Source organism: Rhodococcus sp. MT28 (assembly GCF_058792695.1).
The window spans coordinates 384613-440980 of the sequence record NZ_JBXAFD010000004.1 but is presented as its reverse complement, the minus strand read 5'-3'; the positions used below and the strand labels follow the sequence as shown (position 1 = coordinate 440980).

Annotated in this window: 58 protein-coding genes and 2 riboswitches (2 of these 60 running past the window's edge); of the genes, 36 read left to right on the top strand and 22 right to left on the bottom strand. The window is 62.7% G+C overall.

What is annotated here, in order from left to right; all coding sequences use genetic code 11:
• On the bottom strand, positions 1–481 hold the start of the coding sequence (locus tag AC1Q6C_RS18510) for an MFS transporter (RefSeq protein ID WP_492666728.1). 935 nt of this gene lie to the left of the window's left edge; only the first 481 of its 1416 coding nucleotides appear in the window; its start codon is at positions 479–481; its stop codon lies beyond the left edge, outside the window.
• 58 nt (positions 482–539) lie between these two features.
• Here AC1Q6C_RS18510 and AC1Q6C_RS18505 point away from each other — a divergent pair, with 58 nt between their 5' ends.
• Together AC1Q6C_RS18505 and AC1Q6C_RS18500 are read left to right on the top strand one after the other, a co-directional pair.
• Positions 540–1037 carry a winged helix-turn-helix transcriptional regulator gene (locus tag AC1Q6C_RS18505; protein WP_007726791.1) on the top strand — a complete coding sequence of 166 codons (498 nt, stop codon included), beginning with the start codon at positions 540–542 and terminating at the stop codon, positions 1035–1037.
• A gap of 92 nt (positions 1038–1129) precedes the next feature.
• Positions 1130–2368 (top strand): HNH endonuclease signature motif containing protein, encoded by a 1239-nt coding sequence (locus AC1Q6C_RS18500; RefSeq protein ID WP_193595525.1) that lies wholly within the window; start codon positions 1130–1132, stop codon positions 2366–2368.
• 100 nt (positions 2369–2468) lie between these two features.
• Here the strand turns inward: AC1Q6C_RS18500 and AC1Q6C_RS18495 are convergent, their stop codons facing one another.
• The 3 genes from AC1Q6C_RS18495 to AC1Q6C_RS18485 all read right to left on the bottom strand — a co-directional run bounded on the left by AC1Q6C_RS18495 (position 2469) and on the right by AC1Q6C_RS18485 (position 4469).
• Positions 2469–2957, bottom strand: a complete 489-nt coding sequence (locus AC1Q6C_RS18495) for a GNAT family N-acetyltransferase (protein WP_007726792.1) — start codon at positions 2955–2957, stop codon at positions 2469–2471.
• Positions 2958–3027: 70 nt separating this feature from the next.
• Positions 3028–3798, bottom strand: coding sequence for a site-2 protease family protein (locus AC1Q6C_RS18490; protein WP_003944319.1), 771 nt, complete (start codon positions 3796–3798; stop codon positions 3028–3030).
• A complete protein-coding gene (locus tag AC1Q6C_RS18485) occupies positions 3795–4469 on the bottom strand; it encodes a hypothetical protein (RefSeq protein WP_080961056.1) in 675 nt (224 codons plus the stop codon). Before AC1Q6C_RS18485 ends, AC1Q6C_RS18490 begins: the two co-directional genes overlap by 4 nt.
• A 283-nt stretch (positions 4470–4752) precedes the next feature.
• On the opposite strand from AC1Q6C_RS18485, the gene AC1Q6C_RS18480 reads away from it, so the two are divergent.
• On the top strand, positions 4753–6042 hold the full coding sequence (locus tag AC1Q6C_RS18480) for an adenylosuccinate synthase (protein ID WP_003944351.1): 1290 nt from the start codon (positions 4753–4755) through the stop codon (positions 6040–6042).
• Positions 6043–6094: 52 nt separating this feature from the next.
• On the opposite strand, the gene AC1Q6C_RS18475 is transcribed toward AC1Q6C_RS18480, so the two are convergent.
• Together AC1Q6C_RS18475 and AC1Q6C_RS18470 are read right to left on the bottom strand one after the other, a co-directional pair.
• Positions 6095–6565: a 5' nucleotidase, NT5C type gene (locus AC1Q6C_RS18475; protein WP_073513520.1), complete on the bottom strand. Its 471-nt coding sequence runs from the start codon at positions 6563–6565 to the stop codon at positions 6095–6097.
• A 45-nt stretch (positions 6566–6610) separates the two neighbouring features.
• On the bottom strand, positions 6611–6841 hold the full coding sequence (locus tag AC1Q6C_RS18470) for a hypothetical protein (protein ID WP_003944349.1): 231 nt from the start codon (positions 6839–6841) through the stop codon (positions 6611–6613).
• A 61-nt stretch (positions 6842–6902) separates the two neighbouring features.
• Here AC1Q6C_RS18470 and yczR point away from each other — a divergent pair, with 61 nt between their 5' ends.
• Together yczR and AC1Q6C_RS18460 are read left to right on the top strand one after the other, a co-directional pair.
• Positions 6903–8378 carry a MocR-like transcription factor YczR gene (gene yczR / locus AC1Q6C_RS18465; RefSeq protein WP_019749471.1) on the top strand — a complete coding sequence of 492 codons (1476 nt, stop codon included), beginning with the start codon at positions 6903–6905 and terminating at the stop codon, positions 8376–8378.
• A 47-nt stretch (positions 8379–8425) separates the two neighbouring features.
• Positions 8426–9529, top strand: a complete 1104-nt coding sequence (locus tag AC1Q6C_RS18460) for a class I SAM-dependent methyltransferase (RefSeq protein ID WP_003944389.1) — start codon at positions 8426–8428, stop codon at positions 9527–9529.
• Between the two features lie 60 nt (positions 9530–9589).
• On the opposite strand, the gene AC1Q6C_RS18455 is transcribed toward AC1Q6C_RS18460, so the two are convergent.
• From AC1Q6C_RS18455 to AC1Q6C_RS18445, 3 genes are all read right to left on the bottom strand, one after another.
• The gene (locus tag AC1Q6C_RS18455; protein WP_042924245.1) at positions 9590–10690 is read right to left on the bottom strand and encodes a CaiB/BaiF CoA transferase family protein; all 1101 of its coding nucleotides are present in this window, start codon (positions 10688–10690) and stop codon (positions 9590–9592) included.
• A 107-nt stretch (positions 10691–10797) separates the two neighbouring features.
• Entirely contained in the window at positions 10798–12864 is a 2067-nt protein-coding gene (locus AC1Q6C_RS18450; RefSeq protein ID WP_230359597.1) for an ABC transporter ATP-binding protein, read from the bottom strand.
• Positions 12861–14594 (bottom strand): ABC transporter ATP-binding protein, encoded by a 1734-nt coding sequence (locus AC1Q6C_RS18445; RefSeq protein ID WP_021333951.1) that lies wholly within the window; start codon positions 14592–14594, stop codon positions 12861–12863. Before AC1Q6C_RS18445 ends, AC1Q6C_RS18450 begins: the two co-directional genes overlap by 4 nt.
• Positions 14595–14914: 320 nt before the next feature.
• Between AC1Q6C_RS18445 and AC1Q6C_RS18440 the strand changes: the two genes are divergently transcribed.
• The 6 genes from AC1Q6C_RS18440 to AC1Q6C_RS18415 all read left to right on the top strand — a co-directional run bounded on the left by AC1Q6C_RS18440 (position 14915) and on the right by AC1Q6C_RS18415 (position 19380).
• Positions 14915–15037, top strand: a complete 123-nt coding sequence (locus AC1Q6C_RS18440; RefSeq protein WP_003944443.1) for a hypothetical protein — start codon at positions 14915–14917, stop codon at positions 15035–15037.
• 210 nt (positions 15038–15247) lie between these two features.
• Positions 15248–15370, top strand: a complete 123-nt coding sequence (locus AC1Q6C_RS18435; RefSeq protein WP_019749478.1) for a hypothetical protein — start codon at positions 15248–15250, stop codon at positions 15368–15370.
• Between the two features lie 362 nt (positions 15371–15732).
• Positions 15733–15879: a hypothetical protein gene (locus AC1Q6C_RS18430; RefSeq protein WP_230359598.1), complete on the top strand. Its 147-nt coding sequence runs from the start codon at positions 15733–15735 to the stop codon at positions 15877–15879.
• Between the two features lie 240 nt (positions 15880–16119).
• Positions 16120–17625 carry a GGDEF domain-containing protein gene (locus AC1Q6C_RS18425; protein ID WP_230359599.1) on the top strand — a complete coding sequence of 502 codons (1506 nt, stop codon included), beginning with the start codon at positions 16120–16122 and terminating at the stop codon, positions 17623–17625.
• A 40-nt stretch (positions 17626–17665) separates the two neighbouring features.
• A complete protein-coding gene (gene purT / locus AC1Q6C_RS18420) occupies positions 17666–18901 on the top strand; it encodes a formate-dependent phosphoribosylglycinamide formyltransferase (protein ID WP_230359600.1) in 1236 nt (411 codons plus the stop codon).
• Complete coding sequence (locus tag AC1Q6C_RS18415; protein ID WP_019749482.1) at positions 18898–19380, top strand: DUF456 domain-containing protein; 483 nt, start codon at positions 18898–18900, stop codon at positions 19378–19380. Before purT ends, AC1Q6C_RS18415 begins: the two co-directional genes overlap by 4 nt.
• On the opposite strand, the gene AC1Q6C_RS18410 is transcribed toward AC1Q6C_RS18415, so the two are convergent.
• Both AC1Q6C_RS18410 and AC1Q6C_RS18405 read right to left on the bottom strand, forming a co-directional pair.
• Positions 19284–20123: an amidohydrolase family protein gene (locus tag AC1Q6C_RS18410; RefSeq protein WP_223304639.1), complete on the bottom strand. Its 840-nt coding sequence runs from the start codon at positions 20121–20123 to the stop codon at positions 19284–19286. The genes AC1Q6C_RS18415 and AC1Q6C_RS18410 overlap by 97 nt on opposite strands.
• A 109-nt stretch (positions 20124–20232) precedes the next feature.
• Entirely contained in the window at positions 20233–21630 is a 1398-nt protein-coding gene (locus AC1Q6C_RS18405; protein WP_003944405.1) for an FAD-dependent oxidoreductase, read from the bottom strand.
• Between the two features lie 230 nt (positions 21631–21860).
• Here AC1Q6C_RS18405 and AC1Q6C_RS18400 point away from each other — a divergent pair, with 230 nt between their 5' ends.
• From AC1Q6C_RS18400 to AC1Q6C_RS18390, 3 genes are read left to right on the top strand one after another with little or no spacing between them, the layout of a single operon-like run.
• Positions 21861–22286 carry an Rv0361 family membrane protein gene (locus AC1Q6C_RS18400; protein WP_214514583.1) on the top strand — a complete coding sequence of 142 codons (426 nt, stop codon included), beginning with the start codon at positions 21861–21863 and terminating at the stop codon, positions 22284–22286.
• Between the two features lie 46 nt (positions 22287–22332).
• Entirely contained in the window at positions 22333–22761 is a 429-nt protein-coding gene (locus AC1Q6C_RS18395) for a rhodanese-like domain-containing protein (protein WP_007726822.1), read from the top strand.
• The gene (locus AC1Q6C_RS18390; protein ID WP_172403504.1) at positions 22758–23981 is read left to right on the top strand and encodes an O-succinylhomoserine sulfhydrylase; all 1224 of its coding nucleotides are present in this window, start codon (positions 22758–22760) and stop codon (positions 23979–23981) included. Before AC1Q6C_RS18395 ends, AC1Q6C_RS18390 begins: the two co-directional genes overlap by 4 nt.
• A gap of 43 nt (positions 23982–24024) precedes the next feature.
• Here the strand turns inward: AC1Q6C_RS18390 and AC1Q6C_RS18385 are convergent, their stop codons facing one another.
• From AC1Q6C_RS18385 to AC1Q6C_RS18350, 8 genes are all read right to left on the bottom strand, one after another.
• Positions 24025–24621, bottom strand: coding sequence for an alternate-type signal peptide domain-containing protein (locus tag AC1Q6C_RS18385; RefSeq protein WP_162114470.1), 597 nt, complete (start codon positions 24619–24621; stop codon positions 24025–24027).
• Positions 24621–26183: a signal peptidase I gene (locus AC1Q6C_RS18380; RefSeq protein WP_230359601.1), complete on the bottom strand. Its 1563-nt coding sequence runs from the start codon at positions 26181–26183 to the stop codon at positions 24621–24623. Before AC1Q6C_RS18380 ends, AC1Q6C_RS18385 begins: the two co-directional genes overlap by 1 nt.
• Before the next feature lie 5 nt (positions 26184–26188).
• Entirely contained in the window at positions 26189–26746 is a 558-nt protein-coding gene (locus AC1Q6C_RS18375) for a SipW-dependent-type signal peptide-containing protein (protein WP_492666727.1), read from the bottom strand.
• 28 nt (positions 26747–26774) lie between these two features.
• Positions 26775–27419, bottom strand: a complete 645-nt coding sequence (locus tag AC1Q6C_RS18370) for a signal peptidase I (protein ID WP_214514580.1) — start codon at positions 27417–27419, stop codon at positions 26775–26777.
• Positions 27416–27985, bottom strand: a complete 570-nt coding sequence (locus tag AC1Q6C_RS18365; RefSeq protein WP_047269468.1) for a hypothetical protein — start codon at positions 27983–27985, stop codon at positions 27416–27418. The genes AC1Q6C_RS18370 and AC1Q6C_RS18365 overlap by 4 nt, the downstream gene beginning before the upstream one ends.
• A gap of 4 nt (positions 27986–27989) precedes the next feature.
• Positions 27990–28547, bottom strand: a complete 558-nt coding sequence (locus AC1Q6C_RS18360; protein WP_205907599.1) for an alternate-type signal peptide domain-containing protein — start codon at positions 28545–28547, stop codon at positions 27990–27992.
• Between the two features lie 290 nt (positions 28548–28837).
• The gene (locus tag AC1Q6C_RS18355; protein ID WP_003944345.1) at positions 28838–29653 is read right to left on the bottom strand and encodes an HAD-IIA family hydrolase; all 816 of its coding nucleotides are present in this window, start codon (positions 29651–29653) and stop codon (positions 28838–28840) included.
• 37 nt (positions 29654–29690) lie between these two features.
• Entirely contained in the window at positions 29691–30458 is a 768-nt protein-coding gene (locus AC1Q6C_RS18350) for a sulfite exporter TauE/SafE family protein (protein WP_003944404.1), read from the bottom strand.
• Between the two features lie 199 nt (positions 30459–30657).
• Positions 30658–30752: riboswitch (SAM riboswitch) on the top strand.
• A 7-nt stretch (positions 30753–30759) separates the two neighbouring features.
• On the opposite strand from AC1Q6C_RS18350, the gene AC1Q6C_RS18345 reads away from it, so the two are divergent.
• From AC1Q6C_RS18345 to AC1Q6C_RS18270, 16 genes are all read left to right on the top strand, one after another.
• A complete protein-coding gene (locus AC1Q6C_RS18345; RefSeq protein WP_350318888.1) occupies positions 30760–30837 on the top strand; it encodes a putative leader peptide in 78 nt (25 codons plus the stop codon).
• A gap of 110 nt (positions 30838–30947) precedes the next feature.
• Positions 30948–31922: an amino acid ABC transporter permease gene (locus AC1Q6C_RS18340; protein ID WP_003944440.1), complete on the top strand. Its 975-nt coding sequence runs from the start codon at positions 30948–30950 to the stop codon at positions 31920–31922.
• Entirely contained in the window at positions 31919–32704 is a 786-nt protein-coding gene (locus AC1Q6C_RS18335; RefSeq protein ID WP_020968833.1) for an amino acid ABC transporter ATP-binding protein, read from the top strand. Before AC1Q6C_RS18340 ends, AC1Q6C_RS18335 begins: the two co-directional genes overlap by 4 nt.
• A 34-nt stretch (positions 32705–32738) precedes the next feature.
• The gene (locus AC1Q6C_RS18330) at positions 32739–33710 is read left to right on the top strand and encodes an ABC transporter substrate-binding protein (protein WP_007726832.1); all 972 of its coding nucleotides are present in this window, start codon (positions 32739–32741) and stop codon (positions 33708–33710) included.
• A 10-nt stretch (positions 33711–33720) separates the two neighbouring features.
• The gene (locus tag AC1Q6C_RS18325; protein ID WP_125050451.1) at positions 33721–34830 is read left to right on the top strand and encodes an FAD-dependent oxidoreductase; all 1110 of its coding nucleotides are present in this window, start codon (positions 33721–33723) and stop codon (positions 34828–34830) included.
• Positions 34831–34838: 8 nt separating this feature from the next.
• Positions 34839–35429: a GNAT family N-acetyltransferase gene (locus AC1Q6C_RS18320; protein ID WP_492666726.1), complete on the top strand. Its 591-nt coding sequence runs from the start codon at positions 34839–34841 to the stop codon at positions 35427–35429.
• Between the two features lie 17 nt (positions 35430–35446).
• Positions 35447–35541, top strand: a riboswitch (SAM riboswitch).
• Complete coding sequence (locus tag AC1Q6C_RS18315) at positions 35535–35639, top strand: putative leader peptide (RefSeq protein ID WP_019749498.1); 105 nt, start codon at positions 35535–35537, stop codon at positions 35637–35639. It overlaps the preceding riboswitch by 7 nt.
• Before the next feature lie 137 nt (positions 35640–35776).
• A complete protein-coding gene (locus tag AC1Q6C_RS18310) occupies positions 35777–37414 on the top strand; it encodes an ABC transporter substrate-binding protein (RefSeq protein ID WP_492666725.1) in 1638 nt (545 codons plus the stop codon).
• Positions 37415–37416: 2 nt separating this feature from the next.
• Positions 37417–38415: an ABC transporter permease gene (locus AC1Q6C_RS18305; protein WP_054186919.1), complete on the top strand. Its 999-nt coding sequence runs from the start codon at positions 37417–37419 to the stop codon at positions 38413–38415.
• Positions 38408–39298, top strand: coding sequence for an ABC transporter permease (locus AC1Q6C_RS18300; protein WP_047269463.1), 891 nt, complete (start codon positions 38408–38410; stop codon positions 39296–39298). The genes AC1Q6C_RS18305 and AC1Q6C_RS18300 overlap by 8 nt, the downstream gene beginning before the upstream one ends.
• The gene (locus tag AC1Q6C_RS18295; protein ID WP_230359603.1) at positions 39295–40917 is read left to right on the top strand and encodes a dipeptide ABC transporter ATP-binding protein; all 1623 of its coding nucleotides are present in this window, start codon (positions 39295–39297) and stop codon (positions 40915–40917) included. The genes AC1Q6C_RS18300 and AC1Q6C_RS18295 overlap by 4 nt, the downstream gene beginning before the upstream one ends.
• Complete coding sequence (locus tag AC1Q6C_RS18290; protein WP_230359604.1) at positions 40904–42022, top strand: LLM class flavin-dependent oxidoreductase; 1119 nt, start codon at positions 40904–40906, stop codon at positions 42020–42022. Before AC1Q6C_RS18295 ends, AC1Q6C_RS18290 begins: the two co-directional genes overlap by 14 nt.
• Positions 42023–42046: 24 nt before the next feature.
• A complete protein-coding gene (locus AC1Q6C_RS18285) occupies positions 42047–43417 on the top strand; it encodes an NtaA/DmoA family FMN-dependent monooxygenase (RefSeq protein ID WP_042925886.1) in 1371 nt (456 codons plus the stop codon).
• Positions 43414–44238, top strand: coding sequence for a DUF1684 domain-containing protein (locus tag AC1Q6C_RS18280; RefSeq protein ID WP_042925888.1), 825 nt, complete (start codon positions 43414–43416; stop codon positions 44236–44238). The genes AC1Q6C_RS18285 and AC1Q6C_RS18280 overlap by 4 nt, the downstream gene beginning before the upstream one ends.
• Entirely contained in the window at positions 44235–45377 is a 1143-nt protein-coding gene (locus AC1Q6C_RS18275) for an LLM class flavin-dependent oxidoreductase (protein ID WP_208689773.1), read from the top strand. Before AC1Q6C_RS18280 ends, AC1Q6C_RS18275 begins: the two co-directional genes overlap by 4 nt.
• Before the next feature lie 28 nt (positions 45378–45405).
• A complete protein-coding gene (locus tag AC1Q6C_RS18270; RefSeq protein WP_230359605.1) occupies positions 45406–45903 on the top strand; it encodes a nucleoside deaminase in 498 nt (165 codons plus the stop codon).
• 30 nt (positions 45904–45933) lie between these two features.
• Here AC1Q6C_RS18270 and AC1Q6C_RS18265 read toward each other — a convergent pair whose 3' ends face one another.
• Positions 45934–46875, bottom strand: coding sequence for an alpha/beta hydrolase (locus AC1Q6C_RS18265; RefSeq protein WP_003944347.1), 942 nt, complete (start codon positions 46873–46875; stop codon positions 45934–45936).
• Positions 46876–46990: 115 nt separating this feature from the next.
• On the opposite strand from AC1Q6C_RS18265, the gene AC1Q6C_RS18260 reads away from it, so the two are divergent.
• The 6 genes from AC1Q6C_RS18260 to AC1Q6C_RS18235 all read left to right on the top strand — a co-directional run bounded on the left by AC1Q6C_RS18260 (position 46991) and on the right by AC1Q6C_RS18235 (position 53078).
• Positions 46991–47725, top strand: a complete 735-nt coding sequence (locus AC1Q6C_RS18260; RefSeq protein WP_003944326.1) for a hypothetical protein — start codon at positions 46991–46993, stop codon at positions 47723–47725.
• Positions 47725–48198 carry an RDD family protein gene (locus tag AC1Q6C_RS18255; RefSeq protein WP_003944375.1) on the top strand — a complete coding sequence of 158 codons (474 nt, stop codon included), beginning with the start codon at positions 47725–47727 and terminating at the stop codon, positions 48196–48198. The genes AC1Q6C_RS18260 and AC1Q6C_RS18255 overlap by 1 nt, the downstream gene beginning before the upstream one ends.
• Positions 48195–48542, top strand: a complete 348-nt coding sequence (locus AC1Q6C_RS18250; protein WP_003944317.1) for a YidH family protein — start codon at positions 48195–48197, stop codon at positions 48540–48542. The genes AC1Q6C_RS18255 and AC1Q6C_RS18250 overlap by 4 nt, the downstream gene beginning before the upstream one ends.
• 95 nt (positions 48543–48637) lie before the next feature.
• Complete coding sequence (gene fgd, locus AC1Q6C_RS18245; RefSeq protein ID WP_003944371.1) at positions 48638–49651, top strand: glucose-6-phosphate dehydrogenase (coenzyme-F420); 1014 nt, start codon at positions 48638–48640, stop codon at positions 49649–49651.
• Between the two features lie 146 nt (positions 49652–49797).
• Positions 49798–51882, top strand: coding sequence for a phosphate acetyltransferase (gene pta / locus AC1Q6C_RS18240; protein WP_042452123.1), 2085 nt, complete (start codon positions 49798–49800; stop codon positions 51880–51882).
• The gene (locus AC1Q6C_RS18235; RefSeq protein WP_054782160.1) at positions 51879–53078 is read left to right on the top strand and encodes an acetate kinase; all 1200 of its coding nucleotides are present in this window, start codon (positions 51879–51881) and stop codon (positions 53076–53078) included. The genes pta and AC1Q6C_RS18235 overlap by 4 nt, the downstream gene beginning before the upstream one ends.
• Positions 53079–53111: 33 nt before the next feature.
• On the opposite strand, the gene AC1Q6C_RS18230 is transcribed toward AC1Q6C_RS18235, so the two are convergent.
• The gene (locus AC1Q6C_RS18230; protein WP_158170278.1) at positions 53112–55439 is read right to left on the bottom strand and encodes a serine/threonine-protein kinase; all 2328 of its coding nucleotides are present in this window, start codon (positions 55437–55439) and stop codon (positions 53112–53114) included.
• Between the two features lie 7 nt (positions 55440–55446).
• On the bottom strand, positions 55447–56368 hold the 3' portion of the coding sequence (locus AC1Q6C_RS18225; protein ID WP_003944406.1) for a glutamate ABC transporter substrate-binding protein. The gene runs 65 nt beyond the window's last position; 922 of the gene's 987 nt are visible here — the last part of the coding sequence; its start codon lies beyond the right edge, outside the window; it ends in the stop codon at positions 55447–55449.

Sequence of the window (56368 nt, the reverse complement as noted above, 5' to 3'; positions counted from 1 at the left end):
CGAGGATGCCGCCCACGACAGGGCCGAATGCAGCTGCTGCAGCGCCGGCGGCTGCCCAGATGCGAACGCCGGATTGACGTTTCGCGGCGGGAAGCGCATTGATCAGAAGCCCGAGACTGGCCGGGGTGAGCGCAGCGGCACCGACTGCCTGGACGATACGGAAGGCCACCAGTGCCCACAAGGACGGGCTGAAGGCACAGGCGGCGCTGGCGAGGGTGAACAGTGCGAGGCCGGCGATGAAGGCGCGCTTGTGCCCGATCCTGTCCGCCCAGCGTCCGAGGGGTATCAACAGTGCGGCGTAGACGATCGCGTAGCTGTTGAGGATCCAACTGAACTCGCCGAGCGAGTGACCCGGGTAGCTCTTGGCGATGTCGCCGAAGGCCACGTTGACCACAAAAAGATCGAGGCTGGCGACAAACGGCGCCCCCGACAGTATCGCGAGCAGGGGTCCGGTCCGCACCGGCTGGCTATGAAGTTCCATAGTCAGCAATCTAGACTCTGGCTATGGTTATGGCAAGCCAGGGGGTATGGTGAATTGCATGGACGCTGTACGACTGACCGGAGTGCTCGAAGATCGCGACGCCTGGCGGGCCACGCACTGTTCGATCGGGCGGGCCATGGAAGTGGTCGGCACTCGATCCGCGATACTCATTCTGCGAGAGGCCTATTACGGCACAACGCGTTTCGACGACTTCGCGTCGCGAGTCGGCATCACCGAGGCGGTTGCGTCGGCGAGGCTGAAAGAACTCACTGAGGCGGGACTGTTCGAGCGTGTGCCGTACAAGGAGCCTGGAAAGCGGACGCGGCACGAGTATGTGCTCACCGAGAAGGGCCGTGACCTGCTGCCGGCGGTTCTCGCGCTGATGCAGTGGGGCGACAAGTATCTGCACGGCGGAAAAGGTGGACCGTTGGAGGTGGCCGACGACGCTACTGGTGAGCGCGTTCGCGTCGAGGTGCGCAGTGAGTCGGGTCGTGAAGTGCCTTTGGGGGAGTTGCGAGTCTCTGTCAACGAATCGCGTCGGCGGTTGCGCGAATAGCGATGCATCTCAACAGCTCTCGAGTGTAGGTCTTCTTGAAGTTGTCCGGTTTGTCTCTGGGTATCGAAAGTATGTTCGATTAAACTTTGGGCATGGACAGTCGGGATGCGTGGCAGCTGGATGGCGAGGGCCTCAAGGGTGAGGTTCTGGATCTGGTGCGCGCCCGGCACGAGTTGCAGTCGCGGATGGTGTTGCTGATCGTGGAGATGTTTTCCCGTGAGGTTCTCGGCGGGAAGGGTTTTCGGGCGATCGCACAATGGTTGCATGGTTCGACGAATCTGGAGATCGGTGAGTGCAGCCTGTTGGCCAGTCTGGCGCGGTTGCTTCTGCTCGAGCCTGTTGTGGCGGATGCGTTTCATCGCGGTGACGTGGATGCGTTGAAAGCCCGTCAGGTGGCGTCATTCTGTCAGCATCCGCCGAAGAACATGACGCCAGCGGATGTGGACAAGGCCCGCGGGATCCTGTTGGGGTTGGCATCGAAGAACATCGCGGATTGTGATGCGGTGCGGGCGGCGATCCGGCGGATCGAGAAGCAGTACGGCAAGCGTGAGGACGGCGTTCCGGTCGGGGAAGATTCGGAGCGGAACGAGTTCTACGCGTCGAAGGGCCTGTACGGCAGAGTAACCGTGAAGGGTGATCTGGATGCGGTGAACGGGGCGCGTCTGATCACGTTGTTGTCGAGCCTGTCTGCGCCGATACCGGAGAAGGACGGCGTGAAGGACACGCGTACGCCGGCATTACGACGGGCGGACGGGTTCTGCGAACTACTGCGGCGGTACGAGCGAGCGGGGTTGGGTCCGATCGAGGGCGGGGTGAAACCGCACATCACCGTTACCGCGTCCGCGAAAGACATGACGGATCTGCAGGCTTTGAAAGACCTCCTGCCGTCGACGGAGGAACTCGGGTTTGCGTGGGCGGATTGGGTGGGCCCGATCAGTATCGACACTGCGCGGATGTTGGCGTGCGACTGCACCGTGACGCGGATCTTGTTGGACGAGAATGGTGTTCCGCTCGACTGCGGTAAGGAAGCGAGAACAGCGACGGTGCCGCAGAGGCGGGCGTTGGCGGTTCGTGATGGTGGGTGTGCGTTTCCGGGGTGCGGAACGCCGTCGGGGTGGTGCGATGCTCATCATATTGTTCACTGGAACGATGGTGGCCCAACGGATCTCGACAATCTGATCTTGTTGTGCGGCCATCACCATCGGACACTGCACCACACCGAGTGGCGTGTCGAGATCGGCCCGGATCGGAAGACGGTGTTCTATCCACCGATGTCGATCGACCCGTATCAACAGCCGATCGGCGGGAACAGCCCACCCACAGCGGCGTGAACCGCGACAACTGAAGACGTGAGCACCGGGGCACCTCTACGCCCCGGTGCTCGAGCTCGCGTTTGGGAGTCCCCGCGTTTGGGAGTTTTGTGGCAGGGCGTCAGCTCAGTGACTTCTTGAACCCGACATGGGAGGCCACAAATCCGAGTCGCTCGTAGAAGTCGTGAGCTTCCTTGCGAGTTTGATCCGAGGTGAGCTGCGCCAGAAACGCGCCGCGCCGGGCACCTTCTTCGCAGGCCCATCGGATCATCGAACTGCCGATGCCTTTACTTCGGTAGTCCTCGTGGACGCGAACAGCTTCGATCTGCAGTCGCGTGGCACCCATCCGGCTCATACCCGGAATGAAGGTCAATTGCATTGTGCCGATTACCGCGTCGCCGACCAGAACGGTGACGAGAAGTTGAGCCGGATCCTCGTCGATTCGCTTGAACGCGTCCTCGTAGATCGTTCGGGCTTCGGGGTTGGTCGTCTCCCGGGTGCTGCCGATCGGGTCGTCGGCGAGCAAGTCGATCAGTGCCTCCACGTGTCGAATCTCGGCCCGCGTGAGGGTGTACTCCACTCCGCCGGACTGAAATGACGTCGCAATCATCGATGCTCCCCTGAAGAAGAATGAATGTCTGAAATGTCAGACTCTCACGAGTCTCCTCCAGCGCACTCGATCACGTCCAAAAACGCATGAGGGCGTTACCGAGCATGGCGTAGTAGTCGGACACACCGCTCAATTCGAAGATCCAGTAGATCGCGTCGAAGAAGACGACATTGATCTGTGGGACGAACAGGAGCGCAACCAGCAGGAGCAGTCCGTACGGCTTGAACTGGTCGAGTTGGTGCCGTGTGTTGGGTGCGAGGTAGGGCTCCAGCGCGTTGTAACCGTCCAGACCCGGGACTGGGAGCAGGTTCAAAACTGTTGCCATGACCTGCAAGAAGGCCAGGAAACTGAGGCCTGCCCAGAACGTCAGATGCTCGGCCGATGAGCCGTACGTACGTATGACGACGAGGAGGATCACGGCGGCGACGGCATTCGTGAACGGACCGGCGAGCGATATTCGGGCCTGCACCTTGGGCGGGAACATCCCGGTGCGCAGGTACACGGCGCCGCCGGGAAGCCCGATGCCGCCCAATGCGATGAACAGCACCGGCAGACCGATCGAGAGCATCGGATGGCTGTACTTGAGCGGGTTGAGCGTCAGGTAGCCACGAGCCTCGACGTCGGTGTCTCCATGACGCCACGCCAGATAGGCATGCGCGAATTCGTGCAAGCAGAGCGTGACCACCCAGCCGGCAACCACGAGGACAAAAACACCCGCGCGGCCCGCGATGGAACCCCACGTCGAGTTCCAAGCGACGATTCCGGCGATGACAGTGATCGCAACGACGCCGAGGAAGACAGGGCTCGGCCGAACCGCCGACCGTGCTGCTCCGGTTCTCACCTGACCAACAACCAAGTCTTGTCGTGCCGGTAGAAGGTCGAACGCTTCAGATCGCGTGGGTTGGCCACCCCGTCGCGAACCAGTCGCGCTGCCGGCGAGCCCAGTTGAATGGCTCGGCCTTCCAGCCAGCGTCGCCCGCTCCAGCGGCTCTTGCGGTCGACTGATGCCTTGATCCCGGGGAGCTTGGGGCTCGGCACTATCCGGATGCCGGGGACTGTGCCGGAGAACAGCTTGTTGTCGTCGACGTAGGCCTCGCCGATCAGTTCGTCTGCATCCGCCGGACCCGTGACAGTTGCTGCACCTACCAGCGCGATTCCAGCGTCGTCGCGAATGAGCGGCACGGTGTGGACTGTGCCTTTCAAGGCCGTGCGCGCAGCTCGTGCACCGGTCGCGAGTTTGTACGCGTCGGTTGCGTCGGACCTGTTCTCGGTGACGTAGGCGAGTTCGACGTTGAGTCGCTCCAATCGCATCAACCGCGTCAATGCCGCGGCAAACGCGCCGTCGTTACCCACGACGATCAAGCGAGGCTCCGTCACGACCTGCAGTTGGGACAGTGCCTCGTCGAAGTCTTGCTTCTCCGGAAGTTCAGGGACAGTGAACGACGTGAGTTCACCCAGGGGGAGTGGAACCGGCGAATCGCCACATTTGAGCACCACAGGGGTCAAAGCCACTCCTAGCTCGATCAAGACTTCTTCTCGGGTAGTGGGACCTCGCCACCCTTCCCCGAAATGGCCGTCCGAATCACTGCCGACGATCTTAGTGCGAGTCTCTGTGTCGACTCGCAATCGTGATGGTCACCGGCCAAATTCTGGACCGTCAGGTCTGGTCTGGTGCTCTGGGCTAGACTGCTCCTTCGGTCACTGCAACAGTTCGGCGCTGCATCATGTGCGCGGAAGCCAGGCAGTACCAATGCGGCGGGACAACTGCTGCACGTCGACCGTAGGAGACAACGTCATGCCGGCAATCGTCCTGATCGGCGCCCAGTGGGGCGACGAAGGTAAGGGCAAAGCTACAGATCTACTGGGCGAGCAGCTTCAGTGGGTCGTGCGATACCAGGGCGGTAACAACGCCGGACACACCGTGGTTCTGCCGAACGGTGACAAGTTCGCACTGCACCTCATCCCGTCCGGAATCCTCACCCCCGCCGTCAACAACGTCATCGGTAACGGTGTCGTCGTCGACCCGGGTGTGTTGTTGACCGAATTGGCAGGCCTGGAAGAGCGCGGCGTGGACACGTCCCGCCTGCTGCTTTCTGCTGATGCGCACCTGATCATGCCGTACCACGTGGCCATCGACAAGGTCACCGAACGCTTCCTGGGAGCGAAGAAGATCGGCACGACCGGCCGCGGTATCGGCCCGTGCTACCAGGACAAGATCGCCCGTGTCGGTGTCCGTGCCGCGGACGTCCTTGACGAGAAGATCCTGACCCAGAAGGTCGAAGCAGCACTCGAATTCAAGAACCAGGTGCTGGTCAAGATCTACAACCGCAAGGCACTCGACCCGCAGCAGGTCGTCGAAGAGGTACTGACGCAGGCCGAGGGTTTCAAGCACCGCATCTCGGACACGCGCCTGGAACTCAACCTCGCCCTCGAGCGCGGCGAGACCGTTCTGCTCGAAGGTTCGCAGGGCACTCTGCTGGACGTCGACCACGGCACGTACCCGTACGTGACCTCGTCCAACCCCACTTCGGGTGGTGCGGCGGTCGGTTCGGGAATCGGTCCCACCAAGATCACCACCGTGCTCGGCATCCTGAAGGCGTACACGACGCGTGTCGGTTCCGGTCCGTTCCCGACGGAGCTGTTCGACGATCACGGCGCATACCTGGCGAAGCAGGGCGGCGAGGTCGGTGTCACCACCGGACGCGCTCGTCGTACGGGGTGGTTCGACGCTGTCATCGCGCGCTACGCGACGCGCGTCAACGGCATCACCGACTACTTCCTCACCAAGCTGGACGTGCTGAGCAGCCTCGACACTGTGCCGATCTGTGTCGCGTACGAGGTGGACGGTGTCCGCCACGACGAAATGCCGATGTCACAGAGCGATATTCACCACGCCAAGCCCATCTACGAAGAGATGCCCGGCTGGTGGGAAGACATCTCGGAGGCTCGCACCTTCGAGGAACTGCCGCAGAATGCGCAGAACTACGTGCTTAGGCTCGAAGAGCTTTCGGGTGCGTTCATCTCCTGTATCGGTGTCGGCCCCGGCCGCGACGAGACGATCGTCCGGCGCGAGATCGTCCGCTAGTTCGTTCCCTCGAAATCCCCGCTCATGCAAGCATGAGCGGGAATTTCGTGTTTCAAGCCAGCTTCGACAAGTGCGCGGTGACGGTCATCCAGTCGGGAAACTTGGTGCTGCCGAACTTGATCCACTCGCCCTCGAATCGATCTGCTCCGTTTGCTCCGCGGTCGTCGACGAGGTAGTCGCCCCGATTGAGGTGTTTGTGGTGCGAGAGGATCAGACGTTTGTACGCGACGCTGCCTTCCTCCATTCCGAGGTGCTCTTGTACCCACAGAACCTTGTCGTGCCAGGCTGTGGCGTTCTTCCACGGCGCTGTCGAGAGGATGTAGGTGTCGAACTGCTGTGCCAGTTGGTGGTAGGCGTCGATAGCGCCGTCGAGAGGATCCATGCGAGAGAAGATGTGCGGCGCTTCGTCGAGGTCGTTCTTGTACTTCTCTCGGACGCTGTCGGTCAGGCGATCGATGCCCGACTGGAAGTTGACCAATGTGTTGTCGAGATCGATATAGAGAATTTTTTTGGAAGCCGGCATAGGAACCCTTTCTGGAGACTTTCTGAGTGCGAAAAGAGTCCAGTTTTACGCAACTGGACTGAGATCAGTGAATTCTTCCCCCTGATCACAATCGCACGGGGGTCTGACAGCGTCGTTCTCGCGGTCTGAAGTCTTGTCGTGGAAGATGCCGCCGAGGGGTGCTGCCAGGCGAAACTGCTCCAACCGAATGTATGTACCTTCACCTTCGGCGGGCGCGAAGAAGTAGACGAGTGCCACGAAGAGTCCGATGCCGATCAGGGTTGCGAAGGTAGTCATGGACATATGATCAACTCGACTGGTATTGAGTTACATAGCCAAGTTGTCGATACTGGACTGCATGATGACTCGAGTTCTCGGTGCCCGTTCGCTTGCGCGCGATCTGGGATCCTGGCAGGAAGAGTCCGGACGCAGGCCCGCGTACCGTGCGCTCGCCGACGGTATCCGCCTGCTTGTGCACGACGGTCGCGTTCCGCTGGGGGTCGCACTGCCGAGTGAGCGTGAACTTGCGGCGGTACTCGAACTCAGTCGGACCACGATCACGTCGTCGTACTCGGTGCTGCGCGACGAGGGGTACCTGATCAGCAGGCAGGGTTCGCGAAGCACCGTGGCATTGCCTGCCGGCGCGCGGCCGAACGGGTTGATGTTCCGCTCCCATCAACCCGGGCCGAGTGGACCCGTCGTCGACCTCAGTTACGCGGCGATGGCAGCTCCCGCCGCTCAGGTCGAACTGGCGTATGCGTCTGCGCTGCAGGAACTTCCGAACTTCCTTCCCACACACGGGATGGAACCGGTCGGGATCGCCGACTTGCGTGACGTGATCGCGCAGCGCTACACGGCGCGGGGTCTTCCCACCACCGCCGAACAGATCATGGTGACCTCGGGTGCGCAGCACGCGCTTCGATTGTTGCTGTCGGTGCTCACCTCACCCGGCGAGCGAGTGCTGGTCGATCATCCGACGTACCCCAATGCGCTGGAAGCGATTCGGCGAAACGGCGCTCGGCCCGTACCGGTTCCGGTCCGACCGGAGTTCGCAGCAGCCGGAGCCTGGGATCTCGACGGGATTCGTAGTGCAGCAAGGCAAACCGCTGCCAGAATGGCATACCTGATCCCCGACTTTCACAACCCGACCGGCCTCTGCATGGACTCTTCCGGCCGCGCCGAGCTTGCGAAGATTGCGCACGAAACGCGAATGACTCTGGTCGTCGACGAGACGATGGTGGATCTGTGGCTCGACGCACCACCGCCGGCGCCGGTCGCCTCACATGGGCGAGGCGCAGCGAAAACCGAAGTGGTGACGCTCGGTTCGACCGCGAAGTCGCTGTGGGGCGGGCTACGTGTCGGTTGGATTCGCGCCGATGCCGCGCTCATCACCCAGTTGGTGGGGGCGCGTGCCGCGGTCGACCTCGGTACTCCCGTCATGGATCAGTTGGCAGCCGCCTACTTGCTCGCCGACGACCGCTCGTTGCTCGAACAGCGTCGCGAAGTTCTGCGAGAACAGCGTGCGGTACTCCTCGGTGCGGTGGCCGAGCATCTGCCGGACTGGCGTCCCACCATCGGTTCCGGCGGAATGTCGGTCTGGATGCGAATGTCCGCGCCCGTCTCGACGGCGTTGGCGGCGGTGGCACCCAACTTCGGCGTACTCCTTGCCGCCGGCCCCCGTTTCGGCGTAGAAGGTGCGTTCGAACGATTCATCCGCGTGCCGTACGCACGTTCTCCCGAGGACCTCATTCGCGGCGTTGCGTCCATCGCCGCTGCGTACGACACTCTCGCGACGGATCGCGACACGGCAGACCAACGAATGGTCGTCGTCTGAGAACTGGGTACACACCCTGAAAGTGGTGTGAAACCAGGAGGTAGGGCATGACGGCGGTAGACGGTACAGGCGCAGCGGGAACCAGTGCGGCGGAAGCGCTCGCAGAACGATTGTTCGCGGCCACGCTCGGGGCATCGGAGCTGCAGGCCGTGTATCTGGGCGACCGGTTGGGCTGGTACCGCGCGCTGAGCGATCACGGCCCGCTCACGTCGACGGAGCTGGCGGACCGGACAGGGACCGTCGAAAGATATGCGCGGGAGTGGCTCGAGCAGCAGGCCGTCGCCGGTTATGTGGACGTCAATTCGGATGCCGATCGCCGGTACAGCCTGCCGCAGGCCCACGCCGATGTTCTGGTCGACGACGAGAACCTTCTTTTCCTGGCGCCGCTGGCGAGGCTGTTCGTCGCGACGACGTCGTCGATGCCACGTCTACTCGACGCTTATCGTCACGGTGGGGGAGTCACGTGGGAATCGATGGGCCCCGATGCTCGCGAGGGTCAGGCGCTACTCAATCGGCCGATGTATCTCCATCAGCTCTGTCAGCAGTTTCTGCCGGTAGTCACCGACCTGCACGCCACACTTTCGGACGGCGGGCAGGTCGCTGATCTCGGGATGGGGGAGGGCTGGTCGTCGATCGCGCTCGCCCTCGGATACCCGAAGATCGAAGTGCACGGCTTCGACGTCGACGCGGCGTCGGTGAACGCTGCCCGTCGTAACGCTCATGATCGGGGGGTGGACGACCGCGTGCATTTCTCGTTGGTCGACGTCGCCGGACAGGCTCCTGAGGCCGGGCGAGCCGATGCCGGGACCTACGACGCCGTCTTCGCTTTCGAGTGCCTTCACGACGTTCCGGATCCGGTGGGTTTTCTTTCCACGGCTCGGGCGATTGCCCAGCCGGGCGCTCCGGTGATCGTGATGGACGAACGAACGGCGGATGAGTTCGATCCCGAGGCGGGTCCGATCGAGCAATTGCTGTACGGATTTTCGCTGACCTGCTGCTTACCGGACAGTCTTTCGCATCCGGGAAGCATTGCCACCGGGACGGTGATGAGGCACTCGACACTCGAAAGCTATGCCAAGGCGGCAGGTTTCGAGCGGGTGGACGTGCTGCCGATCGAGCACGAGATGTTCAGGTTCTACAGGTTGGGCTGACGCCCCGTGCGCCTTTTTGGTTGCAGTAACTACCAAAAAGGCGCACAGGGGCCGAAGGCCCTAGGTCCAGACCGTATCGATATCCGTCGCCTCACGCGCCGGCGCAGCAGGCGTCGTGGTGGGCGTGCGCGAGAAGCGCGGTGCGGGAGCATGCTGGGTGACGCCGTCCAGTTCGATGAGCGAACCGCGAGCCGCGATGTGTTCGTTGGACGGAGCCTCGGCGAAAGTCAGGACAGGGGAGACGCAGGCGTCGGTGCCGAGGAAGATCTTGGCCCACTCGTCGCGAGTCTTGGACAGGAACTTTTCGGTGAAGAGCTTCTTCATGTCGTCCCACTTGGACGTGTCCATCTGGTGAGGGAGCGTCGCGGGATCGAGTTCGAGGCCCTCGAGCAGCAATGCGTAGAACTGGGGTTCGATGGATCCGACGGCCATGTACTTGCCGTCGGAGGTCTCGTAGGTGTCGTAGAACGGAGCGCCGGTGTCGAGGAGATTGACGCCGCGCTCGTCGGACCAGACGCCGCGACCGCGGAATGCCCACATCATGTGGGAGAGCGCGAGGGTTCCGTCGACCATTGCCGCGTCGACGACCTGGCCCTTACCGGACGTCGAGCGCTCGACGAGAGCCGACAGAATGCCGAAGATCAGGAACATGGAACCGCCGCCGAAATCGCCGACCATGTTGAGCGGCGGGACGGGACGTTCACCCTTGCGTCCGATGGCGTTGAGGACACCGGTCAGTGAGATGTAATTGATGTCGTGACCGGCGGCGTTGGCGAGCGGTCCTTCCTGTCCCCAGCCCGTCATACGGGCGTAGACGAGGCGCGGATTGCGCTCCGAGACCACGTCGGGTCCGAGTCCCATGCGTTCCATGACGCCGGGGCGGAAACCCTCGATGAGGACGTCGGCGCGGCCCAGGAGATCGAGCACTTTCGCGACGTCGGCCGGGTCCTTCAGGTTGGCCTCGACGATGCGGCGGCCGCGCTTGATCTGGTCGGTTGCGTTCGAGTCCTGCGGAATCTGCCCTGCGCGCTGCACGATGACGATGTCGGCGCCCATGTCCGCCAACAGTGTCGCGGCGTGCGGGCCCGGTCCCAATCCAGCGAATTCCACGATCCGAATGCCCGCGAGCGGGCCCTTCTTCTCCACAGCTTCTGCAGACACACGCACTCCCAATTCAGACGGTGACAACACTTCTGACCCGACGGTAACGTGTCGAATCGATCAGGTGTGCTCCGGGGCACTGTGTCCACCGAGGGAGGCGCCGATCACTAGACGGCGGCACCCTCGAACTGAGCGTTGTAGAGACGGAAGTACGCGCCCGCCGCTGCGATGAGTTCGTCGTGTGTGCCCTGCTCGACGATCTTGCCCGCCTCCATCACGACGATCAGATCGGCGTTACGGATGGTGGAGAGCCGGTGCGCGATGATGAAGCTGGTCCGCCCGACGCGCAACGCGGACATTGCTTGCTGCACAAGCTGTTCCGTACGTGTGTCGACCGAGCTCGTCGCCTCGTCGAGAATCAGCAGCGACGGCTCCGACAGGAATGCACGAGCGATCGTGATGAGCTGCTTCTCGCCGGAGCTGATGTTCGACGCCTCCTCGTCCAGCACGGTGTCGTACCCGTCCGGGAGCGTGTGGATGAAGCGGTCGACGAAGGCAGCGCGTGCGGCTTCGTGAATCTCGTATTCGCTGGCGTCGAGTCGGCCGTATGCGATGTTGTCGCGGATCGTGCCGCCGAAGAGCCAGGTGTCCTGCAGAACCATGCCGACGTGCTTGCGCAAGTCGGAGCGGCGCATCTGCGAGATGTCGACGTCGTCGAGAGTGATTCGGCCGGAGTCGACTTCGTAGAAGCGCATGAGCAGGTTGACCAAGGTGGTCTTGCCGGCACCGGTGGGCCCGACGATGGCGACCATCTGCCCGGGCCGGGCCGTGAGGTACACGTTCTCGATCAACGGCTTGTCCGGCTCGTACCGGAACGAGACGTTCTCGAACTCGATGTGACCGACGTTGCGATGACGTCCGGCGGGCTCGGGGAGAAGCGGCACGTCGATGTCGGGCGACTGCTCGGGTTCGTCGAGAAGCTCGAAGACCCGCTCCGCCGACGCGGCTCCGGACTGCAGGCTGGTCGACATGGACGCGATCTGCGTCAGCGGCTGGCTGAACTGTCGCGAATAGACGATGAAGGCCTGAACGTCACCGAGTGACATGTTGCCGCTGGCGACCTTGAGAGCGCCGACCACAGCGAGCAGCACGTAGGTGATGTTTCCGACGAAGTTCATGACCGGCATGATCAGGCTGGAGAGGAACTGTGCGCCGAAGGACGCGTCGAGGAGCTTCTTGTTCTGCTCGGCGAATTCACGCTCGGCTTCGGCCTGATGCCCGTACACGCGTACCAGGTCGCGACCGCTGTAGTTCTCCTCGATCTGCGCGTTGATCTTGCCCGTCTCGGTCCACTGAGCCTTGTACAACACCTGTGCTCGCTTGGCGACCCTGGCAACGAGGAGCACCGATACCGGCACCGCGATCAGTGCGATCAGGGCGAGCATCGGAGAGATGACGAACATCATCGTCAGGACGCCGAGGACGGTGAGCACCGACGTCAGGAGCGAGGTCAACGTCGACGACAGCGTCGACGAGATGTTGTCGATGTCGTTGGTGACGCGGCTGAGGATCTCGCCGCGCGGTGTCTTGTCGAAATACGGAAGGGGGAGACGGTGAAGCTTCGCCTCCACCGAGGCACGCAGGTTGTAGATGGTCTTCTGGACGATGATGTTGAGGAGGAATGCTTCCAACCAGGCAAGCAGCGACGAGAGCAAGTACACGCCGATCGCGAGCATGACGACCTTGCCGATGGCGTCGAAGTTCAGACCCACACCGGGAACGACGTCGGTCGAGTTGGCGACAAGATCGGCGAACGTCGAATTCCCTGATGCCCGGATGGCGTCTGCGGCCTGCTCGCGGGTGAGTCCGGCGGGCAGGCTCTTGCCGATGAACCCGGCGAAAATGAGGTCTGTCGCGTGACCGAGGATTTTCGGCACTGCGACCGACAGCGCGATGCTGGCGATCGTCGCAACGACGACACAGAAGACTGCAAACTTGTGCGGCTGCAGAAGCGAGAGAAGCCGCTTCATCGTCGCCTTGAAGTGGCGAGGTTTGGTGTCCGTCGCGGTCAGCGCGGGCTTCGGCTCTTTGTCGGGGGTCTCGGGGTTACTCGACTTCGCATCGTCGTCCGCGGATTCAGGTTCGCTCGGGATCTTGGCGAACACCACCGTCGGGGCATCGTCGAAGTACTGGCTGTTGGGGCCGCCCCATGTCGGGTCCTGCGGGCTGGTCATGCGCTCATCTCCGCGGGAATCTGGGAAGCCACGATCTCTTGGTACGTCGGACAGTTGGCCAGAAGGAACTGATGGTCGCCGAGGCCGACCGGCGCACCGTCTTCGAGGACCATGATCTGGTCGGCATCGATGATGGATGCGACGCGCTGAGCCACGATGATGACCGTCGAATGAGTCGAAACCGTCCGGAGTTCGCGTCGGACCGCGGCGTCCGTATGCATGTCGAGAGCGGAGAACGAATCGTCGAAGACGAAGATCCGGGGTCTGCGGACCACCGCTCTGGCGATGGCGAGACGTTGTTTTTGTCCGCCCGAGAGATTGCCGCCGCCCTGGGCGATCGGTGACTCGAGACCGTCGGACAGCTCCCGGACGAAGTCGTCTGCCTGGGCGATGGTGAGGGCTGCCCAGATGTCGTCGTCGGTGGCGGTCGGGTTTCCGTAGCGGATATTGCTCGCGATCGTGCCGGCGAACAGATAGGCCTTCTGGGGCACGTATCCGAAGTTGGCGAAGAGTTCGTCCTGATCCCAGCCACGGACGTCCAAGCCGTCGACCAAGACGGCGCCGGCCGTGACGTCGAACAGTCGGGGGATGAGTGAGACGAGGGTCGATTTGCCACTACCGGTACTGCCGACGATCGCGGTGACCGTTCCTGGCATGCATCGCATCGAGACATTCGACAGGACCGGCGTTTCAGCTCCCGGATACGTGAATCCGGCTCCACCGAACTCGACAACGCCGTAGGGGCTGGTCGGGCGAAGGGGCTGGGCCGGCGCGGGCACGGTCGGCTCGGTGTCGAGTACCTCGGTGATGCGGTCGGCACACACGGCCGCGCGGGGGATCACGACGGCCAACATGGTCGCCATGACCACGGACATCAGGATCTGCATGACGTAGGCGAGGAAGGCGCTGATCTGGCCGATCTGCATGTCTCCGGTATCGACCAGATGCGCGCCGAACCACAGCACCGCGACGCTCGACAGGTTGGCGATCAACATGACGGTGGGCAGCAGAACCGCCTGGTACCGGCCGATGAGGAGCGAAGTGTCGGTCAGTTCCTTGTTGGCCTTGTCGAAGCGGATCGTTTCGTCGGGTTCGCGAACGAAGGCGCGAATGACACGCATACCGGTGAGCTGTTCGCGCAGTGATCGATTGATGTTGTCGATCCGCGTCTGCATCGTCCGGAAATGCGGGATCAGCTTGGCCACCACGACCGAGACGGTGATGCCGAGCAGTGGTACCGAAATCGTCAGGAGCCAGGACATCTGCAGGTTCTCGCGCAGAGCCATGATGATGCCGCCGATGCACATAAGTGGGGCGCTGACGAGCATCGAGGACGTCAGCATGACCAGGGCCTGGATCTGCAGGACGTCGTTGGTGTTGCGTGTGATCAGCGTCGGCGCACCGAAACTGTTGAATTCGCGATCCGAGAAACTGCCGACTGCCTTGTAAAAGGCGCCTCGAACGTCGTGGCCGAAGCCCATCGACGATTTTGCAGCCAGATAGGTCGATGCGACCGACGCGATGATCGACGCAAGCGAGACCAGGAGCATGATCCCGCCGGTGGACATGATGAATCCGGTGTCGCCTCGGGCGACGCCGTCGTCGATGATCCGCGCGTTGAGTGTGGGGAGGACCAACGACGCGATGGCCCCGAAGAGTTGCAGTGCGAGGACCCCGGCAAGCAACCAGCGGTACGGCGGCAGGTACGTCTTGAGGAGTTTTGCTAGCACGACGGTTCCCGGTGAGTTGCCTCGGTTGCCGCTCGTTCGCGATTGATCACACGCACACGGTATGACAGATCGCGGTCGAGGTTGGCACCGACTCTGACGATTGCATCCTTTTGTCCTAATTGGCTGTGATCTCGAACACACTCGAATTCGAGATTGGATTCAGGTCACAGCACCTGAACTGCAGGTTTACATATTCATCCAATGTGTCACGTTTTCGCTTGGACAGAAACAAACTGGACGTACGTATTTAGCTTGGCTACAAAGACGTGGAGCGAACAAAACGTGCGCCGCGTCATAGATATTCATGCAAGGAGTCACATATGGGATCCCTCGGAAACCTTCTCAAGGCCAACGGCATGGGCTGGGGCATTCTCCAGCTTCTTCCCCTGGTCAACATGCTCAAAACCCTTCAGGGGCTGGACACCGCGAGCTCGAACTCCTGACGTTCGACCTCGAGAAATCTTCCGAAACAACACAGGAGTAGTCGCATGACCTCGATTCAGAATCTCGACGCCTTCCTCAAGAGCGTTCTTGCATTCGTGACCAAGTTGAACGCGGGATCGGCAGACGGCTCGGGTTCGGCCGGTTCGGCCGCCGAGTAGTTCTCGGTCCTCACTTCATCTCAACTGCATTCCGACAAAAGGAGGCCCGACATGGGTTCATTCGAAGACTTCAGCGGCGTCGTCAAGACGTTCATTCCGGTGCTCAAGGACCTGTTCACGGCACTCGGCGGTGGCTCTCTCACCCCTGGGACGGGATCGGCGGCCGATAAGTAAGTCCAGTTTGTCCGAAAGTGTGGCTCGCAGTTGTCTGCGGGCCACACTTTTCGGCTCTTCACTGTGAGCTAAATCACATTATGGGACATTCTAGAGGGTGAATTTGCGCTTTGAACTGCAATTATCCGTAAAGGTGTGACCGAAAGTCCGCATTGATAGCTATTAGATAGCTAGACAAGGATGGAAAGCCGGTCTATAAATGCAGGCAGCGCCAAGTCAGTGCGCTACATCACAGCTCGGGATGTTGTTCGGGGGGCGGTTCAGCCATCCGTGCGGCAGAAGTTCCCGAACCATATCGGCCACCGCCTGCGGCCGGAATGGCGCTGGAACATCACACCACCTCACATACAGGAGAACCTCCTATGTTCGGATCACTCAGCACCCTCGGACCCCTGCTCACCGCGCTCGGAACTTTCCTCAAGTCCGTTCCCACCGAATCGCTGTCCGGAGAGGGCGAGGGCTCGTCCACCGGTTCACTCTCGGGTCTGTCCAGCGGATCCGCCGAGTAGTCATCCCTTCCGGCAGATCAATTCGGCTCTGCCGATCGGATTGCATGCAGGTGCCCTCTGTCCACTGTCGTGGCCGGAGGGCATCCGCGTTTGCGGAGATGTTCGCAGTTGCCGTTTTGGCATGTGAACACAGAACTGCGAGTGGCAGCACCTGCGTACGATAGTTCGACGACATCGGCATACGGTCACCGCGACGTCCGGTGCTCCCGAATTCAGAGGTAGCCGACCGCGAGGTGACGCATGGTAGGGACGAGTCGCTTTCTGCGCCTTCTCCTAGTGCTGGCCGTTGTACTTGCGGCATCGTTGATCGGCATCCTCACGCGCCCACCAGGTTTGCTCGCGACATTCTGGTGCGCCAACGCCATTCTGCTGGGAATGATGGTCAGATGGCCGGTCCTGATCGAATGGCGGACGTGGATCGCCGCGGCCGTCGGATACGTCTGCGCTGACCTGATTACGGGCAACTCGCTGTCGCTTGCCCTGCAGCTGAACGGGGCCAACCTCGCCGGAGTGACGCTCGGTGTTCTCGTTCTGTACTACTTGAAGCGCACACCGTTCCGATTGGTCGATTCGCAGTCGCTGGTATGGATGGTCTTCGTCTCGTTCGTCGCGGCGACTGGTACCGCGGCCACGGCCGGCGCCTTGGACCGGCTCTTACGCGGTCAGTCCTTTGCCGACACGTTTTTCCACTGGGGTGCCACCGAGGTCATGGCGTACCTGCTGGTCCTTCCTCTCATTCTCACTCTCTCCATCCCGTCGAGCCTTGCCGAGTTCCGCAGGAAACTGACCGCCAGAACTGTCGCCGCTCTGAGCGTTCCGCTACTCGCCACTGCAGCCTGCGTGCCGATCGCCCTCAGTATCGAAGGGCCGATTGCGCTGGTCCTGCCGATTCCAGCTCTCCTCTGGTGTGCCACTCGCATCTCGGTTCCGAGCACTGCCTTCGTTTCAGTGGTCTGGTCGGTGTGGTCACTCATGATGGCGGGTAGCGGTCGACTCGACATCGGAGATCAAGCCGCCTCGACGTGGAACGAGGACGTCATCACGTCCATTGCCGTCACGCTGATCGCGTTGGGGCCGATCGCGGTTGCCTGTGCGACCGAGGAACGCCGTGCTGCCGAGCGTGAGCTCTTCCTTGCCGTCGAATTCGACCATCTGACCGGGGTCCTCTCGCGTGGTGCGTTCCTCGGCCACGCGGAAGCGGAACTTGCCGACGCGGCTCGCACACAATCTCCGGTCGGTCTGCTGATGCTCGACCTGGACCACTTCAAGAGCATCAACGACACGCATGGACATATGACCGGTGACAGCGTTCTCGCGAACTTCGCCGAGCGGGCCGCTGACCGATTGTCGGACGGCGATCTGATCGGAAGGCTCGGCGGCGAGGAGTTCGCCGTTCTGCTTCCGGACTGCAGCTACGCGCGAGCAATCGATGTCGCCGAGGCGGTCCGCGGCGCGCAAGTCGAGTACTCGGCCGAATCAGATGTGACGAGCACCGTCAGCGTCGGCGTCGCGTGGGTCGATCATGCGACGCCGGCGCTGTCGACCCTCATGAGCGTCGCAGACGAGGCTCTCTACGACGCCAAGCGTGCTGGGCGCAACCTCGTGAAAGTGCACCGCGTCGGCAACGACACCGTGCCGCAACGGAATTCCGAGCCGGACACTGTCACCCGCACCTATCGCAAACCTGCGGTACCCCGAACGATCCGGCGAGGATTTGGCCGCGAAGGTGTGGTGGACGGCCGATAACCGCGCTGACCTGCATCGGGATTGGCATATAGTCGCACCCATGCAGCTTGATTCGACGCCTTCGCCCCTGCCGACGCTTCCGCTCCGATTCGGAACCCCACTGACCGAGAACTCCATCCGCGTGATGATGTTGGGATCAGGCGAGTTGGGTAAGGAAGTTGTCATCGCGCTGCAGCGTCTGGGCGTCGAAGTGATTGCGGTGGATCGGTATCCCGATGCCCCTGGGCACCAGGTGGCTCATCGTGCTCATACCGTCGACATGACCGATCCGGAAGCACTGCTTGCCGTCATCGAGTTGGAAAAGCCTCACTTCGTGGTTCCCGAGATCGAGGCCATCGCGACGGATGCGCTTGCACTCGTCGAAGAACGCGGGGGTGCGGTGGTCATTCCGACCGCCCGAGCCACCCAGCTCACGATGAACCGTGAGGGAATCCGTCGGCTCGCGGCCGAGGAGTTGGGCCTGCCCACTTCGCCGTACGCCTTCGCGGACTCGCTTGCCGAAGTACAGGCAGCGACAGACCGAATCGGTTTTCCGTGCGTCATCAAGCCAGTCATGTCCTCGTCGGGGAAGGGACAGTCGACGGTTCGATCCGCCGAAGATCTCGACGCCGCATGGGATTACGCGATGGCCGGAGGTCGTGTGAATCACGGCCGGGTGATCGTCGAGGGTTTTGTCGATTTCGATTACGAGATAACACAATTGACGGTTCGCGCCGTCGGTGAGAGCGGTCAGGTCGAGACGTCGTTCTGCGAACCGATCGGGCACCTGCAGGAGGCCGGAGACTACATCGAATCGTGGCAGCCGCAGCAGATGTCCGCGGTTGCCCTCGCCTCGGCCCGAGACGTCGCCGAGAAGGTAACCACGGCTCTGGGCGGGCGAGGCATCTTCGGCGTCGAGCTATTCGTGAAGGGCGACGGCGTCTTCTTCTCCGAAGTGAGCCCACGGCCGCACGACACCGGATTGGTGACTCTGCGGACGCAGCGACTTTCGGAGTTCGAACTGCATGCTCGCGCGATCCTGGGCTTGCCGGTCGACACGACGCTCACGTCTCCGGGAGCGTCGGCAGTGATCTACGGCGGAGTGGAGGCAAAGGGGATCGGATTCGACGGCGTCGCCGAGGCGCTCGCGGTTCCCGAGACGGACCTGCGGCTCTTCGGCAAGCCGGAGAGCTTCACGCGTCGTCGCATGGGTGTTGCAGTGTCGACGGCCGCCGATGTGCCTACTGCACGCGACCGTGCTCGCGAAGCCGCGTCGAAGGTGCGTCCCGTCGGATGAGTCCTGTGGCCGAAGTCCTCGTCGGGCTGGTCATCCTGGTCGGTCTGATCGGTGTCGTCGTTCCGATTCTCCCGGGGACGCTTCTTGTTTTCGGTGCAATTCTGGTGTGGGCGATCATGACCGGTGGTGCCACGGCGTGGACGGTGTTCGCGCTGTCCACGCTGGCACTGGTGGTCACCGGGATCGTGAAGTACACGTGGCCGGGCAAGCGGATGAAGTCCGGGGGAGTGCCCAACCTGTCGGTGGTGGTCGGCGGCGTCGTCGGCATCATCGGGTTCTTCGTGATTCCGGTCGTGGGGTTGTTCCTCGGATTCATCGTCGGAACGTATTTCGCGGAACTAGCGCGGCTGCGCCGTTACGACATCGCTTGGTCGTCGACGCTTCACGCGGTGAAGGCAGTCGGATTGTCCATGCTGGTGGAACTGTTCGGAGCGCTGATCGCGGCGGGGCTGTGGCTGGGAGCCGTTGCGTTCACCTGAGCGCAGCGGTACCAGGAGCGGGCGTTGTCGCACATGACCGCGGGCAGGTCGTCGCCGACAGCGTCGGCGATCACGTCCAGGTCGTGGACCTCGAACGCTCGACGTGCCCGTGTGCCGGGTAGATCGGTGCCGAACATCAGCGCAGCGGGATTGACCGCGTGGATCTGGCGCAGCACATCGCTGACGTCGGAGATGGTGGTGCGGCCGAACCCGGTGGCTTTGACGCGCACTCCGCGGTCGACGAGGTTGAGGAGATACGGCAGTCCGCGGGTGGACATTCCCAAGTGGTCGATGCTCACCGCGGGCAATTTGGCGAAGACCGGTTCCAACGACAGCAACAGCGTGGCATCGACGTAGAACTCGGCGTGCCAGCCGACCAGATCGAAAGCGCGGTTGGCGAGATCGGCGAGCAGACGCAGGTCGGTGGCGCCGCGGCGCAGGTTGAACCGGACGGCACGTACTCCCAGTGCGTCCAGAGCAACGATGTCTTCATCCGTCGCATCGAGCGGCAAAGCAGTGACGCCCACCCAGCCTTCACCGAGTTCGGACAAGGCAGCTTTCAGGTATTCCTGGTCATTGCCCTGGTACGACGCGGTCACCACCGCGCCGCCGTCAACGCTGAGGCCCTTCAGCGAGGCAATCCGGGCCCGGTAATCGGCCACGGTGAAGGGCTCAGGCAGGTACCCGTGATTCTCGACCAGCGGGAAGCGCGGGTCGATGATATGCACATGGGCGTCAAACACGGGGTCTATTTTGCCCTGTTGCCCTGGGTCCCTGCACACACCACCGGCCCGATGTGACCTGGGTCGCGTCGGGCCGGTGGAGGGCTTCTGTTCAGTTACTTCCGCGCACTCAGTTCGCGCGGTCGGGCTCGGATGCCTTCAGCATGTCGTGACGCTCGACGACCTTGATGCGCTCACGGCCCTCGGGCTCGCCCAGGCTGCGCTCGTGCGCGTCGAGGCGGTACCAGCCCTGCCAGGTCGTGTACGGAACCTGCTTGCCTTCGAGGAACTCGATGACTGCGTTCTCGTCGGGGTTCGCGGCGCCCGCGAAGTCGACGGAATCCTCGAGAAGATTCGCGACGGTTTCGTTGGCGTCACCCTTGGTGTGGCCGATGAGGCCGACGGGGCCGCGCTTGATCCAGCCGGTGACGTAGGTGGCCGGCATGAACCGGGCTGCGCCCTCGGCGTTGTCGTCGGCGACGACGCGTCCGGCGTCGTTGGGGACGGTGCCGGCCTGGTCGTCGAACGGCAACTGCGTGATGTTCTGCGAGAGGTAACCGACGGCGCGGTACACGGCCTGGACATCCCAGTCCTTGTACGTGCCGGTGCCCTTGACGTTGCCGGTGCCGTCGAGCTGAGTGCGCTCGGTGCGCAGGCCGACGACTTTGCCGTCTTCACCGAGGATCTCCGTGGGAGATTCGAAGAAGTGCAGGAACAGCTTGTGAGGACGGGCTCCGACGTCGCGAATTGCCCAGTCCTGCAGCGTATTCGCAACCATGTCGACCTGCTTGGAGTTGCGGCGAGCCTGCTCGGAACCCTCGTCGTAGTCGATGTCCTCGGGGTCGACGATGACCTCGATGGTCGGCGAGTGGTCGAGTTCGCGCAGTTCGAGAGGGGTGAACTTGGCCTGGGCCGGGCCGCGGCGTCCGAAGACGTGAACCTCGACGGCCTTGTTGTTCTTGAGGCCCTCGTAGACGTTGGCGGGGATCTCGGTCGGCAGCAGTTCGTCGCCGGTCTTGGCGAGAACGCGGGCGATGTCGAGGGCAACGTTGCCGACGCCGAGGACGGCGACCTTCTCGGCTTCGAGCGGCCACGTACGCGGTACGTCGGGGTGGCCGTCGTACCAGGAGACGAAGTCGGCCGCGCCGTAGCTGCCGTCGAGTTCGATACCCGGGATGCCGAGCGCACGGTCGGCGTTGGCGCCGGTGGAGAAGATGACCGCGTCGTAGAACGACTGCAGGTCGTCGAGGGTGATGTCGGTGCCGTAGTCGATGTTGCCGAGCAGGCGTACCTGAGGCTTGTCGAGCACCTTGTGCAGGGCGGTGATGATGCCCTTGATGCGCGGATGATCGGGCGCGACGCCGTAACGAATCAGGCCGAAGGGCGCGGGCATGCGCTCGAAGAGGTCGATGCTGACGCCGCGGCCGGAAACTGCGGTGTCGGATTTCATGAGGGCGTCGGCGGCGTAGATGCCGGCGGGGCCGGCGCCGACGATCGCGACCCGGAGTGGGCGGTTGGAGTCAGTCATCGTGAGGACAGCTACCTTCTTCGAAGTTCGGACAACATATCGACAAGTATCCAATTTAGCCGAACCTAAGCACAGTGCCTCGGTTGCGGCCGAACGGATCCACACTCTCACTCGATCGGTTGTGGGTAAACCTATTCTTTCCTCCCATTCTCCAGTTGTCTCGGGTATCCGGGGTAGGGGCCTGATCCTTGACGGGCCACAATTTCAAGTTGTGGGGGACTATTGGCGTTATGAGTGACGAGCTGCGCGAATCCGACAACATCGATGGCAAGAAGGCGTCTGCGGGGCCGTTCCTCTTGGCTGTCGCCATCGTCGCCTTGATCCTGGGTGGAATCTTCGTCGCATCGTGGATCTCGCCGGCCGAGGAGAACGTCACCGAGTCGGACCGCGTGAGCCGCTCCGTCACCGACTACGTCGATGCCGAGAATCGGAATGACGCGGAGACGGTCAAGACCCTGACCTGCGCGAGCTTCAATTCGAGCACTGGTCCGATGGCCGGCGTCGACGGAACGGTCGAACTGAAGGGTGTGGACGGGGTCGCGGTCAACGGCGATCGCGCCCGGGCCGACGTGACGATCACCGGTGGCGGAGCGGGCGAGCGAGTCTCGACCTGGGCCCTGACCCGTGACGGCAACCGTTGGGTCGTCTGCAACTGACGGCCCGCTCAGGCGCTCACGGCAGTCTTGTGAAAACATGGACTACGTGAGTTACGCAGGCGATCTGACGCCGGAGCAAGCCTGGGAGCTGCTCCGCGAAAACCCCGACGCCGTGCTGGTCGACGTGCGGACCGATGCGGAGTGGAAGTACGTCGGTGTCCCCGATGTGTCCTCCCTCGGCAAGCAGGCCGCACTGATCGAATGGGTGAGCCACCCGACCGGCGCGCGCAATGACAACTTCGTCGACCAGTTGAAGGAAGCCGGCATCACTGCTGATTCCTCCGGGTCGGAGCGTCCGGTGATTTTCCTGTGTCGATCCGGACAGCGTTCCATCGGTGCGGCGGAAGCTGCGACTGCGGCGGGCATCGGCCCGTCGTACAACGTGCTCGACGGGTTCGAAGGCGCATTGGGTGCCGACGGACATCGCGGACTTGTAGGTTGGCGGGCCATCGGCTTGCCGTGGAGGCAGCAGTGAGCGGAATTCCCCAGGGTGGCGCATTTCAACGGGCGCTGCCGGACGACGTCGGTCTCGGCACTCTCGGTGTTCGCGGCGGACTGATGCGTACCGGGTTCGAGGAGACTTCCGAAGCGCTGTTCCTCAACTCCGGATTCGTCTACGAGAGTGCAGAAGCCGCCGAACAAGCCTTCACCGGCGAGGTGGATCATTTTGTCTACTCCCGCTACGGCAACCCGACCGTCAAGATGTTCGAAGAGCGTCTGCGTCTCATCGAAGGTGCAGAAGCGTGCTTTGCGACGGCCAGCGGAATGTCGGCAGTCTTCACGGCGTTGGGCGCACTGTTGGCCAACGGCGACCGATTGGTTGCCGCGCGCAGCCTCTTCGGATCCTGCTTCGTCGTGTGCAACGAGATTCTTCCGCGCTGGGGAGTCGAGGTCGTCTTCGTCGACGGTGAAGACAATGCGCAGTGGGAAGAGGCGCTCTCGGTGCCAACCACCGCCGTGTTCTTCGAGACGCCGTCCAACCCGATGCAGTCCCTCGTCGACGTTCGGAGGGTGTCGGAGCTTGCTCATGCTGCCGGCGCAAAGGTAGTGCTGGACAACGTCTTCGCGACGCCGCTTCTGCAGCGCAGCCTCGATCTGGGTGCCGACGTCGTGGTGTACTCCGGCACCAAGCACATCGACGGTCAGGGCCGCGTGCTTGGTGGCGCGATCCTCGGTACCGAAGAATACATCAGCGGTCCCGTTCGAGAACTGATGCGGCACACCGGTCCTGCGCTCAGTCCATTCAATGCGTGGACTCTGCTCAAGGGCCTGGAGACGATGCCGGTCCGTATTCGGCACTCCGTGGCTTCGGCACTCGAGATCGCCGAATTCCTCGAAGGACACTCCGGCGTCAAGTGGGTCAAGTATCCGTACCTGACGTCGCATCCGCAGCACGAGCTCGCGAAGTCTCAGATGAGCGGTGGCGGAACGGTTGTCACGTTCGAGCTCGATGCGCCTGACGGAGAGGGCAAGAAGCGGGCGTTCGAGGTTCTCAACGGCCTGCGCGTCATCGACATCTCCAACAACTTGGGAGATTCCAAGTCGTTGATCACTCACCCCGCCACGACAACGCACCGGGCCATGGGTCCGGAAGGCCGTGCAGCAGTGGGTCTTACAGACGGCGTTGTCCGTCTGTCCGTCGGGCTCGAAGACACGGCTGATCTGTTGGCTGATCTGAAGCGAGCACTCGGCTGAATCGCTGGAGCGCCTTGCCTCGAACTTCCGACGGCAAGGCGTTCTACGGTGCGGGCGTGAGACCCAGTTGTTTGACGTCGATCGTCAACGCCGTCGTATTCAGTGTGAGACCTGAGCTTGTCGTGTCGGTGGGGTAGATCGTGAACAACACCTGCGCCGTCAGATTGGTGTTGTTCAGCGCCGACGTGACCGCGATGAGGTTCGGCGTCGGTGCTGTGCTGTCGTACAGCAGATTGTTGCTCTGATCCGTGACGTACGTGCGAAGGTCGATGTTGGCGGCTGCGAGCCCGCCGCTCAACTTGGTCTTGTCGACTGTCACGTTCGCTTTCAGACGTGGGCCGGTGGCCATCACCTTCGAATCGCAGAAATACGTGTAGTTGAATCCGGGCTTGAGCCGGTAGGTAGTGATGTCCGGGATATATACGAGTGGATTCGGATTGGTGGGCGCGTTGACGTAGACCTGCGAATACCAGCCCCCGCCGCTCGTGGTCACGCATGCTCCCAGATCCAGGGTCCCGGACTGGACAGCGGCGCTTGTCAGGGTCGCACTGTCGGTCCACTTCGCCAATGTGCCCGAACCGCCGAGCAATACGGCTCCGGTCGCGGCAACTGCCATGGCAGCTTTCGTTGTCTTTCTCATCACGGCACCAGCGCCTTGATCTCGTCCGGAAGTTCGCTCGGGGCAGGAGATTCGGCCCAGACTCCCGTTGACGTGTCGATGACGGTGACGCCGCCAGTGGTGATCACATACAACTGATCGGTTCCGGTGAGCCAATGCAGGACAGCGTCGCTGTCAACGGGACCTCGATATACCTCAGCGCCCGATGAATTCGACACGGACACAACCGTTCCGCTGGCAGTCGAGAGCTTCTGGGCGCTGAGACCGGTCGTGGTCGCCGGGGCGTCGACGGGAACCTCGCTCGGGGTGGTCGTAGTTGGTGGCACCGTTGTCGTTGTAGCGGTCGTCGTCTGGGGCGCCGTAGTTGTAGCCGGTGACGAGGTGGTTGTCGACGGTGCAGTTGTGCTGGTGGTTGTCACAGCCGGCGCCAATGTCGTGGTGGGCGTGGTGGATGAGGCGGTCGTGGAAGTGACGGCCGTAGTAGGAGTGCTCGGAGCGTCTGCCGCCAGTGCCGGCGCTGCCGATCGACTGAGAGCAGATGTCCCGCTGATCGGACCGCCACACGAGTAGAGCAGGCCGACGAGAATGCTGAATTGGTAGCCGGAGTACGACGGCGTGACCGACGTGCCGCTCAGTCCATGGATTTCGATGTTGTAGGTGCCGACGATGAGCGGGAACGCGACTGTTGTACCGCCCGAGCCGTATCTCATGGAGCCTGTAGTAGACGTTGCGGTGTAGTCATTCGATCCCAACAAGGATCCGTTGCTATCGCGGGCAATGAGACGGTATGAGCTTCCGACAGTCGCGGGCCAGGTGATTGTCACCGCGACCGGAACAACGAGCGCAAAATTCACCGCGCAACTGGCTGTGCTTGGAGACGTGGGAAAGGTTGCAGCAGTGCCGAACTGAATGCTTGTTGCCGTGGCCGTGTCGGTGTACCCCGCCTTGGTGCCACCGATCTGGGACGCACCGACAACAGTGAGGCCGACCGTTGCCAATGCGACGATTGCCTTGAAGGCGTGGGAATCGCCGTGCGCGTCCTGACGATCCAGGCTGGGTTCCCCTTCATCCGGTCTTTTTCGTGGGCGAAATGCGATGTACAGCAGTCCTCCGACGGTAATCGCACCAAGCACAAGCCCACTCGGTCCGGACAGCCAGACTGCCACGTATCCGAGGCGGTTGATGCTGAAGAAGACGCGATCGGCTTCGGTGATGACGTAGGGATCGGGATCGGCGATCGGATTTGCATCACCACGCAGTTGTGCGACGGCAAGGTTGTTGCCCTGCTGATCTATTGATTCCACACGATGGGTGATGCGCGTGCCTTGGCTGTCGGAGACGCTGACGATGTCACCGACCAGCACTTCCGAAGCAGGCACGGTGCGCGCGAATGCGAGAGCACCGGTATCGATCGTGGGTGACATCGATCCACTCCGAAAGATCAGCGGGGTGATACCGAAAGCCAGACCGGCGATGAAAATGATGATGGATACCAAGCCTGCGAGGGCTCCCAGACTGAGCAGGACTTCCCGTACCCGGTTCGGCATCGAGGCCTTTGCATGTTTTTTCGTGTGTCGAGCCATTGCCATCACACCTTTGCCGTGAAGGTCAGGACGATGTTCGACGTGCTGTTCGTCGGCGGTGTCGGTGTTGTCGGAAGCTGCACCGAGACACATAAATTCTCGGTAGCCCCTACCGCCAGTGGGCGGTCGGGGCTACCGATGGCTTGATTCGCGGTGAGTGTCAGCGCGAGCGAGGACACCACGTTGGTGCCGTCAGTGCACTTGTTGGCAACAGTTCCGTTGGAGGAAACCGTCATTCGTAGAGAAGTCGTCAACGCACCATCACTCGTAGACGTGATCGTGTACTTCAGTGGGACAGTTGACGCTGTGCCCAGGTTGTTGACCTTGATCAGAGCGGTGTTCGAATCACCGGGAATCATTCCGGACTTGCCAAGCTCACTGAAATTCAGGGACTTGGTCAGGGTGGGCTGGGCGGTGCTGTTCAACTGCAGATTGATAGAACCCGTCGTGATGTTGCCCGAGGTTGCCGTGGCGGAAGACGTCCAGGCCGCGAGCGTGGTCACTCCGCCGACACCAAGCACCATCCCCAGCGCGAGCAGCGCGCGAAAACGCGTGCTGGTCAACAGGTGACGAATCCGATGGGCCGGACGGTCAGGGCGCGAGGGCATCGTGCTGGCCTTTCTCGATCTGGGCGGAGTCTGCGGGCGCGAAAGTTGCAGGGTCAGGAGCCAATCGGGCTCGAGCTCGCTCCTTCCGGCCGTCACGGATGCCGCTGATCATCATGTACGACGCGTACAGCAGTAGAGCGGTCACGACTATCACCACGATCACGGTGCGCTGCTCTCCCGTCAGCCAGGTGTTCACGTAACCGAGATAAGGCAGGCTGTACCAGACCTTTCCCCGGATCTGCACCGGCCGTACTTCCTTCTCGTCAGGCTCACCGTTCGCATCGCCCTGGGTGATGAAAGTTCTTTCACCCTTCTGGTTTTCACTTGTGGCGATGATCCGGTGCGTGACGACGGTCGGCTGACCCGATTCCAGCTGGTACGTAATAGGTGTACCGATCCCCAGTTCGGACGGATCGACAGGTTTGACCACTACCAGTGATCCAGGGTTGTACGTCGGGCGCATCGAACCGGTCAGAATCGTGAAGCGCTGTGCTCCGGCAAAGAAGGGAACGACAATCGTTGCGACGATGACTGCCGAAATTGCCAGCAGCAGTGTCCAGCTGACAATCGAGGTGACCCACCACAGAGGGCCGGTACGTTCACCGCGTTTGGTCGAGTGTTTTGTCATACCGGACCTGCCTGGAACGTGAAGGTGGCCTTGTTCGTTTGACCGGAGACCGCACCAGAGTCCACCGCGAGCCGCAGACACAAGACGTAGGTGCCGCCAGGCACGAGCGGATCCGGCATGTACGCCGGTGAAACCGGGTGCTGCAGCGACGCGGTCATCGGTGCTGACATCAGGGATGGAACCGCAGGAGCTGCCGTGTTCACGCCGGTCGGGCAGGCGCCTTCGTTGTCGACGCCGTACGTGGTCAACGTGAATCCCGGAAGTGGCGTGGTCGTCGACTGCATTCGCCACCGCAGAGGATCAGCCCCCGAATTCTTGACGGTGAGCGGTGCTTGCACCGTGTTTCCCGGGACAACGGGCGTCGCGGCCGTCGTCAAGTTCGCCAGGGTGTACGCCGCACTGGTTCCGGCAGATGTACCAACCGTGAGGTTGACGCTGGCGGCTGTCGCCGTACCGCCATTCGCGCTCGCCGAATCGGACCACAGCGCGAGCGACTGCTGCGACGATGCGAACACCGCTACAGCAGCCACCGCGACTGCGATCGCTCCCCAGACCTTTTTCCTCATGAAATTACGGGGCCGGTGTCAGTGCTGTCTGAGTGACGACCAACTTCATCGCCGACAAGTTCAGCGACTGGTTCTGCGCGACCTGATTGGCCACCTCGTTGAAGTTCAGCCGGACTCCGACGTGGACGATCGTTCCGTTCTGGGCTTTGGTGATCTGCGAAATCGGGTTGCCACCAGTGTCCTTGATTGTCGTCACGGGCACGACAGCAGCGGCAAGCTCGGCGCTGTTCGCACCCGGAACGATTCCGGCCGTATCAGCGGTCAGAACAGCCGCGAGACGATCGCCCACTGCGGTCACAGTGACGTCGCAGGTGTATTCGATGCTTTCGGTCGTGACGACGCGGTAGGCCGAAATGTTGGTGATCGCGGTCTTCGTCGGGTTGAGGGAGTTCCAACCCCCGCCGACCGGTGCGCAAGAGCTCAGGTCGAGGGCGCCGGACGTGACGGGCCCGCCGCCACTGACGTCGGCCGAATCGCTCCAGACTGCGAGCGAGCCGGCACCGCCGAGGAGGAGGGCACCGGCCGCCGCAGCAGCGATCGCACCCTTGGTCTGCTTCTTCATGAAAATCTCATTTCATGTCTGGGACCCGAAATGGGGCCATTCAGACATGAGTATCAGACACGGCAAACGATTCGTTACCACTTTTCGAAAAATCAATTTTACGACTGGAGTCCAACTGTCACTCGGTGTCGAAATGATCTTTGACCTGCGTCTAACTACTCGTTTGTAAGTTTGGTGCGAATAAAACCGTTGGTTTGTTCAGTTGGACAAAGCGGACGAGTCGGAACCTGGCAAATCTGCTGTTTTTTACCAGTTAATTACCGAGTTTCAGTTTTGTTTTGCAATTTGAATCAATTGTTTGTGTTGCTACGAAATGGATCGGTTGTTGTTCCCACAAGATCGGCGACCGACTCGAGGACGATGGTCGGGCGGTAGGGATAGAGCTCTACCGACGCGCGGGTCGAGATCCCGGTCATCACCAGAATCGTCTGCAGTCCGGCTTCGAGGCCACAGACGATGTCGGTGTCCATGCGGTCGCCGATCATCAACGTATTGGCGGAATGAGCGCCGATGGACCGCAGGGCTGAGCGCATCATCAAGGCGTTGGGCTTGCCGACGTAGTAGGGATCGCGTCCGGTTGCCTTGGTGATGAGTGCCGCGACCGAGCCGGTGGCCGGCAGCGAGCCGTCTCGCGACGGTCCAGTGGCGTCCGGGTTGGTGGCGATGAACCGTGATCCACGCTCGACCAGGCGAATGGCGGTGGTGATTGCCTCGAAGGAGTACGTTCGCGTCTCGCCGAGTACGACGTAGTCGGGGTCGCTGTCCGTCAGCACGTAACCGATGTCGTGCAGGGCAGTGGTCAGGCCCGATTCGCCGACCACGTAGGCGCTGCCGCCTGGCCGCTGGTTGGCCAGGAACGTCGCGGTTGCGAGCGCTGACGTCCAGATCGACTTCTCTGGGATGTCGAGTCCCGAATTGAGCAGGCGTGCTCGCAGGTCACGCGGGGTGCGGATGGAGTTGTTGGTGAGCACCATGTACGGGATGTCGTTCGACGCCAGCTCTGCCAGGAACGTGTCCGCTCCAGGTATCAAGTGCTCCTCGTGGACGAGAACCCCGTCCATGTCCATGAGGTAGGTCCAACCGGTCTGATCTTCTGTACTGGTCATTACTCCAGTATGTGCGGGTGGCGCCCGATGTGGGCGGTCAAGCGAGAAGGCGCCACAGTCCGATCAGGCCGACGACGACAATCGTGTAGCGCAGTGCAGTGGGGGACAGGCGCCGTCCGTAGCGGGCACCGAGAACGCCACCACCGAGTGAGCCGACGGCGATCAAACCGGCTGCTGCCCAATTGATCTGATCGAATGCCAGAGTGATGTACATCCCTGCTGCAACGATGTTGACGAGCAGCGACAGCAGGTTCTTCGCGCCGTTCATGCGCTGGAGGGTTTCCGGGAGGATGGCACCCATCACACCGATGAGAAGGATGCCCTGCGCGGCAGTGAAGTACCCGCCGTAGATGCCGACTGCAAAAGTGCCGGCGGTCAGGAGCATCAGCCTCTTGGTGGACAGCGTCGTTTCTTCGGTGGAACGCTTCTTGGCCCACGCCTGGATGCGTGGTTGGAGGAGGACGAGCGCGAGAGCGAGGACCAGCAGCACCGGAACGATGGTCTCGAACAGTTTCTCGGGTAGATGCATGAGCAACCACGAACCGAGTAGTGCCCCGGCGAGTGACGCCGGAATCTGCCACTTCAGTCGATCCCACTGTCCGGACAGCTCACGTCGGTAGCCCCAGGTACCCGAAACTCCGCCGGCGACGAGCCCGACCGCGTTGGACATGGTTGCGGTCACGGGCGGCATGCCGAAGGCGACCAGCGTCGGGAACGTGATCAGCGTTCCACTGCCGACCACGGCGTTGATCGCGCCCGCGCCGATACCGGCCAACAAGATGAAGAAAGCGTCGAGTCCACTCACTCCGCAGACGGTACGGCAGAGGAAAAGTCAGTCCGGACGGCGGTCCCGGTCTTCATTCGAACGCTCCATTCAACACGCCGAACGCGGCTTCGGACACCGTTGAAATCAATGCGATTTCAACATCGTAGACACTTCATTTCCCTTGCAGTGCAGGGAAATACAACATTTGACGACTCGACATTTCGCGTCTAGTCTTTGCTCACCATCCAGAGCGACCGAGAGACCTGGCTCGTCGACGTCGCAGCAACCCCCCGAGTGATCGGGAGCGGGTGCTACCGCCAGGACCGATGGAAGGCATCACATGGGTACCACTTCGCACGCTGCGCACAAGCGACGTCACATCGATCTGTGCCGCACCGCTTCGTGTCACTGTCGCTGACCGAACTCTCGTCGTCTTCGCAACTCGAGCGCACCAACTCGAGGACACAGCTGCGTTCCCATTTCCCCGAAAGGTCTATTCGTGATGTCCACTCCGTCAGGTAGCGCGCCGTGAGCGCGCCCACCGATGTCCGCCCCGAAAAGTCGGTGTCCGAGTCGCAACTTCCCGACTCGGAGCTTGTCGTCGCTCGCACCTGGCACCCGCTGCGCTGGGTGATCAGTGCGGTCGTGCTGGTCCTGCTTGCTCAGTTCATCCACGGGCTCGTCGTCAACCCCGGCTGGGACTGGCCGACGTTCGCGCAGTACTTCACCGCGAAATCAGTGCTCGCCGCGTTGTGGATGACGATCAAACTGACCCTGTGGGGGACGATCCTCGGGTTCGGTCTCGGTGTTTTCCTGGCACTCGGTCGGTTGTCGAAGAATCCGGTCCTGCAGGTGATCGCCTGGACCTACATCTGGGCCTTCCGCTCGATTCCACTCATCGTGCAGTTGCTCTTCTGGTTCAACATCACTTACCTGTACCAGACACTTTCTCTCGGAATACCTTTCGGTCCCGAGTTCTTCACCTTCCAGGTCAGCGGTGTGATCGGCGGATTCACCGCGGCAGTCATCGGTTTGGCGCTGCACCAGGCTGCATACTCGGCCGAGATCATTCGCTCCGGAATCATCTCGGTGGATCACGGTCAGATCGAAGCTGCTCACTCGCTCGGCATTCCGCGCAGTCGCCAGTTCTTCAAGATCGTTCTCCCGCAGGCAATGCGGGCGATCCTCCCCAACGCCGCCAACGAGGTCATCGGACTCTTCAAGGGAACGTCGATCGTCTCCACCATGGCAATCGCCGAACTGTTCTACCAGGTGCAGGTCATCTTCGGACGCAACGGACGAGTCGTGCCCCTGCTGATGGTCGCCACGATCTGGTACATCATCCTCACGACGTTGCTCTCGATCGGTCAGTACTACGTGGAGCGCCACTATGCACGAGGATCCGCCCGTGCTCTTCCGTTGACTCCGGTACAGAAGGCGCGCAAGAAGTTCGAAGAGATTCGCGATGCGCGTCTCGATATTCCGAGAGGTGCGACCCGATGACCGCAGAACTGGCCGAAGAGACGGTGTATGCCGTCGAAGCGCGCGGAATTCACAAGTCCTTCGGCACGCTGGAAGTACTTGCCGGCGTTGATCTCCTGGTCCGCAAGGGCGAAGTGACCGTCATTCTCGGTCCGTCGGGTTCCGGTAAGTCCACCTTGCTGCGAACCCTCAATCACCTCGAAAAAGTCGACCGCGGAACCGTACGGATCGACGGAGAGCTGATCGGATACCGGCGCAAGGGAAATCGACTCCACGAACTGCGTGACCGCGAGATCCTGAAACAGCGTTCGCACATCGGATTCGTGTTCCAGAACTTCAACCTGTTTCCGCACCTGACCGCGTTGGAAAACGTGGTGGAAGCGCCGCTCTCGGCCCAGAAGCGTGATCGTGACGAGGTGTACCGCGAGGCCCGCGCACTGCTTGAGCGAGTGGGAGTGGGGGACAAGGCGGACGAGTATCCCCGCCAACTCTCCGGTGGCCAGCAACAGCGCGTCGCGATAGCGCGAGCGCTGGCACTGCGGCCGGCGGTCATTCTCTTCGACGAGCCGACGTCGGCGCTCGACCCGGAACTGGTGGGCGAGGTTCTCGAAGTCCTGGCTCAGCTGGCCCGTGACGGCGCCACCTTGGTGATCGTCACACACGAGGTCGGATTTGCTCGGGAAGTGGCGGACACTGCGGTCTTCATGGACGGCGGCGTCATCGTCGAACAGGGCCCGCCTTCGCAGGTGATCGACAATCCGGTCCACGAACGGACCAAAGCCTTTCTCTCCCGCGTCCTCTGACGCGACCCAGACTCATTCCCGGAAGGAAAAATTGATGTTCTCCACATCCCGTCGCGCGACTTTTCTGATCTCGGCGCTTGCCACCGTCGGATTGCTCAGCGCTGCATGCAGCAGCGCGGACGCCGAGTCCGACGGCGCCCAGGTCACCGCTGCTGCGGGTTACAACCTCACGGCCGATCAGAACCGCATCACCACCGACAAGGTGGATTCAATCGCCGCCGAGCTACCTCAGGACATCCGCGATCGTGGCACGCTGCGCGTCACCGGTAGTGCCGGTTCCGCTCCGCCGCTCCGTTTCTACGCCGACGACGACACCACCCTCATCGGTTCCGAGACCGACTTCGCCTATCTGATCGGTGACGTTCTCGGCTTGAAGGTCGACCTGCAGACAGCAGATTGGGCACAGAACTTCGTCCGGATCGACTCCGGTGAGGCCGACGCCTTCCTCTCCAATGTGACTGTCACAGAAGAGCGTAAGGAGAAGTACGACTTCGCGACCTACCGTCTCGACACCCTCGCCTTCGAAGCCAAGAAGGGTGCCGGAATCTCCATCAAGGAACCCAAGGACGTCGCGGGCAAGAAGATCGCCGTCTCCTCGGGCACCAATCAGGAAGCGCTGCTGGTCAAGTGGAGTGAGCAGAACGTCGCGGCCGGCCTGGCGCCTACCGACATCTCCTACTACCAGAACACCACCGACTACTACCTCCCGCTGCAGTCCGGCCGGATCGACGCCTACTTCGGCCCGAACCCGTCGTCGCAGTTCCACGCCAAGCAGTCGGGGGAGACCGAGGTTGTCGGTGAGTTCTCCGGGGCCGGCGACACCCTGCAGGGGCAGATCGCGGTGCTGGTGAAGAAGGACAACGGCCTGATCAAGGCGATCAACGACGCGATCAACCACACGATCGAGAACGGCACGTACCAGCAGATCCTCGAGCGCTGGAACATCACCAGCGAAGCCGTCGACACGTCCCTGATCAACCCGCCCGGCCTTCCGAAGACCAAGTGAGCTCTCGTCCATGAGTGAGATTTTCGATGTGATCGTCATCGGCGGAGGACTCGTCGGGTCCTCCGCCGCCTGGCGGCTCGCGGCACGCGGACGTAGCGTCGTTCAGCTGGAACAGTTCGGGCCGGGGCACAAGCACGGTGCGTCGCACGGTACTTCGCGTATCTATCGGCAGGCGTACGACAATCACCTGTACACAGGTTTGGCGGCCGACGCGCTGCCGCTGTGGCGGGAGTTGGAGACCACGACGGACATCGGGTTCCTGGAACTCACCGGTGCCGTTGATCACGGCCTGCCGCAGGCCGTGCAGTCCAAGGCGAAGATACTTCTCGAGGCGGGCATCAAGGGTGAGATCCTCACCCCTGCCGAGGCGTCCGCCCGTTGGCCGGGGCTGCGATTCGACACCACGGTGCTCCATCACCCCGACGCAGGCCGGTTGCACGCGGACCGCGCCGTGACCGCTCTGAAGGCAGGAGCGGTGTTTGCCGGTGCCGAGGTCCGTCACGATGTTCGGGTGTTGGCACTCGCGCGAGCGTCCTACGGCGTGGACGTGGTGACGGACAGTGGAACGCTCGCAGCTCGTCAGGTCGTGATCGCGGCCGGTGCGTGGACTGCAGATCTGATCGCAGACAGCGGTCTCGGCTCCGAGATCGTACTGCCGACGCTGCGCACGACACAGGAACAACCGGCACACTTCGCACCGCTCGATCCCGGAGTCGAGTGGCCGAGTTTCGTCCACCACACCGGCGCAGAATTGGAGACCGCGGGGATCTACGGGCTCGGTTCCGAGGACGGGATCAAGATCGGCGAACACGCGACCGGGCCGGTGGTGACTCCGCAGACCCGTGACTACACCCCTGATGTCGACGGAGAGCAGCGATTGGCCCAGTACGCCGAGTCGTGGTTGCCCGGCGTCGATTCCACCCGTGTCGAGTCGATCACGTGCCTGTACACGAGCACGCCGGACAGTAACTTCGTCATCGACCGAGTCGGCGCCGTCACAGTGGCGGCGGGGTTCTCGGGGCATGGGTTCAAGTTCGGTCCGGCCTTGGGAGAACTTGTGGCGGACCTCGTCGACGGAACCACCCTCGCTCCGGAAGTTTTCAGGCTGGGGGAGCGTTGACCAGATTCATGGAGGAAAGTGTTGTGGCACTGGAGCTCGGAACTCGACAGCTCGAGGGTGTCGGAGCGGTAGAGGTCTATTCGGTATCGCAGGACGATCCCTTGGCAGCTCCACTGATCGCGGACTTGGCACTCGAATACAGTTCGCGTTACGGCGGTACTCACGAAGCGATGCTCGAGGATCTCACGACGTATCCGGCAGAAGAATTTGCCTACCCGCAGGGTGCGCTTCTGGTGCTCACCCACGACGGTCTGCCGATCGCCGGCGGTGCGTTTCGTCAATTCGATTCCACCACTGCCGAACTGAAGAGAATCTGGACATCGGTCGACCATCGGAAGCGCGGCCTCGGCAAGGCCGTCGTTCGCGAGTTGGAACGAGAGATCGAACTTCGTGGATACAACCGGGTGTTTCTCACGACGGGCCCTCGGCAACCCGAGGCCGTCGCGCTGTATCTGTCCAGTGGATACACACCGCTTTACGACGCTTCACTCTCGCCCGAAGAGGTGGGCATCCACCCGTTCGAAAAGCAGCTTCGGGTCCTCGAAAATGTGACTCGAGCAGCAATTCCTACCGACCGGGTTGACAACACCCGGGTTTGACCTCGTACACTTGCGAACGACCATCCAGAGCGACCGAGAGACCTGGCTCATTGAAGTCGCAGCAACCCCCCGAGTGATCGGGTGCGGGTGCTACCGCCAGGACCGATGGAGGAACACGAAATGAAGGCAGTCGAAGGCGGTTTCGATACCGCCTGGTCGCGTCGTCACGTAGACCTGTGCCGCACCGCGGGATCTTTCTGTACCAACTGACCTCGGTCAGTCATTCACACTCAGGCGAGTCGTCGACAAGTCTGTTTTCTCTTCTCTCACAAGTGATTCGTGCTCGATCGCCTTTCTCGTCTCAGGCGACGGGTGCGCTCTTCGGCATGCCTCTTTAGGAGTTCTTGGTGTCTTCGCCCTCATTCGGTGCCCGCAAACGCGCGACCGTAATCGCCGGTATCGGTGCTGTCTCGGTTCTCGGCACCGTCCTCGCCGGCTGCAGCAGCGGGAGTGACAGTGCTGCCGACGCAGGCCCCGCCCAGTCCGGCGGAACCCTTCGCTACGGTCTGTCACAGGCGCCGACGTGCGCCGATCCGGCCCAGGCCGGCAGTAACCAGACCGTGTATGTCACTCGGACAGTGGTGGATTCGCTTACCGATCAAAATCCCGACACCGGAGAGATCACCCCGTGGCTCGCCAAGAGCTGGGAGATCAGCCCCGACGCCGCGAGCTTCACGTTCGTCCTTCGCGACGACGCCACCTTCAGTGACGGCACACCGGTGACGGCGGATTCGGTGAAGAAGACCTTCGACTCGGTCAAGAACCTGGGACCGAACGCGTCGTTGGCGAAGAGTTACCTGTCCTCGTACGCCGGTACCGACGTCGTAGATGCTCACACGGCGAAGATCAATTTCTCCGGACCCAATGTTCAGTTCCTGCAAGCAACTTCGACGCCACAGCTCGGAATCCTCGCCGATTCCACCACCGCGCTGGCATCCGAGCAGCGCTGCCCCGGTGCAGCGGTGATCGCCTCCGGACCGTTCGTGTACACCGACTGGCAGCAGGACAAGAGCGTCAAGATCGCCAAGCGTGCGGGATACAACTGGGCCTCGGATGCGGTCGCGCATCAGGGCGAGGCGTACCTCGATGGCGTCGACTTCACGGTGGTTCCCGAATCCGGTGTGCGGGCGGGCAGCGTGGCCTCCGGCCAGCTCGATGCGGTCAGCGATGCGCTTCCGCAGGATGCGCCGCAGATCGAGGGCGCGGGTGGACGAATCCTCACAAGGCCGAACCCGGGTGTGAGCTTCTTCTTCCAGCCCAACGTCAGTCGCGGCGTTCTCGCTGATCAGGCTGTTCGTCAGGCCATCATTCCCGCGATCAACCGCCAAGAACTCGTCGACACCGTTCTGGATCCGTCGTTCTTCCCGGCCACGAGCCCGCTGGCTCACACCACTCCGCTCTACAGCGACGAATCCAGTGTCGTGACGTACGACGCCGACAAGTCGGCGAAACTCCTCGACGCGGCTGGTTGGAAGACCGGCAGCGACGGTATCCGCGAGAAGGACGGGCAGAAGCTCACTTTCAGCGTCACCTTCAGTCCGGTGTTCTCGGGTAACCAGGCCATCCTCGAGCTCGTGCAGCAGCAGCTCAAGAAGGTCGGCGTCGATCTGCAGCTCAACCTGGTCTCGAACGGTGAATGGACCGAGAAGGGAGTATCGGGTGATTACGATTCGCTGTATTACAACAGCACTCGCGCGGACGCCGACATCTTGCGGGCATCGTTCAGCACCGAAGGCCGCAACCTGAACCGTCGCGGCGCAGATCCGGAGCTCGACAAGGTACTCACAGACCAGCTTGCAGCCACGGACAACGGCCAACGCGGCGAACTGGTATCCACCGCACAGGAATTGATCCTCGACCGTGGACTCTCCATCCCCACCATCGAGCTCTCGCAGGCCATCGGCGCCGGATCGAGTGTGCAGGACCTGAACTTCGAAGCCTCCTCGCGCCTGCAGTTCTACGACGCATGGTTGTCGGGTAAGTAATCATGACTCGATACGTACTCACCCGACTGGGCCAGGCCGCAGTGGTTCTGTGGGCCGCCTTCACCATCTCGTTCGTGATTCTGTTCCTCCTGCCCAGTGATCCCGTCAGCATGGCTGCCGACTCGTCCGGTCAGGGTGTTGCAGTGGATCAGGCTGCGCTCGATCAGCTTCGGGCACGGTACGGCTTGGACCAGTCGGTGTGGGTGCAGTACTGGACATCGCTGACGAATGCTCTTCGCGGCGATTTCGGAACGTCCATCTCCACCGGTCAGTCGGTGACGGATGCCATCTTCTCGGCGCTGCCGAGCACTCTGGTCTTGGCAACCACCGCTTTGGTTCTGGCCGTGTTGTTCGGAGTGGCGATCGCGTTCTTCGCTACCTACACCCGCAGGCGGTGGCTCGCGAACCTGTTGTTCTCGCTGCCGCCGCTGGGTGTGGCAGTGCCCACTTTCTGGGTGGGCCTGATTCTTCTGCAACTCTTCTCGTTCCGTCTGCACATCTTCCCGGCATTCGGAGACAAGGGATTCGCAACGGTGATTCTTCCGGCGATCACCTTGGCGATCCCGACCGGCGCGGTGATCGCGCAGGTGCTCACGACCAGCCTGCAGTCGACGCTACGTTCGCCGCACGTGGAGACTGCGTACGCCAAGGGCGCAAGCCGTTGGCGCGTGCAGACCCGTCACGCGTTGCGACTGGCGAGCATTCCGGCATTCACCATTGCCGGTGTGCTGGTCGGCACGCTGCTGGCGGGCTCGGTGGTTGTGGAAACGGTGTTCTCCCGCGCGGGCGTCGGCCGTCTGACACAGACGTCGGTGATGGCGCAGGACATCCCGGTGGTGCAGGGAGTCGTTGTGTTCGCCTCTCTGGTGTTCGTGCTCGTCAACCTCGCGGTCGACCTCTTCTACCCCTTGATAGATCCACGGATCATCCAGACGAAGAAGAGTCACACCGAAAAGTCGAATACCGAAAGCTCGACCGATCTGGAGCCGGCTCATGTCTGACACATTGATCGAACCCCTACTCCTCGATCCGAGCGTCGAGGCGAAGGCACCTGTTGTTTCGCGCCGAAAGTCCACGGCCATCGGCTGGATCCGAAAGCCCGGCTTGGTGATTCCGGTGTTGATCGTGTTGCTTGCCATCGGCTTTGCCGTCGCACCCGGATTCTTTGCCAGCGGCGATCCGTTGTCCGGTGTCCCGGCGGACAAACTGCAGGGCCCGAGCCTGGCTCACTGGTTCGGAACCGACAATCTCGGACGTGACCTGTACACACGGTTCGTGCACGGCGCCGCGCTGTCCCTGACCGCAACCTTGGTGGCGGTCGGAATCGCATTGGTGGCGGGATCGATAATCGGTTTGCTCGCGGGCTTTGTCGGTGGCGTCGTCGACGCCGTGCTGATGCGTATCGTCGACGTGCTGCTGTCCATTCCGGCGCTGCTGCTCTCGTTGGCACTGGTGACCGCACTCGGCTTCGGCACCATCAACGTCGCCATCGCGGTCGGCGTCAGCATGGTCGCGAACTTTGCGCGAGTGATGCGTGCCGAAGTGATGCGGGTGCGCGGCGCTCAGTACGTCGAGGCCGCGTTCGGTTCGGGTGTGCGGTGGCTCGGTGTCCTGCGTCGGCACGTGCTTCCCAACTCCTACGCGCCGGTGGTCGCGCTGTCCGCTGTCGAGTTCGGGCAGGCAGTACTGGCGGTGTCGGCTCTGAGCTTCTTGGGATTCGGCGCCGTTCCGCCTACCCCGGAATGGGGATCGCTGGTATCCGAGGGACGTAATTTCCTCGCCAATGCCTGGTGGATGACCACACTTCCCGGTCTCGCGATTGTCGCCGTGGTCATCTCGGCACACCGTATCGGCCACGAGATCGAAAGGAACAACCGGCGATGAGCACGACCGAGGAACAGTTGCTTTCCGTCACCGACTTACAGATCGCCTACGGCGCCGAGCCCGCGGTATCCGGCGTGAGCTTCACCGTCGGTCGGGGCGAAGTAGTTGCGGTGGTCGGGGAATCGGGTTCCGGTAAGTCGACCACGGCCCACGCGATATTGGGTCTGCTCGCCGGCAGTGGCCACGTCACCGGCGGGACCGTCGAGTTCGAGGGTGAACAGATCGACTCGTATTCCGACCGTGCGTGGCAGCGAATCCGCGGCGCGCGTATCGGTTTGGTGCCGCAGGATCCGACGACCTCGCTCAACCCGGTGACCCGGATCGGCGACCAGGTTGCAGAAGTCCTGCGGATCCACGGCCTCGCAGACCGCCGCAAAGCCCGGTTGGACGCCGTCGAGGTGCTCGTGCGTGCGGGTATCGACCGGCCGGAAATCCGAGCACGCCAGTACCCACACGAGCTCTCCGGCGGTATGCGGCAACGAGTTCTGATCGGTATCGCGCTTGTCGCGAACCCGGCCCTCGTCATCGCCGACGAGCCGACCAGTGCTCTGGACGTCACGGTTCAACGACGCATCCTCGACCACTTGGACGAGCGAATCGCCGAATCCGGTGCCGCCGTGCTCCTGATCACGCACGACCTGGGTGTGGCCGCAGACCGCGCGGACCGGATCCTGGTGATGCAGGGCGGCAGGATCGTCGAATCCGGCCGCACCGCGGATATTCTGGACAACCCGCGAGACGAGTACACGAAGAAACTTCTGAGCTCTGCGCCGAGCCTGTCCTCGGGACCGGTCGATCGGCCGGTCCGTCAGGATACGAGCCCGCTGCTGACGTTGACCGGAATCACCAAGCGTTTCAACGTCGGACACGGGAGTTCGATCACCGCGGTGAACGAGGTATCGCTGACCGTTCCGAGGGGTCAGACGGTGTCGCTGGTGGGGGAGTCGGGCTCCGGCAAGTCGACCACCGCACGCATTGTCGTGCGATTGGAGCAGGCGGACGCAGGCACCATCACCTTCGACGGCCAGGACATCACGAAGGTCAAGGGCAGCGACCTGCGTGAGCTGCGCCGAAGGATCCAGCTCGTGTATCAGAACCCCTATGCATCCCTCGACCCGAAATTGTCGGTCCAGGACATCGTTGCGGAGCCGCTGCGGGCCTTCAAGGTTGGTGGACGCAGCCAGCAGCAGACTCGTGCGGCAGAGTTGCTCGATCAGGTTGCACTTCCCGAGCAGTTTCTGAGCCGCAAACCGGCCGAACTCTCGGGCGGCCAGCGTCAACGGGTGGCGATCGCTCGTGCGCTCGCGTTGAAGCCGGACCTGCTCGTTCTCGACGAACCTGTGTCCGCTCTCGACGTCTCGGTGCAAGCGCAGATTCTGGCGCTACTCGACGAGTTGCAGCGCGAACTGGGCCTGACCTATCTCTTCATCTCCCACGATCTTGCGGTTGTTCGCCAGATCAGCGACGTCGTCGGCGTCATGCAGGCCGGGCGATTGCTCGAAATCGGCACTACCACCGAGATTTTCGACAATCCCCGAAACGAGTACACACGCACACTTCTCGACGCGATCCCCGGGCGGGATCATTCGACACGAAAGGCCGAACATGTCCGAGCGTAGTTCCGGAGCATTCCTGGTCGGCCTCGAATTCGAGGGAACCGGAGCTCATCCGTACTCCTGGCGACGCGAGGATTCGCGCGCCGAAGATCTGTTCACGCCCTCGTACTGGGTGGACCTGGTGACCGCCGCGGATCGGGGTGGGGTGGATCTGGCGTTCCTCCCCGACTCGTTCGGACTGCAATCCGAGGGCCAGCACGCAGTGCGGGGCAGATTGGAGGCGGTTGCAACTGCGGCGCGGCTGAGTGCTGTGACCTCGCGTATCGGCCTGATCCCCACCGCGACAGTCACGCACACCGAGCCGTTCCACATCTCCAAGGCCGTCGCGAGTATCGACTACTCCTCAGCGGGGCGGGCCGGCTGGCAGGTCGCGGTGTCCGACACCGCTGAGCAGGCGTCGTTGTTCGGCCGAAAGGCAGTGCAGGGCCCCGAGTCCGCGTGGGAGGAAGCGTCCGAGGCTGTCGAGGTGGTCAGTCGGCTGTGGGACAGCTGGGAGGACGACGCCGAGATACGGGACGCTGCGAGCGGACGATTCATCGATCGAGACAAGCTGCACTACATCGACTTCGAGGGAAAGAACTTTTCCGTCAAAGGGCCGTCCATCACGCCGCGCTCCCCGCAGGGGCAGCCGCTGATCGCCGTCGACGCGAGCAGGCCGGAGGCACGCGAGCTCGCTGTTGCGCGCGGAGATCTGATTCGGATCTCGGCAACCGACCTCGGCGTGGCCAACGCCACGGCCAAGCTGGTCCACGCGAATGCCGCTGCCCTCGGGCGCAGCGTCAGGGTTCTCCTCGACGTCGACGTGCTTCTCGGCGCTGATCGCGGAGCCGCCGACGACGCTTTGGCGGAACTCGAGGAATGGGCGGGAGCGCCGTATGCCCCGCACTCGCTGTTCTATCGCGGTGACAGCGCGGGTTTGACTGCGCTGCTGCGTGAGATCGGTGGGCTCGCCGGGATCGACGGTGTGGTTCTGCGTCCACTGGCGCTGGCCGCCGCCGTGGAGAAGATCGCGACGGACGTAGTGCCAACTCTCAATCCGCGACCGAGTACCGCCCCGACGCTGCGCGAGCGGTTGGGCTTCCAGTTGCCCGTCAATCAGTTCGCGTAGCGCGAGTAGAGAACAGGAACACCGATGACACAGAACAGGATTCGCAAGCAAGTCCATCTGGGCGCTCACTTTCCCGGCGTGAACAACACCACGGTGTGGACCGATCCGGCGTCCAAGAGTCAGATCGAGTTCAGCTCGTTCGAGCATCTCGCCCGCAGTGCCGAACGCGGATTGTTCGACTTCTTCTTCCTCGCAGAGGGTTTGCGCCTACGCGAGCATCAGGGCAAAATTCACGACCTCGACGTAGTCGGTCGCCCGGACACCTTCAGCATTCTCAATGCGGTTGCCGGTGTGACAACGCATCTCGGCCTGGCCGGGACGATCAACACCACGTTCAACGAACCGTACGAGTTGGCCAAGCAGTTCTCGACGCTCGATCATCTCTCCGACGGCCGCGCCGCCTGGAACCTGGTCACCTCCTCGGACGCCTTCACCGGCGAGAACTTCCGCCGCGGTGGCTATCTGGAGCATTCCGAGCGGTATGCACGCGCCAACGAGTTGGTCGACGCAGTACGGACGCTGTGGGACAGTTGGAGCGTCGACCGTCCGATCGTCGACCGTGAGCGCGGTGTTTTCGCCACCGACCAGCAGGTCGGCCAGTTCCAGCACTCCGGTAAGCAGTTCGACATCGCCGGACGCTTCGAAGTTCCACGGAGTCCGCAGGGGCACCCAGTTCTGTTGCAGGCCGGTGACTCCGACGAAGGACGCGAGTTCGGCGCGGCCAAGGCCGATGCCATCTTCACCGGGCACGGAACGCTCGAAGCAGGCAAGGCGTTCTACGCCGACGTGAAGGGACGCTTGGCCAAGTACGGACGCACGCACGCAGACCTCAAGATTCTCCCCGCCGCCACCTTCGTCCTCGGTGACAACGCCGCGGACGCACAGGAGAAGGCATATCACATCCGGCGGCAGCAGGTCGGACCCCAGACTGCCATCGCTTTTCTCGAACAGGTTTGGGGCAGAGACCTTTCCCAGTACGACGCCGACGGCCCGTTGCCGAAGGAAGATCCGTCGGACGACGTCAACATCACCCGTGGACGCGTCCGCCACGTCAAGGATCCACGAGCGGTCGCAGATCAGTGGCGTGCCAAGGCCGAGGCCGAAAACCTCAGCATCCGTGAACTCATCATCGAAGTGACTGCCCGCCAACAGTTCGTGGGTAGCGCCGCCGAGGTCGCTGCCGAGATCGACAGCTACGTCCAGGGCGACGCAAGCGACGGATTCATCCTCGTTCCCCACATCACCCCCGCGGGCCTCGACGAGTTCATCGACACCGTCGTACCGGAACTTCAGGACCGCGGCAGTTTCCGGACCGAGTACTCAGGAACCACCCTGCGCAGCCATCTCGGGCTGCGCCACCCGCACGAGCAGGCTGAAGGAGTCCGCGCATCATGACCGTTACCGACACTTCCACCAGTACCTTCACCGGCGATTGGAATGCCTGGCACGCCTCGCGCGACGCCACCTTCGGCGAACCCCTCGGCTGGCTGAGCCTGACTGCGTTGCATTGGCTGGTGGACACCGATTCCACCTTCGCGGACCTGCCCGGTGCATGGCGCGCCGACGCGAATGCCGTTGTCGTCACCGCGACGCCCGCAGACGACTTATCGATCGACGGCGTCGCCGTGGACGGTTCGGCCACTCTGAATCCGATCGAGGGGGCGCCGGGACTGATCGTCAAGCAGGGCGCACGGTTGGTCGAGGTCATCCGCCGCACCGGCGAGGTGGCTCTGCGGATCCACGATTCGTCGGCCCCGGCATTGGCGCAGTTCAGTGGTATCCCGACCTTCGAGCCGAACCCGCAGTGGCGCATCGAGGGTGTATTCACAGCTTTCGAGGAGGCTCGCACGGTGACGACGGGCGCGGTCGTCGAGCGCCTCGAGCATCATCACGACGCCCTAGGAACCATCAGCTTCGAACACGACGGTGCAACGTATACGCTGATTGCGTTCGCGGGCAAGGACAACGGCTTTCACATCCTGTTCACCGACGCGACCAGTGGTGTGTCCACCTACCCGGCCGCACGCTCGCTGCACGTGAGCGCACCTGAACCCGGTGGCGCGGTAGTCCTCGATTTCAATCGGGCGTCGAACCTGCCCTGCGCGTTCACCGATTACGCGACGTGCCCGGTGGCCCCCGCCGAGAACCGCCTGGCGTTCGCGGTGGAAGCCGGCGAGAAGACACCGGACACCCGCTCCGAAAGCGGACCGAGGTGAGCGCGCCGCTGTCCGTACTCGACCTCTCGCCGATCAGTGAGGGCGGAACGGCCCGCCAGGCTTTGCGGAACTCGCTGGACCTCGCTCGTTCTGCCGAAGCGTGGGGATACAAGCGTTACTGGGTCGCCGAACACCACTTCGTCGGCGTTGCCTCTTCGTCGCCAGCAGTGCTTGTCGGGCTGATCGCGGCCGCCACCAACACCATTCGCGTCGGCTCGGCCGCCGTGCTGCTGGGCAACAACACGGCGGCTCAGGTGGTCGAGGCCTTCGGTACCGTCGAAGCGTTGTATCCGGGTCGTATCGATCTCGGTATCGGGCGCAGCGGACAGCGTCGGGTGGAGGCACTTCGCGCCGTCGCTGCCGGAACGCCTGCGCCGCCAGAATCGAAGCGAGAGAACGTCGTACGCGACGGCGTCGTGATCCCGGCACCCTTCGATCCAACCGGTCTTCTCACGTCACCGCGGTTGCAGGCGTCGTTCGAGGCATTGGCGTTTCCGGGCGCGCAGGCGCCCGATTTCAAGCAGCAGGTCGACGACATACGCTCGCTCCTGAACGGTACCTACAGAACCCGCGACGGCATCGAATTGCACGCCAGTCCCGGCGAGAATGCCGACGTCGAACTGTGGGTGTTCGGAAGCAGTGCGGGCCCCAGTGCCGAGCTCGCCGGACGACTCGGATTGCCGTTCGGTGCGAATTACCATGTGGCGCCCTCGAGTACGCTCGATGCCGTCGAGGCATACCGTGCAGCATTCCGACCGTCGGCAGTTCTGTCGGAGCCGTATGTCGTCGTCTCCGCGGATGTTGTTGCTGCGGAAGACGATGCGACGGCGAGAGGGTTGGCGTCTACGTTCGGGCACTGGACGCACAGCATTCGCAGCGGACACGGCGCCATCCCGTACCCCGATCCCGCGACAGCGCTCCCACTTTCCGACGCCGACAAAGCAGTGGTGGAGGATCGGCTGATCACGCAGTTCGTCGGTTCACCGTCTACCGTCGCCGACAGGCTCGACAGTTTGCAGAAGCTCACCGGAGCGGACGAATTGGTAATCACCGGGGTGACCCATCGGCACGAGGATCGTCTGCGCTCGTACGAGCTGCTTGCCAAGGAATGGGGACTACCCGCACTACTGGCAGCGTGAGTTTGCCTTGGTCCATTAGTGTCGAGTGATGTTTTCACCTCGAGATGCCCTTGCGGTTGCTCTTGACGTAGCGCGTGAGGGCATGGAGCTCGGGGAGATGCCGATCGGCGCAGTCGTGTTCGACGACGACCGTGTGCTCGGGCGGGCGTATACGCAAGAACGGGCACTCGGCCGACGGGTAGTCCATGCGGACCTTCAAGCGCTCTTGCAGGCCGACGAGGCTCTCGGATTCACTCGAGCGTCCGGTGAATTGACATTGGCGGTCAATCTCGAACCATGTCTCATGTGTATGGGTGCCGCGATCACGCTCGGCGTGACCCGGGTGTGGTTCGCTCTCGAATCCCCGAACGACGGTGCGGCGGAACTCGTGCAGCTGTGGGCGCCGCCTGTGGAACTTCCGTTTTTCTGTAAGCCGCGTGAAGTCCTCGGCGGCATCAGCCGTGACGAAGCGCGAAATCTGTTCGCTGAATACGCCACCGGCACTGGCCCCGCCGGGATGCGGGACTGGGCGCGCAGTCTCACCTGACGCCATGGCTTGTAAGGAGGGCCGTGAGGCTCACGCCCCGATAGCGCCCGCGATCATCGGCCACGACGCGCGCATGTCGGCTTCGAAGAGCCCCCAGGTGTGGGTGCCTTCGGGTCGGAAGCTGAACGTCGCGGGAATGCCGAGCTGACCGAATCGCCCCTGCAGGGCAGCGGTGCACATGTTGGTGATGCCTTCGAGGACCGCGCCGGGAACGACGCCGGCGGCCATCGCCAGCGAGTTGATTCCGTCCACCGGGCCGGGGAGGCCGTTGCCGGTCGAGATGAACAGCGCTGTGCCACGCAGTTTCTCGGCGTTGATCAACGGGTCGTGCGCCGCCCACTGCGGGCTACCCCACGGCCCCCACATGTTGGCCGCGTTGCCGCCGCCGAGTATCTCGACCATCGAGCGCACCGCTGCCTGGCCGAGCGGGTCGCCGGCGCGCGGACAGCCGCTGTACGAGCCGACTGCGCGGTAGGTGCCCGGCGACTGGATCGCGAGGTCCAGAACCGGTCCGCCGGCCATCGACACACCGCCGAGTGCGTTGACACCGGTCGTGTTGTACCGAGCGTTGACCGCCGCCGGTAGTTCCTTGGTGAGATACGTCTGCCACTTGTTACGGCCCAGCACCGGATCGTCGGCGTTCCAGTCGGTGTACATGCTGAACTTGCCGCCGACCGGCATGACCACGTTGACGTGTTTGTCGTCGAAGAAGTCACGAACTCCGGTGTTGTTGAACCACGAGATCCCGTCCTCGCCGCCGCCGACACCGGTCAACAGATAGAAGGTCGGGGCCGGGCCTCCTCCGGCCGGCGAAATCACGTCGTTGGCGATCCAGCGGTCCATCGAGGGGGAGTAGACGTCGATGCGACTGACCACGGAATCCGCACTCGCGGTCGGCGCGCTGAGGCCGAGAAAGCCGGCGGCCATGGCCACCGCCATCGTCAGCCGAACCGTGAAACGACGTGTCTTCATATTTCCCCCCAGGCGCAAGCCGGACAGCGTATTTGTGCCTTCCAACAGTGGCACAATGCGAAGAGGAGTGACGAATGTCCGGGTAACAGTCGTATAAGAAGATGGAGACAATTGCGTGGGATCGCAGTCGCACCACCCCGAATCCGACGTGATTCGGCTGGCCTTCGGGCTGGCCGCGATCACGGCTGGTGCGGCGCGCAGAACCGCTGGTCTCGCACTTGATTCCGTGCAGCGGATCCCTGTCGTCGGTGACGCACTCGACGGCGCGATCACCCAGGTCACCACTCGCGGCACGGAAGCGATGCACTCGACCGTGGAGTTCGCCGACTCGACCTTGCGGACGGTGATCAAAGCTGTCGTCGACGCTGCTCTGTCCGAAGTCGACATCACCAAGATCGTCGTCGACCACGTGGACATCGACAAGATCGCCGAGAACATCGACGTGGACAAGATTGCCGAACGGGTCTCGCTCGAACCGATCATCGACCGGGTCGACGTGGACGAGATCGCAAGCCGCCTCGACGTCAAAGCGGTGATCGATCGCCTCGATCTCGACGGGATAGTCGACACGGTCGACCTCGAACGCCAGGTCAACCGCATCGACCTCGTCAAGATCGCCGACCAGGTCATCGAGGGCGTCGACCTGCCCCAGATGATTCGTGAATCGACCGGTTCACTCTCCACGGAAGCCGTGCACGGAGCTCGAGTGCAGGGCATGCAGGCGGACGACGCTGTCGCCGGCTTCGTCGGGCGACTCTTCGGCCGCGACAACGCACCGTCATCAGATAAACCGTCACCAGAAAAACCGTCGACAGAGACCGATCCGAAGACGAACGCAGGCGAACGCTAGTGGCCCAGGAGAGTTCCGGCCCAGCCGGCATCGTCACCCGTGGACTCGCCGGACTGATCGACCTGGGCGTCGTCCTGCTCCTGATGGGTTCCGTGTACGTGGGCTTCGCCTTCGTCCGACTGCTCTTCTCGCCACAGAGTTTCACTTTCTCGGAACCGGGAATCTTCCTGTCCACGACGGCATTTCTCGGTGTCTCGGTGGCGTATCTGACCGCCTGCTGGGCGACCACCGGTCGGACCGTCGGGTCCCTCGTGATGGGGCTGCGGGTGATCACGTCCGGGCATCGCCTCGTGCGCTGGCCGTTGGCCTTCATCCGTGCGGTGCTCTGCGTGCTCTTCGCCTTCGGATTGCTGTGGTCGGCGGTCGATCGACGACGACGTTCGTTGCAGGACATCGTTCTGCGCACCGAGGTCGTCTACGACTGGCGTCAGGACCCGGATCTGGTGGCACCGCACGGAGGTGAGCACGCATGAGTGAACCGAACCGCCCGGACGAGCGCTTCACCCTTGCCAGCGAGCGCACCTTCCTCGCCTGGATGCGTAGCTCACTCGCCCTGCTGGCCGGAGGCATCGCCGTCGTCCAGTTGGTACCGGAATGGAGTACAGGGTGGGTTCGCACGACTCTCGGTCTGACCCTGATCGCACTCGCGGCGGCGGCCGCACTGGTAGGTATGCGACGCTGGCTACAGGTGAAGAAGGCGCTCGAGGACGGAGCGGCGATGCCGGAACCGCACGCATTGTGGCTGTTTGCACTGGCACTGGCCGGGGTTGCCGTCGCAGCCGGCGTGGCAACGGTGGTCACCAGCCTCGCTCGCTGAGATACGCAGAGAAGTCCCAGCGGTGTCTGGATAGTCTGCAAAGAACGTGAAGCATGTCAGAGAAGTAAACGAAACAGACGACAAGGGAGTGCACGGTGGCGCAGGAACTCAAGCTCGGATACAAGGCATCGGCTGAGCAATTCGGCCCTCGCGAACTGGTAGAGCTGGCAGTTCTGGCAGAGCAGCACGGCATGGATTCCGTTGCGGTGAGCGATCATTTCCAGCCGTGGCGCCACAACGGTGGCCACGCACCGTTCTCGCTCGCCTGGATGACCGCCGTCGGTGAGCGCACCGAGCGCGTGCAGATCGGCACGTCCGTGATGACGCCGACGTTCCGCTACAACCCGGCAGTCATCGCTCAGGCGTTCGCGACGATGGGATGTCTCTACCCGGGACGCATCATGCTCGGCGTCGGCAGCGGTGAGGCTCTCAACGAGATCGCCACCGGCTTCCAGGGCGAGTGGCCCGAGTTCAAGGAACGCTTCGCGCGGCTGCGTGAGTCCGTGCGGTTGATGCGTGAGCTGTGGCTGGGGGATCGTGTCGACTTCGAAGGCGAGTACTTCACCACTCGTGGCGCGTCGATCTACGACGTTCCCGAGGGTGGCATTCCCGTTTACATCGCGGCCGGCGGACCCGTTGTCGCCCGGTACGCGGGACGTGCCGGTGACGGCTTCATCTGCACCTCCGGAAAGGGCATGGAGCTCTACACCGAGAAGCTGCTTCCAGCCGTTGCCGAGGGCGCAGCCAAGGCCGAGCGCGACGTCGCCGACATCGACAAGATGATCGAGATCAAGATCAGCTACGACACCGATCCGGAGGCTGCACTCGAGAACACCCGCTTCTGGGCTCCGCTGTCCCTGACGCCGGAGCAGAAGCACAGCATCGAGGATCCGATCGAAATGGAAGCCGCTGCCGACGCTCTGCCCATCGAGCAGGTGGCCAAGCGCTGGATCGTCGCTTCCGATCCGGACGACGCCGTCGAGCAGGTCAAGGCCTACGTCGATGCCGGTCTCAATCACCTGGTGTTCCACGCACCGGGCCATGATCAGCGCCGGTTCCTCGAACTGTTCGAGCGTGACCTCGCGCCTCGCTTGCGTGCTCTGGGCTGATCCTCGAGATCAACTGAACGGTGTCTGCCACTCGACGTGTGGCAGGCACCGTTCGTCTTTCTCGTAGCCGCCGGTTGTCGGCACGAGCGTGAGCGTGACCACGATCAGTGGCAAGGTGGGCGGCGGCCCACACTAGGCTGTTGGGCATGCCAGAAGCGCCCGCTGCCGTGTCGAGTGTCTACGTTGCCTCTCCTGAAGGTGACACCGGAAAATCCACCATCGCGCTTGGCGTGCTGCAGATGCTGTGCGCGACCGTCGCCCGGGTCGGTGTCTTCCGCCCGATCGCCCGCTCTACCGAGGAAACCGACTACATCCTCGAACTGCTGCTCGAGCACACCACCGCCGATCTCTCCTACGCCGACGCACTCGGCGTCACCTACGAGCAGGTTCACGCCGATCCTGAAGCCGCGCTGGCCGACATCGTCGCGAAGTACCACACCGTGGCCGAGCAGTGCGACGCCGTCGTCATCATCGGAAGTGACTACACCGACGTAGCAAGCCCGAGCGAGCTGAGCTTCAACGCCCGCATCGCCGTGAACCTCGGCGCGCCGGTTCTGCTGGCGGTACGCGGCGCTCGGCGCAGTGTCGAGGAGGTCGCCCAGCTCGCGCATCTGTGTGCCGCCGAGTTGGCCGCCAACCACGCTCATCTGCTCGCCGTCGTCGCCAATCGTTGCGATCCCGACAAGCTCGACGAGGTCACCGCAGCGCTGTCCGACATCGGTGTTCCGACGTGGAGCCTGCCGGAGATTCCGTTGCTCGTCTCGCCCACGATGGCCGAGTTGATGGAGGCCACCGGCGGCGAGTTGTATTCGGGTGACCCGGAACTGCTGCACCGCGAAGCGCTGAAGGTGATGGTGGGCGGCATGACCGCCGAGCACATCCTCGAGCGTCTGGTCGAGGGCATGGTCGTCATCGCACCGGGCGATCGCTCGGACGTTCTGCTCGCATTGCTCAATGCACATGAGGCGGAAGGATTTCCGTCGCTCGCGGGCATCATCATGAATGGCGGGATCACACCGCACCCGGCCATCGCAGCGTTGATGGCCGGCCTCAAACAGCGTCTTCCGATCCTGACGACAACCCTCGGTACCTTCGACACCGCAAGCGCCGCAGCCCAAACCCGCGGACGCGTGGCAGTCGGTTCGCAGCGCAAGGTCGACACCGCGTTGAGCTTGATGGAACAGCGCGTCGACGCCGACGTCCTGATGGACCGACTGGCACTGCCGATCCCGTCCGTCGTGACCCCACAGATGTTCGAGTACAAGCTGATCGACCGCGCTCGACGCGATCGCAAGCACATCGTCCTGCCTGAGGGTGACGACGACCGGATCCTGCGCGCGGCCGGCCGGTTGCTGCAGCGCCAGGTTGCCGACCTGACGATCCTCGGTGACGAACCCAGTGTGCGTCGACGCGCAGCGGAACTCGGCGTCGACATCAGTGGCGCGCAGGTACTCGCACCCGCGCAGTCCGAGTACACCGAGCGCTTCGCACAGGAATACACCGCGCTGCGTGCTCACAAGGGCATGACCATCGAGCGGGCCCGCGAGGTGATCGCCGACATCTCGTACTTCGGAACGATGATGGTGCACTTGGGAATTGCCGACGGCATGGTGTCCGGCGCTGCACACACCACCGCTCACACGATTCGACCCTCGTTCGAGATCATCAAGACCGCCCCCGGTGTCTCGACGGTCTCGAGCATCTTCCTGATGTGCCTGGCCGACCGCGTTCTCTCCTACGGTGACTGCGCCGTGGTTCCGGACCCGACGTCGGAGCAGTTGGCGGACATCGCGATCTCGTCCGCACAGACGGCGTCGCAGTTCGGGATCGATCCGCGCATCGCGATGCTCTCTTACTCCACCGGGGATTCGGGCAGCGGAGCCGACGTCGACAAGGTTCGCACCGCGACCGCTTTGGTGCGCGAGCGTCGACCGGATCTGTTGGTGGAAGGGCCCATTCAGTACGACGCCGCCGTCGAGCAGAGTGTCGCCGACAAGAAGATGCCGGATTCGCTGGTGGCGGGCAAAGCAACGGTGTTCGTGTTCCCGGACCTGAACACCGGCAACAACACGTACAAGGCAGTGCAGCGTAGCGCCGGTGCTATCGCCGTCGGGCCGGTTCTGCAGGGACTGAACAAGCCGGTCAACGACCTCTCGCGTGGGGCGTTGGTCCAGGACATCGTCAACACCGTGGCTATCACGGCAATACAGGCACAGGGAGCGCAAGCGTGAGCGACGGCACCGTACTGGTCATCAATTCCGGCTCGTCATCCATCAAATTTCAACTCGTGCATCCGGATACGGCGGAATCGGTGGCGCACGGTCTCATCGAGCGCATCGGTGAGCCCGACGGCCACATCGTCTACAACCACCGCACCGGAGTCGAAGACCGGAGCCTTCCGATCGCCGATCACCGCGCAGGTCTGAAGATGGTGCTCGACATCGTCGCCGAGGTCGGGCGGCCGCTGAGTGAGGCCGGAATCATCGCAGTCGGTCACCGAGTCGTGCACGGTGGTGACATCTTCTATTCGCCGACTCTCATCGACGACGGCGTCGTGAAAGCCATCGCGGATTTGTCGAACCTTGCGCCGCTGCACAATCCGGCCAACGTGATCGGTATCGAGGTGGCGCGCGAAGAACTGCCAGACGTTCCGCACGTAGCAGTGTTCGACACCGCCTTCTTTCACACACTGCCCGCGGCGGCGTCCACCTATGCGATCGATCGGGATGTGGCCAAGGCCAACCAGATTCGCCGGTACGGCTTCCACGGGACCTCACACGAATACGTGTCTGGACGGGTCGCGGAGTTCCTCGGCAAGGATCCGGCCGAGCTGAATCAGATAGTCCTGCACCTCGGAAACGGCGCTTCGGCCTCGGCAATCAAGGGCGGCAAGGCCATCGACACCACGATGGGCCTCACCCCGCTCGAGGGTCTTGTCATGGGCACCCGCAGCGGCGACATCGATCCAGGCATCATCTTGCACCTCAACCGCAACTCGGGAATGAAGGTCGACGAGATCGACGACCTCCTCAACCGGCGCTCCGGTTTGAAGGGACTGTCGGGAGTCAACGATTTCCGTGCCTTGCTCGCACTGATCGAGGGCGGCGACCAAGACGCACAACTTGCGTACGACGTTTACGTGCACATGCTCCGTAAGTACATCGGTGCCTTCATCGTTCAACTCGGTGGCGTCGACGTCATCACCTTCACCGGTGGCGTCGGGGAGAACAACATCGACGTACGACGCGACAGCCTGGCCGGGCTTTCCCGTCTCGGTATCGAGGTCGATCCGGCTCTCAACGAGGCGAAGAGTCGCGACGAGCGTCGTATCTCCGCATCCACGTCAGCCGTCGAGGTGCTGGTGGTCCCCACCAACGAGGAGTTGGCGATCGCCCGCGCGGCGAAGGCTTTGGTGGCCGCACTGTAGGTTTCTGCAGCACTGTAAACCTCGGGGCGTCCGTCAGAAATTGCTGCGCGGACGCACCGCATTCGCCCGGTCCACGAGGGCGTAGCGGTGCGTGCGGGAGGTCGTGGCGCGAGCGAGGGCTCGAAGGCAGGCTTCGGCTCCGGTGCGCAGACCTTGCTCGGTGAAGGGCAGGTCGAGGATGGGTTCGAGTTCGGTGTGCGAGCGATTGCCGTAGCGAATCCAATCGAGTGCCGTGCCCAACACCAGGGTTCGCATCTGCAGGCTTCGGCTCTCTTCAGCAGGCAGCGCCCGAACACGACGGGCGGCTTCCCGCAGAGTCGATTCGTCGAGTTCGGCGATCGGAACGCCGGACAGCATCGTCAGAGCGCTGGACATCCGTGCGACGTTGTAGTGCCGGGAAGACGTGGGTACTTCGTCGAGGGCGGCGATGGCTGCCTTCTTGTTGCCGTGATCGGCGAGTTGTCGGGCGAGCCCGAATGCTGCGCTGACGTAGTTCCGTTCGGTCCGCCAGACGGTGCGGTAGTACTTCTCGGAGAAGCGGCACCATTGGTCTGGGTCGTCGCTCTCCCAGTGCTGGAGAATCAGTTCTGCCGTCGCTGCCAACGCCAGCTTGGGTGCAGCCTCGCCGGGCAGTGCGGTGAGAACTGTCTCGAAGTGACTGAAAGCGGGCTCGAATCGGTCCAGTTGTAACGCAGCAAGTCCTCGATACCACTCGATCTTCCAGTGGTCCCCGATGTTCTGCTGGAGTTCGCCCAGAACTGTCAGTGCGGTTTCCGGATCACCGAGATCGAGATGAGCTTTGGCCTCGGCCAGTCGAACTTCGCCCGAGACGGCGGCCGCCGGTGTGCCCGATGTTCGGTCGATTCCGTTCTCGCGGGCGTGTTTCAACGCATCGAGGGTCTGCGACGGTTCGCTGTGCACCGCTGCCGCCAGCAACGGCGCGCTGGGATCGGTGGGGTCGACCAACGGAATGGGAAGTGCGTGCGCAACTTCGCGCGGATCGAGAGCGGCGTCGTGGCTGACACCGTCCACGTACACATCGGTTTGCCCGACCAGTTCATCGGTGCCGAAAGACGTTCGCTGCCTGCTGAACACGAGCGAGAGTCCGGGATTCTCCTGCCCGGTCTGCTCGGCGAGGATTTCTCGCAGAACGCCGGTGAGTTGTCCCGCGATTTCCTCGGCGGACTGGAATCGCTTCTTCGGATCCGGGTCGGTAGCGCGTAGCAGTAGACGGTGAAAGAACTCGTGGTCGCGCAGTAGTGGCTCGTCCTCGGGTTCGGGAAGGCCGTCGAGGTACCGTCCGTGCTTCGAAGGCATGTCGAGGGTGAGAACCGCGAGTGTTCTTCCAACGGTGAAGATGTCGGAGGCGATGGTCGGACCGGTCTCGATGATCTCGGGTGCTTGATAGCCGGCGGTACCGTACAGGTACCCGTAGTCTTCGATTCCGGACACGGCGCCGAGATCGATCAGCTTCAACTGATCCTCGGTGACCATCACGTTCTCGGGTTTGAGGTCGTTGTAGGCCAGGCCGGTGGAATGCAGATAGCTCAGCGCCGGAAGGATTTCCAGTACATAGCCGATTGCCTGCTCGATCGGCATGTGCTTGCCGTCCGGGAATTCGGCCAGCACCTCGCGCAATGATCGCCCACCCACGTACTCCATGACGATGTACCCCATGGGTGTGCCGTCCGGGCGCGGATGCTCGACGAAGTTGAAGATCTTGACGATGCTGGGGTTGGCGACCTCGGCGAGGAACTGACGCTCGGCCACCGCAACGGCTTGCGCTTCGGAATCACCGAAATGCAAGAGCCCCTTGAGAACTACCCACCTGTCGCTGACATTGCGATCGATCGCGAGGTAGATCCATCCCAGGCCGCCGTGCGCGATGGGCCCTTGAACCTCGTACTGGCCGGACACCAATTCGCCCTCTTCGAGAAGTGGGCGGAAGTCGAAAGTGGAACCGCACTTGGGGCAGGTGCCGTGCTGAGTTGCCTTGGTGCTTGCGCTCTTACGACCGACTGGTTCGTTGCATTTCCAACAGAAGCGTTTCCGCTCGGGGACGGTCGGGTCACTCATCACCGCAGATGCGGGGTCGATCTGCGGGACGGGGGGAACCTCGACCAGGCCGCCGCCGAGGCGCAGCTTTCGCCCCGACCGGCTGCGGCGGGATCGAGTGGAGCGGCCGGTAGGGGAGGAGGACGCGGACGGCGTGGTTGCTCGTATCTGGGCCGAGGTCGGTTCGAGACGCTCGTAGGCGCCCGTGGCTTCGGGCTCGGGCCGCTCGTAGGCGCCGGTGGCTTCGGGTTCGGGACGCATGGAAGCCTGCGTGGCGTCGGGCTCGGGGCCGGTTTCTTCGGTCATGTCAGCCTCAATCCCGGTAGACGGCCGGCGGGGGACCGGGCGAAGGACCGAGGACGCTGAGCCAGCGGTCGTAGATACGGTTCCAGGTCCCGTCGCTCCGGATCCGATCCAGTGTTCCGTTGACGAATCGGACCAAGTCGGGGTTGTCCTTGTTCACTCCGATTCCGTACGGTTCGACGCCCAGTGAGCCACCGACCATCATCAGATACGGGTCTTGCGAGGCGAGGCCCGCGAGGATCGTGTCGTCGGTGCTGATCGCGTCCACCTGCCCCTGCTGGAGGACGACGAGGCAGTCGGACCACATCGGGACGGTGACGACGGTGGCTTCGGGTTGGAGTTGCTGGATTCGAGTCGCCGAGGTCGTTCCCCGGGCAGCGCAGACCCGCTTGCCTGCGAGGTCGTCGATGCCGCGGACGGATGACCCCTGCAAGACCTGAATTCGTTGTTCAGCGGAGAAGTACTGCGTCGAGAAGTCGACCTTCTCGCGCCGCTCGCACGTGATGGTCATGGTCTTGACGACCACGTCGACCATCGATTCCTGGAGCGCGGCGATCCGATCGTCCGACGTCAGGATTCGGTACTCGATCTTCTCCGGGTCACCGAGCAGATCTCGGGCGATTTCGCGGGCGATGTCCACGTCGAAACCCTCGAGGCGCCCGGTGGCCGGATCGCGAAAGCTCATGAGGTTGGAACCGGTGTCCAGGCCCACGATCAGCCGCCCGCGGGCGCGGATGGCGTCGAGGCTCGGCGTGGGTGGCTGCGGAGATGCGTCTGCGGGGGTGGGCCGCAGGCTCGCGGTGAGGTTGGTGCACGACGCGGTAGTCGTCGGTGTCGGGCTGGGAGCGATGGTGGCCTCGGCCGGCAGCGGCGGTTCCGTGTACGACGTGGCGCCTGCGTTGTCCAAGTCTTCGGCTCGATCCGCACCGCAA

Coding starts and splice junctions, on each gene's coding strand:
- AC1Q6C_RS18505 (WP_007726791.1), top strand. CDS start 540: ATGGACGCTGTACGACTGACCGGAGTGCTCGAAGATCGCGACGCCTGG.
- AC1Q6C_RS18500 (WP_193595525.1), top strand. CDS start 1,130: ATGGACAGTCGGGATGCGTGGCAGCTGGATGGCGAGGGCCTCAAGGGT.
- AC1Q6C_RS18495 (WP_007726792.1), bottom strand. CDS start 2,957: ATGATTGCGACGTCATTTCAGTCCGGCGGAGTGGAGTACACCCTCACG.
- AC1Q6C_RS18480 (WP_003944351.1), top strand. CDS start 4,753: ATGCCGGCAATCGTCCTGATCGGCGCCCAGTGGGGCGACGAAGGTAAG.
- AC1Q6C_RS18475 (WP_073513520.1), bottom strand. CDS start 6,565: ATGCCGGCTTCCAAAAAAATTCTCTATATCGATCTCGACAACACATTG.
- AC1Q6C_RS18470 (WP_003944349.1), bottom strand. CDS start 6,841: ATGACTACCTTCGCAACCCTGATCGGCATCGGACTCTTCGTGGCACTC.
- yczR (WP_019749471.1), top strand. CDS start 6,903: ATGATGACTCGAGTTCTCGGTGCCCGTTCGCTTGCGCGCGATCTGGGA.
- AC1Q6C_RS18460 (WP_003944389.1), top strand. CDS start 8,426: ATGACGGCGGTAGACGGTACAGGCGCAGCGGGAACCAGTGCGGCGGAA.
- AC1Q6C_RS18450 (WP_230359597.1), bottom strand. CDS start 12,864: ATGACCAGCCCGCAGGACCCGACATGGGGCGGCCCCAACAGCCAGTAC.
- AC1Q6C_RS18440 (WP_003944443.1), top strand. CDS start 14,915: ATGGGATCCCTCGGAAACCTTCTCAAGGCCAACGGCATGGGCTGGGGC.
- AC1Q6C_RS18435 (WP_019749478.1), top strand. CDS start 15,248: ATGGGTTCATTCGAAGACTTCAGCGGCGTCGTCAAGACGTTCATTCCG.
- AC1Q6C_RS18430 (WP_230359598.1), top strand. CDS start 15,733: ATGTTCGGATCACTCAGCACCCTCGGACCCCTGCTCACCGCGCTCGGA.
- AC1Q6C_RS18425 (WP_230359599.1), top strand. CDS start 16,120: ATGGTAGGGACGAGTCGCTTTCTGCGCCTTCTCCTAGTGCTGGCCGTT.
- purT (WP_230359600.1), top strand. CDS start 17,666: ATGCAGCTTGATTCGACGCCTTCGCCCCTGCCGACGCTTCCGCTCCGA.
- AC1Q6C_RS18415 (WP_019749482.1), top strand. CDS start 18,898: ATGAGTCCTGTGGCCGAAGTCCTCGTCGGGCTGGTCATCCTGGTCGGT.
- AC1Q6C_RS18405 (WP_003944405.1), bottom strand. CDS start 21,630: ATGACTGACTCCAACCGCCCACTCCGGGTCGCGATCGTCGGCGCCGGC.
- AC1Q6C_RS18400 (WP_214514583.1), top strand. CDS start 21,861: ATGAGTGACGAGCTGCGCGAATCCGACAACATCGATGGCAAGAAGGCG.
- AC1Q6C_RS18385 (WP_162114470.1), bottom strand. CDS start 24,621: ATGAGAAAGACAACGAAAGCTGCCATGGCAGTTGCCGCGACCGGAGCC.
- AC1Q6C_RS18380 (WP_230359601.1), bottom strand. CDS start 26,183: ATGGCTCGACACACGAAAAAACATGCAAAGGCCTCGATGCCGAACCGG.
- AC1Q6C_RS18370 (WP_214514580.1), bottom strand. CDS start 27,419: ATGACAAAACACTCGACCAAACGCGGTGAACGTACCGGCCCTCTGTGG.
- AC1Q6C_RS18365 (WP_047269468.1), bottom strand. CDS start 27,985: ATGAGGAAAAAGGTCTGGGGAGCGATCGCAGTCGCGGTGGCTGCTGTA.
- AC1Q6C_RS18360 (WP_205907599.1), bottom strand. CDS start 28,547: ATGAAGAAGCAGACCAAGGGTGCGATCGCTGCTGCGGCGGCCGGTGCC.
- AC1Q6C_RS18355 (WP_003944345.1), bottom strand. CDS start 29,653: ATGACCAGTACAGAAGATCAGACCGGTTGGACCTACCTCATGGACATG.
- AC1Q6C_RS18345 (WP_350318888.1), top strand. CDS start 30,760: ATGGGTACCACTTCGCACGCTGCGCACAAGCGACGTCACATCGATCTG.
- AC1Q6C_RS18335 (WP_020968833.1), top strand. CDS start 31,919: ATGACCGCAGAACTGGCCGAAGAGACGGTGTATGCCGTCGAAGCGCGC.
- AC1Q6C_RS18330 (WP_007726832.1), top strand. CDS start 32,739: ATGTTCTCCACATCCCGTCGCGCGACTTTTCTGATCTCGGCGCTTGCC.
- AC1Q6C_RS18325 (WP_125050451.1), top strand. CDS start 33,721: ATGAGTGAGATTTTCGATGTGATCGTCATCGGCGGAGGACTCGTCGGG.
- AC1Q6C_RS18320 (WP_492666726.1), top strand. CDS start 34,839: ATGGAGGAAAGTGTTGTGGCACTGGAGCTCGGAACTCGACAGCTCGAG.
- AC1Q6C_RS18315 (WP_019749498.1), top strand. CDS start 35,535: ATGGAGGAACACGAAATGAAGGCAGTCGAAGGCGGTTTCGATACCGCC.
- AC1Q6C_RS18305 (WP_054186919.1), top strand. CDS start 37,417: ATGACTCGATACGTACTCACCCGACTGGGCCAGGCCGCAGTGGTTCTG.
- AC1Q6C_RS18300 (WP_047269463.1), top strand. CDS start 38,408: ATGTCTGACACATTGATCGAACCCCTACTCCTCGATCCGAGCGTCGAG.
- AC1Q6C_RS18295 (WP_230359603.1), top strand. CDS start 39,295: ATGAGCACGACCGAGGAACAGTTGCTTTCCGTCACCGACTTACAGATC.
- AC1Q6C_RS18290 (WP_230359604.1), top strand. CDS start 40,904: ATGTCCGAGCGTAGTTCCGGAGCATTCCTGGTCGGCCTCGAATTCGAG.
- AC1Q6C_RS18285 (WP_042925886.1), top strand. CDS start 42,047: ATGACACAGAACAGGATTCGCAAGCAAGTCCATCTGGGCGCTCACTTT.
- AC1Q6C_RS18280 (WP_042925888.1), top strand. CDS start 43,414: ATGACCGTTACCGACACTTCCACCAGTACCTTCACCGGCGATTGGAAT.
- AC1Q6C_RS18270 (WP_230359605.1), top strand. CDS start 45,406: ATGTTTTCACCTCGAGATGCCCTTGCGGTTGCTCTTGACGTAGCGCGT.
- AC1Q6C_RS18265 (WP_003944347.1), bottom strand. CDS start 46,875: ATGAAGACACGTCGTTTCACGGTTCGGCTGACGATGGCGGTGGCCATG.
- AC1Q6C_RS18250 (WP_003944317.1), top strand. CDS start 48,195: ATGAGTGAACCGAACCGCCCGGACGAGCGCTTCACCCTTGCCAGCGAG.
- pta (WP_042452123.1), top strand. CDS start 49,798: ATGCCAGAAGCGCCCGCTGCCGTGTCGAGTGTCTACGTTGCCTCTCCT.
- AC1Q6C_RS18230 (WP_158170278.1), bottom strand. CDS start 55,439: ATGACCGAAGAAACCGGCCCCGAGCCCGACGCCACGCAGGCTTCCATG.